This window comes from Serratia sp. Z4, from assembly GCF_009900725.1.
Lineage (GTDB): Bacteria > Pseudomonadota > Gammaproteobacteria > Enterobacterales > Enterobacteriaceae > Serratia > Serratia nematodiphila.
In genome coordinates, this window is sequence record NZ_JAAABD010000001.1 from 394478 (window position 1) to 451364 (window position 56887).

Sequence of the window (56887 nt, forward strand, 5' to 3'; positions counted from 1 at the left end):
AGTCGGGATCGTGCGCCGGCAGCGTTTCCGTGGGGATTGCCTCCTGCTGGCCCTGCCAGGGGCGCTTGGCGCGGTGCGGTGAAACCAGCACCCACTGGCCGCTGAGCGGGTTGTAGCGGCGGTGCGGATGATCGATAGGGTTAAATTCCGTCATACGGTTCCTTTCTTGGCGCCGACGAAAGTGTAATCGCTTCCAATTACCGTCTTGAGACGCCCGTTGCTGAACAGGGAGAGGCTATTGCGCAGAAAGATAGCACGCCCGCGGCGGTAAAAAGGTGATCTAACGCGAAAAATGGAATCGTTTACACTTCATTGAAAAGCGCAGGAAGGGCGAAGAAAAGCGGGCGATAACGTGATTGAGGGCATTGCGGTGAGGTGCCGGTGATAGCGTTTTCACCCGACCAGCCGGCAGAGAGGGGGCTCTCTGCCGGCTTCAGCCGCTAAGAATGCTGGTACAGCGGATAGGTGAAGAACAGCAGATGGGTCAGGTTAAGCCCGAAATGGAACAGAATCGGCACCCACAGACGGCCGCTCCACATCCACGCCAGGCCGTAGATCACCCCGGCGAGGGTCGCGAAGATCACCATCAGCGTACCGCCCGCCAGATGCGCGGCGCCGAACACCAGGGAGGCGACGATCAGCGCCGGCCAGGCGCCCAGCCACTGGCTGAGACGCTGTTGCAGGTAGCCGCGAAACAGCGCTTCCTCGGCCATGCAGACGAAGAACAGGTTTGCCATCACGAAAGGCAGGATCCAGGCGGGCGCATGCAACTCGATTTTTAAGCCGCCCAGCGCGACGGCCAGCAGCAACAGCGCCGGCACGGCCAGCAGCAGCGCAATCCAGCCCGTTTTGCCGGCGTTGCCGCCGCGTTCGGCGGAAAACAGCGTGGGCAAGCAGGCGAACAGCAGGAAGGGCACCATCGCCTTATCGAAGTTGTAATACATGGTGAACGGTGCGCTGAGCGGGCCGGCTTTTTCGCCGTCGATCATCAACTGATTGTGGATGCCCGGCACCAGGTGCAAGAACAGCGCCACGCAGCCGGCGACCACCAGCCCTTCGAGCGCAATCGCCAGATTACGCTGCTCGCGAAAATGGTGGCGCAGCCCCGCCAGTGCCACGATGGCCAACAGGCAACCCAGGCTGAGCGGCGTCAGTACCCCATGATAAAGCCCCATGCCCGCCGAGGCGGCCAGGATCACCCAGGCTATCAGCCGATTGAACGGCAAGAAAAATAACGAAGCAGCCAGTACGCCCCACATAATATGTCCCTTTAAATATGTACACGGCGCTCAGCGCCTTTGCGGCGTGCGATGATGGCGAAATTGAGCGCTAGAGCGGATAGTAGCACACCAAGATGACGCTAAAGGTCGGGGCAGTGATGCATTTGTGCATGATGCCGGCCCACACGACCGGCGGCGATGAGGGTTAGCCTTTCATCCATGCCTGCGAACGGGTGATTTCGGCCAGGTTTTGCAAGGTATCGAGGCTTTGCTGGTGGATCTCCTGCGTGGGGGCCGCGCACAGATCGTGCAGTACGGTCACCTGAAAGCCGGCGTCGTGCGCCTGCCGCGCGGTGCTCTCGATGGCGAGCGGCGTGCTGACGCCCGCCAGCAGCAGATGGTGGCACCGATGTTGCCGCAGCCAGGCTAACAAATTGTTACCGGAGAAAGCGCTGACTGCCGTTTTTTCAAACTGCAGATCGGTCTCTTCCTGATGCAGTTCGGGCATCCAGCGGCAGCCCGGGCCGTTTAACCGCAGCGCGCCGATCTGCTTGAGATGGTTGAACAGCGGCGAATGGGGCGGAATGTCATGATAATCGTCGGCGAATCCCACCCGCACCCAAATCACCGGGATTTTTCGCACCCGGGCATAGGCCGCGGCGGCATTGACGTTGGCGAGCAGGTGGGTCGCTGCCACCTGTTCGTGGCAGTGGTTGGCGCGCCCTTTGGGCCCGATCAGATCTTCGATCAGGTCGATGATAATCAACGCAGCGGACATGGCGTCTCCAGAAATGGCCTTCTTCCTTTCTATGATAAAAGGCCAAATGTGATGTGCTGCGGTGAAGTGTTGCCGGATATGTTTACGCCGCGTTTCAGGCGGAGGCCGCCTCCAGCCGTTGCTGTTGGTAACCATAGCCGCCTTCGCCGTCGGGCACGAAGCTGAGGCGGTGAGTGATGCACTGCGGCGCATCTTCGGCATGGTGCGAGACGAACAGCAGCTGGGTGGCGCCCTGGCCGATCAGCACATCGATGAAGCGGCGCACCAGCTGGCGATTGAGCGGATCCAGCCCCTGCAGCGGCTCGTCGAGGATCAGCAGCGCCGGGTGTTTCACCAGCGCGCGGGCGATCAGCGCCAGCCGCTGTTGGCCCCAGGAAAGGCTGTGGAACGGGGCGTCACCGCGCGCGCCGTTGACCCCGAGCAGCGCCAGCCATTGCTCTGTCAGCTGCCGCTGACGATCTGAAACCGCCTGATAAATGCCGATCGAATCGAAAAACCCTGACATCACCACGTTGCGCACGCTGGTGTTGACGCGATAATCCAGATGCAGGCTGCTGCTGACGTAGCCGATATGGCGTTTGATTTCCCAGATGGTTTCCCCGCTGCCGCGGCGGCGGCCGAATAGCGTCAGATCGTTGCTGTAGCCCTGTGGATGATCGCCGGTGATCAAGCTGAGCAATGTGGATTTGCCGGCGCCGTTCGGGCCGACGATCTGCCAGTGTTCGCCGGGATTTACCTGCCAGTCGAGGTGATTGAGGATCGGCCGATCGTTATAGCTGACCACGCCGTCACGCAGGACGATCAGCGGCCGATCCGCCGGCAGGGCTACTTTTTGCGTCGGATCCTCGGTTTCCGGCAGCGCCAGCCCGTTGAGATTTTCGCTGTGCGCCAGCTGCGCCACCAGCGCGTCCGCCATCACCTGGCTGCGCGGCCCGCGGCTGGTCAGGGTGCAGTCCGCCAGCACGCCCACCCGTCGGACAAAATCCGGGATTTCGTCGAACCGGTTGAGCACCAGCACCACGGTTTGGCCCTGGGCGGAAAGCTCGCTCAGCAACGCGGCGAGCTGCGCGCGTGAGTGCAAGTCCAGCCCGTCGAAGGGTTCGTCGAGGATCAGCAGGTCGGGCTCGGGCATCAGCGCCCGGCACAGCAGGGTCTTGCGCGTTTCGCCGGTGGAGAGGTATTTGAAGCGGCGCGTCAGCAGGGCGGTGATGCCGAACTGTGCGGCCAGCCGCTCACAGCGCGCGGCGTCTTTCACCTCTTCCTGAATGATCTCAGCCGCGGTGCGGCCGGTGTCGTCTTCGTCCGCGCTGAGCAGATCGGTGTTGTTGCGTTGCCACTCGTCGCTGACCATTTTTTGCAGCTGTTCGAAGGAGATGCGCACCGCGTGCTGAAAGTCGCTGCGGCGCTCGCCGCCGAGCAGAACCAGTTCGTCGGCCAGCGCCCGCGCCAGGGCGGATTTGCCGCTGCCGTTGGCGCCGACGAAGGCCCAGCTGTCGCCGGCCTGGATTTCCAGCGCGTCCAGCGTCAGGGTGCGGGTATCGCTTAAGCGGAATGAACCTTGCGAAATGTGCAACGACGACATCACCTGTTCCTTTTTTTGCAATTATTTGCCTTAGAAATAGGCGCATTGCAGGGGGATGTCAATCAACAAAAATGCAACGTTACGTTGCGCTTAACACAACGTGGCGACAATCACGTGGTCGGCGTTGAACAGGGCGTGTACGGCGGCGCCGACGCTCAGTTGCAGACGCTGCAGCTCCGCCGTCGTCAGCGTGGCGCACAGGGTTTCGCCCCCCGCCAGCGTCACCAGCACCTCGCTGTGTTCGGCGCCTGGCTGAATGCCGGCCACCACGCCCGCCAGCGCGTTATCCGCGCCGGCATGTTCCGCCGTCTCGACGCTTAACCGCACCCAGGGCGCCTTGATCAGCGCCAGCACCTCTTTGCCCGGCGTCAGCTGCAGCCGGTCGGCGCTTTGCTGGGTAATGGCCGCCGTCAGGCGAGTGCTGCCGTCGTTCAATAAAATCGCCAGGTGCTGCTGCACCTGCTGATGATCGCGTTCGATGACGGTACCGAAGAATTGATTGCGCGCGCTGGTTTGCAGCGAGAAGCGCGAGATGGCCGCCAGCAGGCTGTCGAGCGGCAGATCGTCCTGCTGCAACACGTCGAAGGCCTTTTGCTGCACCTGGCCCAGCAGGTCATACAGCTGGATCAGCCGCTGGCCATAGCGCGTCAGCTGTGCGCCGCCGCCGCCTTTCCCGCCGGTGGCGCGGTCCACCACCGTTTGTTCCGCCAGCTGGTTCATCTCATTGATGGCATCCCAGGCGCTTTTGTAGCTGATGCCCGCCAGCTTGGCGCCCTGGCTGATGGAGCCGGTGTGCTGCACCTGTTTCAGCAGCGCGATGCGGCGCGGATCGGCGAACAGCTTTTGCTGGAGTTTGAGAGTCAGAAGAATTTCGGCCTGCATAGCGCATCCTGTCGGCGGCAAAAATCTTATTGTCGCCGATTTGGCGGCAAAGCGCCAAACGCAGTGCGCTGGAGAGCGGGGTAATAAAGACTGGTATTGCTTTGCTGTTATAATATAACATAACAGAAAAACGATAAGGCTTTACGCCGGCTGCGGCCGGTTTTTATTTCACCACAGGGATGCTCCACATGAGTTCGACACGCCGGCGCTTTCGCGCGCCCAGAAAATCTTTATGCCTGGCCGCCGCCTGGGTCGGTGGCGCACTGACGGCGCCGCTGGCTTTCGCCGCCGACTGCGATAAAGCCCGCAATGCCACGGGATGCGAAGAACATCTCACCGTGGAGGCGGCAGCCCCCGCCGGGCGCTACGATGCGTTGAACGCCGTGAGCCGCAGCGCGTCACAGCTCGGGCTGACCGCTCGGGAGACGCCGCGCAGCATCGATATCATCAGCGCGCGGGCGATCCAACAGCGGGGCGATCGCTCGCTGGCCGCCGCCGTCGAGCACGCCACCGGCCTGTCCGGCGTGGCCTCGCCGACGTTATCCAACAACTTTTCCGCGCGCGGTTTCCGGCCGATCGCCTGGCTGTATAACGGCGTAGAAATGCCCGGCAGCACGCTGCAGCTGGGCGATCCGGCGCATTACGACAGCATCGAGATACTGCGCGGGCCGGGATCGGCGCTGAACGGCCTGAGCGCCGCGGGCGGCAGCGTCAACTTGATCTCACGGCGGCCGACCTTCAGCCGCCAGCCGGTTGAACTCGACTATGGCTTCGGCAGCTACCGCAGCCAGCGTTTGCATCTGGGAGCCGGCGGCGCGCTGGTGGACGATGCGGTGGCGTATCGGCTGGACGTCAGCGGCAACGACAGCGGCAGCAACGTGCAGGACGAGCGCGATCGGCAGAAGCGGATTTCCGGCTCGCTGCTGTTTAAGCTGACCGACGATGCGCTGTTGACGCTGAGCCTGGACCGCATGCTCAACCGCACCAACAACCCTTACTACGGCACGCCGCTGCTGGATGGGCGCATTGCCGGCGAGCTGCGCGACATCAATTACAACAACCTGACCGACAGCCGCATCCAGAGCAACGCCACCGCATTTCAGGCCAGTCTGGACTGGTTTATGACGCCTGAAGTGGAGTGGCATAACCAATTCTATTACTACAGCGGCTTTCGCGAATGGCGCAACGTCGAGCGTTTCCGCGTCGCGGCGGCGGCCCGGCCCGGCGACGTCAACCGCGACTCTTTCGGCGCCCTGGCACACGACGACGATCTGATCGGCAACCGCAGTTCGCTGGTGTTCGACCGCGCCATTGCCGGTTTCGATAACCGGTTGCTGGTCGGCTTCGATCTGAGCAAGCGGCATTTTCAGTACTACTCCAACGGTTTCCCCGGTTCCGAAGACGTGCCGCTCGGCGCGCCGCCCAGAGAGCCGTTCGCGCAGGGCACCGATCGCCAACGCGCGCCGGTGCGCCACGTCACCCAGAATCAGTACGCCGCCTTTCTTGAAGATCGCTTCAGCCTGACCGAGCGTTTAGCGTTGCTGGGCCAGTTGCGCTACAACCATATGGACATGGACTGGCGCTTCCAGGGGCCGCAGGAAGAGAGCCGCGCGCGCACCTACGTTTTCAGCACCTGGAGCCTGGGCCCCAGCTATGCATTGACCGATAACCTCACGCTCTACGCCAACTACACCACCGGCCAGGAGCCGGGCAACGATCTGTTCTTCCTCAGCCCGACGCAGACCGATCTGCCGCTGACGCGAGCGCGCCAGTGGGAGGCCGGTGCCAAAGGGCAGTTTTGGGGTAACAAGGGCGAGGCGACGCTGGCGCTGTACGAACTGCGCAAGGACAACCTGTTTGTGCCCGACGCGCAGCGGCCGGATGCGTTGAACGCGGTAGGCAGGCAGACGTCACGTGGCATCGAACTTGGCGTGGTGCTGCGTCCCGACGATCGCTGGGAGCTGGCCGGCAACGCCGCCTACACGCACGCCCGCTACGACGACTATCGCGGCGGTAGCCCGTTGCGCAGCTACAACGGCAATCACCCGGCCTATATCCCGGACTGGACCGCCAACCTCAGCGTGCATTATCAGGCGACGGAACGTTTGGGGCTGGCTTCTTCGCTGCGCTACGTCGGCAGCAGTTACAACGACGATGCCAACCGGCGCAAGATGCGCGCGTACACCACGCTTGATCTGGCGGCGGATTATCAGCTGACGCCGATCGTCGATGTCGGTTTCCGCATTCGCAACGCCACCAACCAGCTGTACGCCTATCAGCGCACCTACCCGGATCAGGCGCTGATCGCGCCGCCGCGCAGCTATGAAACCTTCGTGTCGGTCAGGTTCTGACGGCGTGAAACGTTCGCTTTACCTGTTGTTGTGCGCCCTGGGATTGGGCTGGGGCGCGCCGCTGCGTGCCGATGCCGTCAGCCTGCACAATTGCGGGGTAACGCGCGATTACCCGCAGCCGCCGCAGCGGGTGCTGGTTTACGCCAACCCGGCGCTGGAAAACCTGCTGGCGCTGGGGCTGGCCGGCCGTGCGATCGGCGTGGTCGGGTATGACCGCGCGCGCGATCCCACGCCGACGGCGCCGGCCGAGGCGCTGCGGGTGCCAGCCAGCCCGGCGCCGCCCACGGCGGAAGCGTTGCTGCTGATGCGGCCGGATTTTGTCTATTCGGCCAGCTATTACTGGCTGCACAGCCCGGAAACGCCCGATCGGGCGCGGCTGGCGGAATGGGGCATCGGCACTTATCTCTCTCCCGGCGCCTGCAGCGGCCAGCAAAGCGCGATCGCCGCCGCGCTGACGTTCGAAGACATTTTCACCGAGCTGCGGGAGCTGGCGCGTATCTTCAACGTCAGCCGCGCCGGTGAAGCGCTGATCGAACGGCTGCGCGGGCAGTTGAGGGCGCTTGAGCCGCAGCGCGCACAGCTGCCGCATTGGCGGCTGCTGTGGTGGTATGCCGGCGCGCAGACGCCCTATGTGGCCGGCTGCTGCGGCGCGCCAGGCTTGTTGAGCCGCAGCGTCGGCAGCGAGAACCTGTTCGGCGATCTGCCCGAGCTGTGGCCGACGGTATCCTGGGAGGTTATTGCCGCGCGCGATCCGGATGCGATCGTGCTTGGCGATCTGCCGCGCGGCGGCTTCGGGGACAGCGCGGCCGACAAGATCGCCTTTCTGGAGCATCACCCGCTGACCGCGACGCTGCGCGCCGTGCGTCAGCGGCGCTACGTGATCCTCCCCGGTTACGACATGGACCCTTCCGCCCGCACCGTGGCGGCGCTGGGCCGTTTGATTCGGGGCCTGGCGGCCTTGTCGCCGCAGGCTCCGACGCTTTCCAACAAGGAACCTTGATATGACTGCCGTTTCATTCTCTTCGCTGCTGGACTCCTGGGATCGCCAGCAGGCGGCCTACATCGCCGAACGCGAAGCGCGTTTTAACGCCCAGCTGGACGTGCTGGCGCTGGCCGTCGGCCAGGATTTTCACGTGCTGGATCTGGCCTGTGGCCCGGGATCGCTGAGCCTGCGTATTTTGCAGCGCTTTCCGCAGGCCAGGGTGACCGCCATCGATCTCGATCCGCTGCTGCTGGCGGTGGCGCGCGGCGCGCTGGCGGAGTATGGCGATCGGATCCGTATCCTGCAGGCCGATCTGGCGGATCCGGCCTGTTTTTCCGTGCTGTCCGGCCCCACGCCGCAGGCGGCGGTGTCCAGCACGGCGCTGCACTGGCTGATGCCGGAGCAGCAGCTGGCATTGTACCGTAACGTCGCCGGGCTGCTGGCCGCCGGCGGCGTATTCCTCAATGCCGATCATCAGCGCTGTGATCACCGTCAGCCGAGGTTGAAAGCGTTGGCGGAGCGGCACGACGAGCAGACCCAACAGCGTGCCTGGGACTGCGGCGTTGAGGATTGGGATCGTTGGTTCGCCGGCGCGCTGCAATCGCCGGCCTTGGCCGCTTATCAGGCCGAGCGCGAAGCGCTGTTCGCCGGCCGGCCGGTACCGCCGCCGACGCCGGTGGATTTCCAGCTCGCGGCCCTCAGACAGGCCGGTTTCAGCGAGGTGGGGACGGTATGGCAGCTGTTGGACGACTATGTGATTGCAGGCTGGAAATAGCATGAGCCGGCGGTTACTGCCCGGCCGTGAGGCCGGCTGGTTGTTGCTGCTGGCGGCGGCGCTGCCGCTGGCCCTGCTGGGCGCCACCTTGTCGGGGCCCGCGCCGATCGCGTGGCGCGACGCCTGGCGCATTGTACTCGGCGTCAGCGGCGGCGCAGCGTCCGATGCCGAGGTGTATCAGCGCATCATCTGGTCGCTGCGGATGCCGCGCGCGCTGTTGGCGGCGCTGGCCGGCGCCGGGCTGGCGTTGGCGGGCACCGTGCTGCAGTCGCTGACCCGCAACCCGCTGGCCGATCCCTGGGTGCTGGGGATCTCCTCCGGCGCCGGCGTGGGGGCGGTGACGGTGTTGGTGTTGGGGCTGGGAGGCGGCCTGCTGTCGGTGTCCGGCGGGGCGTTTATCGGCGCGCTGGGAGCGTTTGCGTTGGTGATGCTGCTGGCCGGGCGTTCGCTGCAGGGGGAGTCCACGCTGTTTATTCTGGCCGGGGTGGCGGTGACGCAGCTGCTCTCCGCGCTGACTTCACTGATCACCCTCTGGCAGGCGGACGCCAACGCCACGCGCGGCGTGATGTTCTGGCTGCTGGGATCGTTCAGCGACGCGCGCTGGCCGCAGGTCGGGCTGTGCGGGCTGGCGCTGGCGGCGGTGCTGCTGCTTTGTTGGCTGCGGGCGGGCGAACTGGACGCGCTGGCGTTTGGCGGCGTGACCGCCGCTTCGCTGGGGGTGGCGGTGGCCCCGCTGAAGCTGCTGCTGTATGTGGCGACCACCGCGCTGACGGCGGCGATCGTCGCGTTCAGCGGCGCGGTGGGGTTTATCGGGCTGACGGTGCCGCACGTCGCCCGGCGGCTGGTCGGTTCGCGGCATCGGCTGCTGTTGCCGGCCAGCGCGCTGTGCGGCGCCCTGTTCGCCGTGGCGGCGGACACGCTGGCCAGAACGCTGTTTGCCCCGCGCGAGCTGCCGGTCGGGGTGCTGACCGCACTGCTGGGGGTGCCGGTATTCCTGCTGTTGCTGTATCGGAAGGTCAATGCATGACGATTGAAAAAGCGCGATCCGGCCTGTGCGCCGAGGCGGTGAGCTGGCGAGCGGGCGCACGCACGGTGCTGGAAAATCTCAGTTTCTGCGCCTTGCCCGGTGAGGTCACCGGCGTGCTCGGCGTCAACGGCAGCGGTAAATCCACGCTGCTCAAGCTGCTGGCCGGGCTGCAGCCCGCCGCCGGGGGCCGCGTTTGGCTGGAAGGGCGCGAAATTACCGCGTTTTCCGGGCGGGAGCGCGCCAGGCGCATCGCCTTTCTCGAGCAATCCGCCCCCGGCGCCTTCGCGCTGCCGGTGAAGGAGGCGGTGCTGCTGGGGCGCCTGGCCCATACCGGCCGCTGGCGCGGTTTCGGCGCCGAGGATCGCCGCCTCGCCGGGCAGGCGATGGAGCAAGTGGGCATCAGCCACCTGGCCGATCGCGATTGGCAGCGGCTGTCCGGCGGCGAACGGCAGCGGGTGCATCTGGCGCGCGCGCTGGCGCAGCAAACGCCGTGGCTGCTGCTGGACGAGCCCGCCAATCATCTGGATATCGCCCATCAACAGCAGTTTATGGCCTTGCTGCGGCGGCTGAAACTCAGCGTGGTGGTGACGCTGCACGATCTTAATCTGGCGGCCTGTTATTGCGATCGGATCGCGCTGCTGCAGCGGGGCGGGATCTGTGCGGCGGGCGCGCCGCGGCAGGCGCTGACGCCGGAGAACATTCGCGCGGTATACGGTGTGGAGGCCAGGCTGGCGGCGCCCGCCGGCTATGCGCCGCCGTTGATCTATTACCCCGCGCCGGGATGAGGGCGGCTGAAAGGGCACATTTGGCCGATCACAATTTCGCCTCGCTGGCTAAAATAACTCCGTTTTATCGATTTTTTTGGGTTAGAATAACCGGATATGCGGTGAAAGGTATTTGCCGCTCAATGGGCAGTTAAGCGAGGCTATCATGTTGGAATTATTGAAAAGTCTGTTGTTCGCCGTGGTGATGGTGCCGGTGGTGATGGCGCTCATTCTCGGCCTGATCTACGGTTTTGGCGAAGTGTTCAACGTCTTCTCCAAAGTGGGCCGTTCGAAAGAAAACCGCACCCAGCACTGACCGTTCCCCATCCCGATACCCGCCGGCATTCCCCGGCGGGCATTCCTCAAGTTATCTCACGCTTTGCCGATAAACCGCATGACAAGCTTTCGCGCAACGTTATATTATTTTTTATATAACGAAGAGTGATAATGCACGTTAACTTGCGGAGAAAAACAATGAAACAGCAATGGACCAAATGGGTTGGCGGGATCGTTCTGGCATCGGGCCTGGTGGCTCAGGCTTCGGCGGCGGAAAAGATCACCGTGTTCGCTGCCGCGTCGCTGACCAACGCGCTGCAGGACATCGCCACCCAATATCAAAAAGGCAAGGACGTGCAGGTGGTTTCCTCCTTTGCGTCGTCCTCGACGCTGGCGCGCCAAATTGAGCAGGGCGCTCCGGCCGATCTGTTTATCTCCGCCGATCAGCAGTGGATGGATTACGCCATCGACAAGCAGCAGATGGTGAAAGACACCCGTTACACGCTGCTGGGCAACGAACTGGTGCTGATCGCCGCCAAGAGCGATAAGCAAGACAAGATCGCCATCGACAAGCAGACCGACTGGGCCAAGCTGCTCAACGGCGGCCGCCTGGCGGTGGGCGATCCGGATCATGTGCCGGCCGGCATCTACGCTAAGGAAGCGCTGGAACACCTGGGTGCCTGGAGCCTGCTGGAGCCGAAACTGGCACGCGCCAACAACGTGCGCAGCGCCATGGCGCTGGTGGAGCGCGGTGAAGCGCCGCTCGGCATCGTCTACGGCTCCGACGCGGTCGCCAGCGACAAGGTGAAAGTGGTGGGCGTGTTCCCGGAAGACAGCCACAAATCGGTTGAATATCCGATGGCGATGGTGAAAGATCGTCAAAATCCGACGGTCAGCGCTTTCTATACCTATCTGAAGAGCCCGGAAGCGGCCGCTATTTTCGAACATTATGGATTCACCCCGCGTAAATGATTCTGAGTGAGTACGAGTGGCAGGCGGTTGAGCTGAGCCTGAAAGTCTCCGGTTTGGCGGTGGTCTGCAGCCTGCCGTTCGGCATTCTGATGGCCTGGGTGCTGGTGCGTTGCCGCTTCCCCGGCAAGGCGCTGCTGGACGGCGTCATTCACCTGCCGCTGGTGCTGCCGCCGGTGGTGGTCGGCTATTTGCTGTTGATCGCCATGGGGCGGCGCGGCGTTATCGGCGAGTGGCTGTACGACTGGTTCGGTTTCAGCTTCAGTTTCAGCTGGCGCGGCGCCGCGCTGGCATCGGCGGTGGTGGCGTTTCCGCTGATGGTGCGCGCCATCCGGCTGGCGCTGGAGGCGGTGGATACCCGGCTGGAGCAGGCGGCGCGCACGCTGGGCGCCAATCCGTGGCGGGTGTTTTTCACCATCACGCTGCCGCTGTCGCTGCCCGGCGTCATTGTCGGTGTGGTGCTGGCCTTCGCCCGTTCGCTGGGGGAGTTTGGCGCCACCATCACCTTCGTCTCCAACATTCCCGGTGAAACCCGCACCATTCCGCTGGCGATGTATACGCTGATTGAAACGCCGGGGGCGGAGGCCGCTGCCGCGCGTCTGTGCGTGATCGCCATCGTGCTGTCGCTGGCTTCGCTGATGGTGTCCGAATGGCTGGCCCGCTGGGGCCGCAAACGGATGGGGGTGTAAATGCTGGAGCTGGATTTCTCGCAGCAGCTGGGCGACCTCAATCTCAACGTCCGCGCCGATTTGCCGGCGCAGGGCATCACCGCGATTTTCGGCCTGTCCGGCGCAGGTAAAACTTCATTGATCAACGCCATCGGCGGCCTGACCCGTTTGCAGCAGGGGCGCATCGCGCTCAATGGCCGCACGCTGGTGGATACCGCCGCGGGCCTCTGCCTGCCGCCGGAAAAGCGCCGTATCGGCTATGTGTTTCAGGATGCGCGGCTGTTCCCGCACTATCGGGTGCGCGGCAACCTGCAATACGGCATGGCGGCCGGCATGCGCGCGCAGTTCAATACCATCGTCGAGCTGCTGGGCATCGGGCCGCTGCTTAATCGGCTGCCGCTGACGCTCTCCGGCGGTGAAAAACAGCGGGTGGCGATCGGCCGCGCGCTGCTGACGGCGCCGGAACTGCTGCTGATGGACGAACCGCTGGCCTCGCTCGATCTGCCGCGCAAACGCGAGCTGCTGCCGTATCTGGAGCGGTTGGCGCAGGACGTGAACATTCCCATCCTCTATGTCAGCCATAGCCTGGACGAGATCCTGCGGCTGGCCGAGCAGGTGTTGGTGCTGGATCGCGGTGAGGTGCGTGCGTTCGGCGGGCTGGAAGAAGTCTGGGCCAGCAGCGCGCTGCGGCCGTGGCTGCAGCGTGAAGATCAGAGCAGCGTGCTGCGCGTCAGCGTGATTGAGCATCATCAACGTTATGCCATGACCGCGCTGGCGCTTGGCGATCAAAGGCTGTGGGTCAGCGGCCTCGACGCCGAACTGGGCACCCAGCTGCGCATTCGCATCAACGCCGCCGACGTCTCGCTGGTGCTGCAGCCGCCGGTCAACAGCAGTATTCGCAACGTCTTGCCGGCCAAGGTGAGCGAGTGTCTGGACGTGGACGGGCAGGTGGAAGTGAAGCTGGCGGTCGGGGAACACGTGCTGTGGGCGCGCATCACGCCCTGGGCGCGCGATGAACTGGCGATCCGCCCCGGGCAGTGGCTGTATGCGCAGGTGAAGAGCGTGTCTATCAGCCGCGAGAGCCGCTAAGACAGGCCCTCCCGGCGGGAGGGCGAAAAGATTACAGCACGCGGGTGCGGATCACCTCGGCGATGCCCGGCTGCAGGTTATCGGCGATCACCAGATCGGCGCGTTCCTTGATGGCGTCATCGGCATTGCCCATCGCCACGCCCAACCCGACCGCTTCCAGCATGCTGATGTCGTTGTAGTTGTCGCCGAACGCCACCACCTGATCCATGCTCAGCCCCTGCGACTCTACCCATTGACGCAGGCGTTTGCCTTTGCTGTTGCCGCCTTTGGCGATATCCACCTGATCGTGCCAGGACCATTCGCACGCCAGCCCCAGCTCTTTCTCCACCGTGTCGGCAAACTCGCGCAGCGCGGGGATATCGGCATGCGAGGTGGCGAATTTCCAGATCGCCTGCGCGTCGTCGGCCGCCTGCGTCAGGCTGCCGACCTGCAGCAGCGTCGGGCGCTGCGCCGCCGGCAGGGTTTCGGCCCAGGCCAGCGAGCGAATCACATGGCCGCTCGGTTCCTGATACAGCATGGCGTCGTCAACGTACATCAGCCCGTGAATGTCGGTCTGTTTGAGCATCTGCAGCACCTGTTTGGCCTGCTCCTTCGCCAAGGGATCGGCGGCCAGCACCTTTTTCTGCTGAAAATCATACAGGTAGGTGCCGTTACAGCAGATGGCCGGGGTATCTATCTGCAGCGCCTGGTAAAACGGATGGATGGCGACGTGGTGGCGGCCGGTGACCACCACCACCTGGACGCCGGCGGCGCGCGCCTGCGCCAGCGCTTCCAGCGACTGCGGTAAGATGCGTTTTTGGTTGTCCAACAGGGTGCCGTCAAGATCGAGGGCGATGACGCGGTAGCTCATAGGGTTCTCGTTATCGTTAGCCATAAAATTAATCTGATGGTACCTCTTCGCTCTGATGCAAACAATTCGGCCTGCCTGCTATCGCCGACCGATGACTTATTTGGACACTGATGAGAACAGAGTTTTGAACATCGGTACCAGAAGTTTGTTGCCATATTCGCTAAGATGGTTATCGTCAAAATAGATGGGCCGCCCATTGTGAGTTCCCGCGCACTTGCCGTCTCGGCAGAGGTAAGGAAGCGGATCCAAAATTTTTACGCCACATTTTTTCGCCGCTTCATCTTGAGCTTGCCAGACAAAAGCATGACGTTGTCGGTAATCTGTTTCGGAGATGGATATGTCGGGCTCTGAACCGCCAAAACTCAGCAGGCGCGACAGTGTTTTTGGCACATTGACGAGCATTTCCGGCACCGGACGCACAACATAAATTTGCCGTTCTGTAGCCATTTCACACAGAGTGTCGACGAGTGAAGTTTTGAACTCGGACAAAAATCCCGGCTCAGGGGTACGATATACCTTCGAAAAATACACCGAGGGTTGGTTCAGCTTCGCGCCCGCAATTTGCTGGCCGAAGGCGTAAGCACTGGTTCGGTTAATCACGACTGCGGGGATATTGTTGTCCAGCGTGGATAGTTTTTCTTTTATCCACTGATTGAATGCGCTGCACTGAATATTATCGTCAAGCGCGCCGGGAACAACGTTGGCACCGAAGAGCGTTGGGCAGCCTGCATAAGTGAGATTGAGAAGCCCATCAGTTTGATTTGGCAGGGCGGACTCGACTGCAGAGATCATCGCATCGCCGTGGCTATCGCCAACGATGATAACCCGAATATTTTCGCCTCCATAGATACAGGATGGCGAGCTGATGCCGGACTTGGCGAAGCATTCATCTCTGTTGGCGAGCATGTTGGTACCTTCGTTGGCGATCAGATCGATTTGCTGCGGTAACCTGCCGGAGAAATTAACGGTAAACAGTGTGACACACAGCGCAGCAACCAGCATGGTAGCGATTCCGATTGTACACACTGATTGACGCGTTGTTTGCCTTGAAAGCCACTTGCGGGCAGGGTTTTCTATAAGACGAAGCGACAACTCGCCAAGCAACACGCTGGCCAGTAATCCCGCAACTACCCATTTCATCTCGGATTGAGCATTGGTGTAGACAAGCAGCACCGCAATCGGCCAATGCCAAAGGTAAATAGAGTAGGATGAAACACCCAGACGTGCAGCGACGGGGTTTGAGGTCAAGGGGGAATCCTGGCGGCCGGCGGCAAGCACCAACATGGCGCCGATAACCGGCAACAGGGCGTTATAACCGGGCCAGGGTTTACTGGCATCACATCCCACGATGGCTATCGCGATGCATAGCATCCCAAGCCATTCCGTATAAATACGTCTTTTTCCGCTGAGCGTTCGGTTTTGCGTTAACCGCCAGACGATTCCTCCGGCAAGCATTTCCCAGGCTCGGGTTGGGATAAGAAAAAACCCGGCGGAGGGCGCGAGGGAAGACATGATGATTGATAAGCCAAAGGAGACCGCGCCGGCTAAAATGATGAAGCGCATGAAGCCGTTTTTGCCCCCCAATCGCCATATCAACATAAGGGCCAGCGGCAGGATAATATAGAACTGCCATTCTACGGATAACGACCAAGTATGCAGCAGCCATTTTTCATGGGATACGCTGTCAAAATAGCCGGCTTCTTTCCAAAACTTCACGTTAGACAGGAAGAGTATGGCGGTAAAGGCATGTTTTGCCAGTTGACGGTAATCCAGCGTTGGTAACCAGAACCATCCCAGGCACAGTAAGGTCGAACAGAGCGCAAGTAGGGCGGGAATGATGCGTCTGGCCCTGGCAAGGTAAAATTGCCAAAGTGAAAAGCGGCCTTCCTCCAGGCCGGTCACGATGATGCGTGTCATCAGAAAACCGGATATGACGAAGAAAATATCCACGCCAACAAAACCGCCGGCAAAACCCGGGATGCCGAAATGAAAAAGTACGACGGCGATTACTGCCCAGGCTCTAAGCCCGTTGATGTCATGTCTGAAACTCTGTGAAAAAGAAAACATATCTATTACTCATTAAATGTATTTTTGGGTTTTTTAATAGGCACCCATAAAGTAAAGGCGTGCGGGCACGCTTTCCCATGGTGTTATTGCAATCGCGATTGACGTGTTTTTTTATTAATCCTTCTTAATTATTTTTCATGTGTATTTATGTATGCGGCCAAATTCATTCATTAAGAGAATTATTAAAGGAACATGCCATGGGTGTAGGTGGTATGCCAAACCCGACATGGCTGTTATGTCCAGTGAGACATAGGCGTGTCTGTACCGACTGTGGACGGCAATATGCTATATATCGATTAATTAATGTTTGTTATTTTCTTAATTTTATCTATGTGTATTAATTATGATAATCGCTTTGGTTATTTAGATTAATTATGTTTTTTTAATGACGCCAGGTGGTTATGTATATTGCTAATGTAAAGGTGACTAACCGTGCGGCGGCAAATTCTATTTTAAATTTTGAGCAGGCCTTTTAATTTATCAATAATTCGTGAGTCTGTCTTCCATTCTCTATGACTGCTCGTTTCCGATAAGAAAATCGCAGCAGACGCTAGGATGATGGCTTTTGGCATTTTGAACGTAGATGTTGTCTGGGGGGGAAAGTATGTGGCTTGGGGATTTAAGCGTAATGCGGTAGTGCCATGTGACGGATGTGCGGTAAGCTAGGGACAAGCGAACGGCCTGAAACCGGTTCCTCTTTTACCCTTTGCAAGGAGAACACATGAAGCAAATCGTTTATGTCGCCAGCCCGGAGAGCCAGCAGATCCACGTCTGGCAGTTGGACGACGCCGGCGCGCTGGCGCTGCTGCAAACCGTTGACGTGCCGGGCCAGGTGCAGCCGATGACCCTTCATCCGGACAAGACTCACCTGTACGTCGGCGTGCGTCCGGCGTTCGGTATCGTCAGCTACCGCATCGAGGCGGATGGCACGTTGCAGCAGGCCGGCATGGCGCCGCTGCCGGGCAGCCCGACCCATATCTCGACCGATTTGCAGGGGCGTTACCTGTTCTCCGCCTCCTACAGCGGCAACTGCGCCAGCATCAGCCCGATCGGCCACGACGGCGTGGTCACGGCGCCGATCCAACAGATCGACGGCCTGAGTGCGCCGCACTCGGCGAACATCGATCCGACCAACCAGCTGGTGCTGGTGCCGTGTCTGAAAGAAGACCGCATCCGTCTGTTTAACCTGAGCCTGGCGGGCCAGCTGACGCCGCACGCGCAGGACGCGGTGGATATCGCCGCCGGCGCCGGCCCGCGCCATATGGCGTTCCACCACAACGACAAGTTCGCCTACTGCGTCAATGAGCTGAACGGCACGGTAGACGTGCTGGCCATTTCGGAAAACGGCGGCAAGTACAGCGTGACGCAAACGCTGGACATCATGCCGAGCGATTTCGACGGCACCCGCTGGGCGGCGGACATTCATATCACGCCGAACGGCCGCTTCCTGTATACCAGCGATCGCACCGCCAGCATTCTGACCCTCTTCAGCGTTTCCGAAGACGGCGGCACGCTGAGCGTGGCCGGCTATTATCCGACCGAAACGCAGCCGCGCGGTTTCAATATCGATCACAGCGGCCGCTTCGTGATTTCGTCCGGCCAGAAGTCCGATCACATCGCGGTGCATGAAATTGACCAGAGCAGCGGCGAGCTGACCATGCTGGCGCGTTATCCGGTGGGCAAGGGCCCGATGTGGGTGAGCGTGCTGGCGAAGTAATTCGTCAGCCAGACTCGAGTGGAAAGCGCGGTGCGGTTGACCGCGCTTTTTTATTGGCGGGGGATCAGTTGAACATCACCGTCAGCGTGGCGCTGCCGAGACTGTGGAAATGGACGTTGAAGCCCACCAGCGCGCCGCTGGAACCCTCATCCACGTCAATGCGCTCCACGTCCAACGCATGCACGGTGAACTGATAGCGATGGCTTTCGCCATTCGGCGGCGCGGCGCCGCCGTAACCGGCCGAGCCGAAGTCGGTGCGGGTTTGCAGCGCGGCGCTCGGCAGCGGCGCTTTGCCGGAGCCTGCGCCCTGCGGCAGCTCACGCACGTCGGCCGGAATATTGGCCACCACCCAGTGCCACCAGCCGGAGCCGGTAGGGGCATCGGGATCGTACAGGGTGACGACAAAGCTCTTGGTGCCCTCGGGCACGCCGTCCCAGGCCAGATGGGGCGACAGGTTATCGCCGTGGTAGCCCATGCCGTTGAAGACCTGCGTCTGCGGCATTGTGCCGCCGTCCTGCAGATCGTTGCTGTACAAACGAAAAGCCATAATGACTCCCAGTTGCGATAAAAGCAGAGCCTTTAAGCTAGATCTTTTTGGTGGAACAATACAACCCCTTGTGCCAGCGGCGGGCGGTTGATCTCGACGGTAACATGCACCAGTTCGGGATGAACTGCCAACAGTTGGCGCACCCGGTCGGCGGTGAGGGCGCGATCGGCGCTGCTCAGGGCGAGGACGCAATGATATTTTCCTTTACCGATGCGGCCCAAATGCAAATCGGTCAGCGTGAGTGGGTGGCCGGAGGTGGCCAGGGTCTGACGTATCTCTTGCGCCACGGGGGCGTCCATTTCGGCATCCAGCAAAATCTTCCCGCTATCGCGCATCAGGCTATAGGCCCAGGTGGCCACCATCATCGCGCCGACGATGCCCATCAACGGATCGAGCCAGGCGGCGCCCCAAAGCTTGCCGCCGAACAGCGCGACGAGGGCCAACACCGAGGTGGCGGCGTCGGCGATGACGTGGATATAGGCGGAGCGCAGGTTGAGGTCATGATGATGGTCATCGTGGTGATCCTCGTGGTGGTGATGGTGGCCGCCGCCGCGCAACAGCCAGGCGCAAAGCAGATTGACGGCCAGCCCGATCGTACCGATGGCGATGGCTTCGTTGTAATGAATCGGGCTGGGATTCAGCAGCCGCTGCGCTGACTGAAACAGCATCAGCGCTGCCACCAGCACCAACAACACCGCGCTGGTGTAACCGGCCAGCACTTCTATCTTCCAGGTGCCGAGGCTGAAGCGGCGATCCTTGGCCAACCGGCGTGCGGCGCCGTAAGCCAGCAGCGACAGGCCCAGGGCCAGCGCATGCGAGCTCATGTGCCAGCCGTCGGCCAACAATGCCATCGAGTTAAACAACCAGCCCCCGGCTATCTCGATGACCATCATACTGGCGGTGAGTATCACCGCCCATCTGGTGTTTCTTTCGGCCAATGGGTTACCATCGTCAAAAACGTGGCTGTGCTCGCGGTGCAAAGCGGGCGCGTGAGACGTCATGGTGAAGTTCCTCAGCAAAAGGTAGTGTGCTGAAATATACTATACCCCAGTATAGTAAATAACAATCAGGCGGAAATAATGAGCCATACCCTCAGAGATCAAAAGAAGTTGTTGGCGCGGGTGCGCCGCATTAAAGGGCAGGCCGAAGCGCTGGAGCGCGCGCTGGAGAGCGGCGGCGAATGTTCTGCTGTGCTGCAGCAGATCGCGGCGGTGCGCGGCGCGGTCAACGGTTTAATGGCGCAGGTGCTGGAAGGGCATGTGCGCGAACATCTGGCTGCCGCAGACGCTACGCCGCAGCAGCGCGAGCAGGACATCGAGCAATTGATGACCGTTTTACGTTCTTATATGAAGTAATCATGATTTCACTGAAAAAACGCACGCCGTGGTTCGGCTGGCTGCGCCGTTGGGCCAAAGGCATCAAGCGCGATATCTACGCGCTGTGGCTGGCCGCCCGTGATAAGCGCACCCCGTGGTACGCCAAGCTGATCGCGCTGCTGGTGGCCGGCTATGCGATCTCGCCAATCGATTTGATCCCGGATTTCATTCCAGTGCTGGGCTATCTGGACGATGTGATTATCGTGCCGTTGGGCATCATGCTGGCGGTGCGCCTGATCCCCAAACCGCTGATGGCCGAGCTGCGCGAGAAGGCGCAACAGCGCGTCGACAACCCCACCGGCCGCATGGCGGCGGCGATGATCATTTTACTCTGGCTGCTGTGTCTGGGATTGCTGGCCCGCTATCTGGACCAGCATTGGTAAGGCATTAACGCGCGGCGGCGGCCACGGCGGCGGTCAGGCGGCTGAGCTGTTCCGCTTCGATGATGTAAGGCGGCATCAGGTAAATCAGTTTGCCGAACGGCCGGATCCACACCCCGCGCTCGACGAACCCGCGCTGCAGCTCGGCGACATCCACCGGTTCGCGCATCTCCACCACCCCAATAGCCCCCAGCACCCGCACGTCCGCCACCTTCGGCAGCGCCGCCAACGGCAGCAGTTCTTGCTTCAGCTGGGCTTCGATGGCGCTCACCTGCGCCTGCCAGCGATTTTCCGCCAGCAGCGCCAGGCTGGCGTCCGCTACCGCGCAGGCCAGCGGGTTGCCCATAAAGGTCGGCCCGTGCATAAAGCAGCCGGCCGCGCCGTTGCTGATGGTCTCCGCCACGTGGCGGGTGGTCAGGGTGGCGGACAGGGTCATGTAACCGCCGGTCAGCGCCTTGCCCAGACAGAGAATGTCCGGCACCACCTGCGCGTGTTCGCAGGCGAACAGCTTGCCGGTGCGGCCGAAGCCGGTGGCGATCTCGTCGGCGATCAGCAGCACCTGATGACGATCGCACAGCTCGCGCACCCGCTTGAGGTAGGTTGGGTGGTAGATGCGCATGCCGCCGGCGCCTTGCACCACCGGTTCCAGGATCACCGCCGCCACTTCACCGGCGTGCTGCTCCAGCAGCGCGGCGAACGGCGCAATGTCTTCTTCGCGCCATTCCTCGTCGAAGCGGCACTGCGGCGCGGTGGCGAACAGGTGCGGCGCCAGATAGCCCTGATAGAGGCTATGCATCGAGTTGTCCGGATCGCAGACCGACATCGCGCCGAAGGTATCGCCGTGATAGCCATGGCGCAGCGTCAGGATGCGCTGCCGGCGCTCGCCGCGCGCCTGCCAGTACTGCAGCGCCATCTTCAGCGACACTTCCACCGCCACCGAACCGGAATCTGCCAGGAACACGCACTGCAGCGCTTCCGGCGTCATCTCCACCAGCCGACGGCACAGCGAGATGGCGGCCGGATGGGTGATGCCGCCGAACATCACGTGCGACATCTTCTCCAACTGCTGGCTGGCGGCCTGATTCAGACTCGGATGGTTGTAACCGTGGATCGCCGCCCACCAGGAGGACATGCCGTCCACCAGGCGCCGGCCATCCGCCAGCTGCAGCTCGACGCCGCTGGCCGACTCGATCGGGTAACAGGGCAATGGGCGGCTCATGGAGGTGTAGGGGTGCCAGATATGACGTTGGTCAAACGCCAGGTCGGAAGCGGTGACAGACATACTTGTAAACCAAATTGAATTAAGATTGGTTGACAGTATATCCACAATATTTAAACTGGCGACACTTTTTCGTTTTGGAGACGCCATGATGGCCGACCGCATTCACTGGACAGTAGGGCAAGCCCAGGCCCTGTTTGATAAACCGCTGCTGGAACTGCTGTTCGAAGCGCAAACCGTACACCGTCAGCACTTCGACCCGCGTCAGGTGCAGGTCAGCACGCTGCTCTCGATCAAAACCGGCGCTTGCCCGGAAGACTGTAAATACTGCCCGCAAAGCTCGCGCTACAAGACCGGCCTGGAGTCGGAGCGGTTGATGCAGGTCGAGCAGGTGCTGGAATCGGCGCGCAAAGCTAAAGCGAACGGCTCGACCCGTTTTTGCATGGGCGCGGCGTGGAAGAACCCGCACGAGCGCGATATGCCTTATCTGCAGCAGATGGTGCAGGGCGTGAAAGCGATGGGCATGGAAACCTGCATGACGCTGGGCACGCTTGACGGTACTCAGGCCGAGCGGTTGGCGGAGGCCGGGCTGGATTATTACAACCATAACCTCGACACCTCGCCGGAGTTCTACGGCAGCATCATCACCACCCGCAGCTACCAGGAACGCCTGGATACGCTCGACAAAGTGCGCGACGCCGGCATCAAAGTGTGCTCCGGCGGCATCGTCGGGCTGGGTGAAACGGTGCGCGACCGCGCCGGGCTGCTGGTGCAGCTAGCCAACCTGCCGAAACCGCCGGAGAGCGTGCCGATCAACATGTTGGTGAAGGTGAAAGGCACGCCGCTGGCGGATAACGATGACGTCGATCCGTTTGATTTCATCCGCACTATCGCGGTGGCGCGCATCATGATGCCGGCCTCTTATGTCCGTCTCTCTGCCGGCCGTGAACAGATGAACGAACAGACGCAGGCGATGTGCTTCATGGCCGGCGCCAACTCCATCTTCTACGGCTGCAAGCTGCTGACCACGCCGAATCCGGAAGAAGATAAGGATCTGCAGCTGTTCCGCAAGCTGGGATTGAACCCGCAGCAGACCGCCACCGAACACGGCGACAACCAGCAACAGCAGGTGCTGGCCAAGCAACTGCTGAACGCCGATACCGCCGAGTTTTACAACGCGGCGCCGTGATGAGCTGGCCACAACGCATCGAGCAGGCGCTGGCGGAACGGCGCCTCAACGCCGCCTACCGTCGCCGACAGGCCACCGAGGGCGGCAACGGCCGCCAGATCCGGCTTGGCGATCGTCTCTACCTGAACTTCTCCGGTAACGACTACCTGGGGCTGAGCCAGGATGCGCGGGTGATCGCCGCCTGGCAGCAGGGCGCGCAGCGTTACGGCGTCGGCAGCGGCGGTTCGGGCCACGTCACCGGCTTTAGCGCGGCGCATCAGGCGCTGGAAGAGCAACTGGCGGCGTGGCTTGGCTATCCGCGCGCGCTGCTGTTCATCTCCGGTTACGCCGCCAACCAGGCGGTGCTGGCGGCGTTGATGCAGAAGGGCGATAGCATTTTGGCCGATCGTCTCAGCCATGCCTCGCTGCTGGAGGCGGCGGCGCAGTCGCCGGCCGAGCTGCGCCGCTTCCAGCACAATCAGCCGCAGGCGCTGGCGGATCTGCTGGCCAAACCCTGCGACGGGCAGCGGCTGGCGGTGACCGAAGGGGTGTTCAGCATGGACGGCGACGGCGCACCGTTGGCGGAGCTGCATCGCCTAACCCGCGCGGCGGGCGCCTGGCTGATGGTGGACGATGCCCACGGCGTCGGCGTGCGCGGCGAGCAAGGCCGCGGCAGCTGCTGGCAGCAGGGCGTGCGTCCTGAACTGCTGGTGGCGACCTTCGGCAAGGCGTTCGGCGTCAGCGGTGCGGCAGTGCTGTGCGATGAGGCGACCGCCGAGTATCTGCTGCAGTTCGCTCGCCATCTGATCTACAGCACCGCGATGCCGCCGGCGCAGGCCTGCGCGCTGCAGGCGGCGCTGGCCTGCATTCGAGAGGGCGATGAACTGCGCGCCCGGCTGCAGGACAACATCCGGCGTTTCCGCCAGGGCGCGGCGCCGCTGGTGCTGACCCTAACGGATTCCGACACCGCCATCCAGCCGCTGCTGGTGGGGGACAATCAGCGTGCGCTCGATCTGGCGACCCGTCTGCGCGATCGCGGCCTGTGGGTGAGCGCCATCCGTCCACCGACGGTGCCGCCGGGCGGCGCGCGGCTGCGCATTACCCTGACGGCGGCGCACCAGCCGCAGGATATCGATCGCCTGCTGGAGGTATTGCATGACGTCAGCCAATGACACAGTGAACAAACAGGCGGTCGCCTCGGCTTTCAGCCGCGCGGCCGGCAGCTACGACGCCGCCGCCGCGCTGCAGCGTGACGTTGGCGAGCGCTTACTGGGGATGGGGAGTTCCCACCCGGGCGAACGGCTGCTGGATGCCGGCTGCGGCACCGGCTATTTCAGCCGTCTGTGGCGCGAGCGCGGCAAGCAGGTGACGGCGCTCGATCTGGCGCCGGGGATGTTGGCATTCGCCCGCCAGCAACAGGCGGCGCACCATTATCTGCTGGGCGATATCGAGCAGGTGCCGTTGCCCGACGCGGCGATGGACATCTGTTTCAGCAGCCTGGTGGTGCAGTGGTGCAGCGATCTGCCCGCCGCGTTGGCGGAGCTGTATCGCGTCACCCGGCCCGGCGGCGTGATCCTGTTCTCCACGCTGGCGGCGGGCTCGCTGCAGGAATTGGGGGACGCCTGGCAACAGGTGGACGGCGAACGTCACGTGAACGCCTTCCTGCCGCTGGCGCAGATCCGCGCCGCCTGCGCCGACTATCGACACGAGCTGGTGACGGAGCTGCGCACCCTGAATTACCCGGACGTGATGACGCTGATGCGTTCGCTCAAGGGCATCGGGGCGACGCATCTGCACCAGGGACGCGAGGGAGGCCTGATGTCGCGCGGCCGCCTCGCCGCGCTGCAGGCGGCTTACCCGTGCCGGCAGGGGCAGTTCCCGCTCAGCTATCATCTGGCTTATGGAGTGATTTATCGTGATTAAACGTTGGTTCGTGACCGGCACCGACACCGAGGTCGGGAAAACTGTCGCCAGCAGCGCCTTGCTGCAGGCCGCCAATCTGGCGGGCTACCGCAGCGCCGGCTATAAGCCGGTGGCTTCCGGCAGCGAGATGACCGCCGAGGGGCTGCGCAACGGCGACGCGCTGGCGCTGCAGGCCAACAGCGGCGTGGCGCTGGGGTACGACGAAGTGAACCCTTACGTTTTTGCCGAACCGACTTCGCCGCATATCGTTAGCGCCGATGAAGGCCGGCCGATAGATGCAGCGCGGCTGTCCGACGGCCTGCGACGGCTGGAACAGCGCGCCGACTGGGTATTGGTCGAGGGCGCCGGCGGGTGGTTTACTCCGCTGTCGGCGCAGTACACCTTCGCCGACTGGGTGCAGCAGGAGCAACTGCCGGTGATCCTGGTGGTGGGCATCAAACTGGGCTGCATCAACCATGCGGTGTTGACGGCGCAGGCGGTGCAACAGGCGGGGCTGACGCTGGCCGGTTGGATCGCCAACGACGTGGCGCCGCCGGGGCGGCGGCATCAGGAATACCTGGCCACGCTGCGCCGCATGCTGCCGGCGCCGCTGCTGGGCGAAATCCCGCACCTGCCGCAGGCCGAACGAGCGCCGTTGGGGCAATATCTGGATATCAGCCTGCTGGCGCAGTGAGAGGTTCTGGCTGATGAATCATAACGCCGGGTCTTATGACCCGGCGTTGGCTTTTACATGGCGGTAATACAGGCGTTATCGAGATAAAGCACGCCATTTTTCGCCAGGGCAAACAGGTTGAACGTCAGGATGACATGGGTCGCCCAGACCGGGACTTTTCGTCGATTGGCGTTGAAACGATATTCGGTGTACTCGGCGTAAGCATCGGCTTTCAAGGCGGCGTCCCAGGCTGCCGGCGCGGCTTTGGCTACGAGCGAGACGCCGTTGTCCGCATGTTCCTGGATACAGGCATATTGCAGCGTCGCGAACAGATTGCCGGTACCGCCGTTGACCGTTTTCAGGGTAAAACAGGCGCCCAACTGCTCATATTGCGCGGCGGGCACGATCACTCTCACCCCTGCGTTGGTATTGGCGTTGCCCAACTTGGTCACTTTCAGGGCATTACTGCCGTTGACGCCCGCGCCGGCTTCGATACTGATAGTCACTGCGTCTGAGGTAAAGGGCTCGCTGATCGTGCCGCCTGTTACTTCCCAGCCAAACGGCTTAGCGGAAAAGGCGAACTCACCGTCTTTTAACTTGTTATTCACGGCGCCGACCAGCGTCTGGATCCCGGCGCCACCCCCACCGCCATCCAGTCGGCTATTGACGATGACAAAGTCGCCGGTACCGCTGAAATAGCGGCCGCTGGCGGTTCTTACGCCATAGAACTTCACGCTGTCGACGATAATCCCGCTACTGCCGGCCTCGGCGTAAAACAGCGACGCTTGCGCCAGTCGGCCGCCGGCGACGATGATTTCGCCGCCGTGAATCAACAGCGATGCATTTTGATTGGCGCTGCAACGGAAGGGAATTTCCGTAAGCGGACTATTACCGTTGTTGAATTCCATATGGCAGCCATGCAATTCAATGCTACCGGCCTCAACGTCGGCGATCGAGCCGGCATAGTCGATCGAAGTGCCGAACAGGCGGAAGGCGCCGTTGGGGTTAGCGTTGCGAACGGCCAACCCCTGGGAATTGCCGAGGGTGCCACCGAAGAAGTTGATGCCTTCGCCGAAGTTTTGGGCGCCGCTGTTCGTTGAAGGCATATGCAGGCACTCAAAACAGCGAATGACTTCACAGGCGTAGTGGTGGGCGATATAGGCATTGGTGCCGTAGTACAGGCCGTAGTAGAAGCCGGAAATATAGACGTTATTGACGGAAAAGTTGCCCAGCGGGCCTTCAGGCGAATCGAAACGGACGCCGTCGATATAGGTGTATTCGATCGTCGTTTCATCTTTGCTGTTGTTAATCTTGGCGCCGATGCCCTTTACGGTGAAATCTTTCATGATAGGTGCCGGGCGAATAGGAACGTTGTTATCCAGCGCGCCGCTGCTGGTATAGCAGCGCAGGAAATAGTTATGGTCGCTTTCCGTGCCGTTGGGGATCTCGGTAGTGATGTTGACGCCGTTGCCGTCGATATAGACGAACCCGACATTGATATCGGTTTTAGGCGCCGACCAAAGGGCAAAAGGCGCGGCGAATCTGACAATCGCAGGACGTTTTAACGTTTTGATGATAAAGTCTTGTGCGCCGACCAGTTCGTCGCGCGAACTGACGTAAATGCCTTCAATATTAAGACGTTCCTGCAGATTCCAGTTTTTGTTGCGCAAATCCGCGTATTGAATAAATGCCGCGTTGTTGTCTGTCATGCTTACATCCCTCGATATTATGGTGTCGGTGTGACCCCTATCGAGTATGAAAAGACGGCGGGCCCGTGCCTATTGGGCGCAGACCGGCCGTGGCTGATACAACAGCAACCTAATCGCTAACCCGACCACTCACTCCGCCAGCCCGGCGCCGATCAGCGCCTCATCCAACTGCGTCAGCGCGCCGTGCGCCACGGTGCGCCCGCTATCGAGCAGACAAAAGCGGTCCGCCACCCGGCGCACGAACGGCAACTGATGCTCTACCAGCAAAATGGTCATGCCCAATTCATAGTTGAGCCTGCGGATCACGTTGCCGATGTCGGCGGCGATCGAAGGCGGCACGCCCGCCGTGGGTTCGTCGAGGATCAGCAGCGCCGGTTCCTGCGCCAGAGCACGACCGATTGCCAACTGGCGTTGGGCGCCTTCGCACAGATCGCCGGCGCGGCGGGTACGCATCTGGCGCAAATTGGGAAACAGGCTGTAGATCAGCGGCGGAATGCGGCGAGGGGCGCCGCGCACGGCCATCTGCGCCACCTGCAGATTCTCTTCCACGCTCAGCTGCGAGAAGAGTTGCCGCCCTTGCGGGACGTGGCTGATGCCGAGTGCGGCGCGGCGCTCCATCGGTTGCAGCAGCAGGTTTTGCGGCGGCTGATCTGCCGGCTGCCAGGTCATGCTGCCGCTCACTACCGGCAAATGCCCCATGATGCAGTTGACCAGCGTGGTCTTGCCCACGCCGTTGCGCCCGAGCAGCACGGTGCACTGGCCGCGCGGCAGCTCCAGGTTGATGTCCCACAGGGTGTGGTTTTGACCGTAGAATTGATTGACCGATCTCAGGCTCAGCATTTGGCATTCTCCTCATAGACGCTCGTTTCACTCGTTGGCGGGGGACAGCAAAGGCCGCATGCGCGGCGAATTTCCCGAGTGTGGCAATGTCTGGAACAAGATGCCGTCCGTCCGATGAGCCAGAGCAAGGTCTACGGTGGACGGAATGACAGTCAATATGTTGTTAAAAACGACGCTTGTGACGACTTGGTGTCGTTCTTGCGCTTTTACAGGCGATCGCACCGCGAGGGGTACACGCTGCGGCTGGCAGCGCATCACGCCGCCGCACCGCATTGATACGCAGGAAGATAAAGCAACTCTCAGGCCAATTTTGTCGCCGGGTGAAAACGGGGATTGTTATCGCCTTGTTAACCGCTAATCAGGCCTGACGCGCTCTGCCGCGGCGGCCTGAAAATACGCGGGGAAGTTAACCCGGACGTTTTTTGCACTCTTGTGGTGCTCTGCGGTGAGGGCGTGGTGCAAGGCATTGCGCCGCCGTCAAGCGCGATCCGCGAGAAAGGGGGCAATGCGATTTTAGCAATGGGGATTTTTAGTATTAATCGGCATAAACAAAGCGATATTTTTATGAAAAAATAACTAAAAAAGCCATTTTGGCGAGTGTAAAGGGCGAAAAGCTTTCTTTCTGTAACTCCCGCCCCGGGCGGGGCGGTGAGAGTTATCCACTATTCCTGTGGATAACCTTGTGCATTAGATTTAGAAAAACGCTGTAAAGCGAGAGCCGACGCGGGTTCTGTTCGCTTTGCCCGCATTCTCGTCTTTTTATTAAATATTTTATATATCAATAGATTAATTAAAATCAAGACACAGGGGTATTGATCAGGTCTCTATGTATGATTTTTCGACGCGGTGCTATCAATAAGTTAATTCGCGGCAAGTTCTGGGGATAAATCTGTTATTGACAATAAAAATGTCACCCGGCTGTAACCTCACGGTGCAACGGCATCGCCGCCGTGCCGGGCGCAGCGACGAATCCGCTTGAAGCTGGTTTTATATCCAGTATCATGGGCACTGGCGTAAATCGCCGACACTTTCCATAATTAGGGGCCATGTCCGGCGCAGAGCCGGCTGGCCGCCTGAGCGCGCGCATCTCCACAGGGTAGCCGAGCAATGAGTAAACTTTTCAAACTGCATTCCGAGTTCAAACCGGCCGGCGATCAGCCGGAAGCCATCCGCAAGCTGGAAGAGGGGCTGGAAGACGGCCTGGCGCACCAGACGCTGCTGGGGGTCACCGGTTCGGGCAAAACATTCACCATCGCCAACGTGATAGCCGATCTGAATCGGCCGACCATGGTGCTGGCGCCGAACAAGACGCTGGCGGCGCAGCTGTACGGCGAGATGAAAGCGTTTTTCCCGGAGAATGCGGTGGAATACTTCGTCTCCTACTACGACTACTACCAGCCGGAAGCCTACGTGCCCAGCTCCGACACCTTCATTGAAAAAGACGCTTCGGTGAACGAGCACATCGAGCAGATGCGTCTTTCCGCCACCAAGGCGTTGCTGGAGCGGCGCGACGTGGTGGTGGTGGCGTCGGTATCGGCGATCTACGGCCTGGGCGATCCGGATCTTTACCTGAAGATGATGCTGCACCTGACCCAGGGAATGATCATCGATCAGCGCTCCATTTTGCGCCGCCTGGCGGAGCTGCAGTATTCCCGCAACGATCAGGCTTTCCAGCGCGCCACCTTCCGCGTGCGCGGCGAGGTGATCGACATCTTCCCGGCGGAATCGGACGAGCTGGCGCTGCGCGTCGAGCTGTTCGACGAAGAAGTGGAACGGCTGTCGCTGTTCGATCCGCTGACCGGGCAGATTGAGCAGGTGGTGCCGCGTTTTACCATTTACCCGAAGTCGCACTACGTGACGCCGCGCGAGCGGATCATGCAAGCGATGGAAGAGATCAAGGTCGATCTGGCGGACCGCCGCAAGGTGCTGTTGGCCAACAACAAGCTGCTGGAAGAGCAACGCCTGACGCAGCGCACCCAGTTCGATCTGGAGATGATGAACGAGCTGGGCTACTGCTCGGGCATCGAAAACTACTCGCGCTACCTTTCCGGGCGTGCCGAGGGCGAGCCGCCGCCGACGCTGTTCGACTACCTGCCGGCGGACGGCCTGCTGGTGGTCGACGAATCCCACGTCACCATTCCGCAGATCGGCGCGATGTTCAAAGGCGACCGCGCGCGCAAGGAAACGCTGGTGGAGTACGGCTTCCGTCTGCCGTCGGCGCTGGACAACCGCCCGCTGCGCTTCGAGGAGTTCGAGGCGCTGGCGCCGCAGACCATCTATGTTTCCGCCACGCCGGGCAAATATGAGCTGGAGAAATCCGGCGGCGATCTGATCGATCAGGTGGTGAGGCCAACCGGGCTGCTGGATCCGATCGTGGAAGTGCGGCCGGTCGCTACTCAGGTGGACGATCTGCTCTCCGAGATCCGCAAGCGCGCGGCGATCAACGAGCGCGTGCTGGTGACCACCCTGACCAAACGCATGGCGGAAGACCTGACCGAATACCTGGAAGAGCATGGCGAGCGCGTGCGCTACCTGCACTCGGACATCGATACCGTGGAGCGGGTCGAAATCATCCGTGACCTGCGTCTGGGCGAGTTTGACGTGCTGGTGGGCATCAACCTGCTGCGTGAGGGCCTCGACATGCCTGAGGTGTCGCTGGTGGCGATTCTGGACGCCGACAAGGAAGGCTTCCTGCGTTCCGAGCGTTCACTGATCCAGACCATCGGCCGCGCGGCGCGTAACCTGAACGGCAAGGCGATCCTGTATGGCGATCGCATCACCGATTCGATGGCCAAGGCGATCGGTGAAACCGAGCGGCGCCGCGCCAAGCAGCAGGCCTATAACGAAGCCAACGGCATCGTGCCGCAGGGGCTGAACAAGAAGATCGGCGATATTCTGCAGATCGGCCAGCCGGTCAACCGCGCCAAGGGGAAAGGCAGGAGCAAGGCGGCGGACGGTGGCGCTCAGTTGCAGAACCTCACGCCGAAAGCGCTGGATCAGAAAATCCGCGATCTGGAGGCGCAGATGTACACCCATGCGCAGAACCTGGAGTTCGAGCAGGCGGCTGCGCTGCGCGACGAAATCCACCAGCTGCGCGAGCAGTTCATCGCGATTTCCTGACCGTTGGACGGCGCCCGCGCTGTGGGCGTCAAAATTCCTTGTCGGCCGCGTCAAAGCTGTTATGGTGTGCGGCCCGATTTGACCACGAAGAGTACCGAACATGAGCCAACACCAGTCTAAAGACCCGCTGCACGGCGTGACGCTGGAGCAACTGCTGAATAAACTGGTGGATCACTACGGTTGGTCCGAACTGGGCGCGCGCATTCGCATCAACTGTTTCCGCAGCGATCCGAGCATCAAGTCCAGTCTGAAGTTTTTGCGTCGCACGCCCTGGGCGCGCAAAGAGGTGGAAGATCTGTATATCGATATGGTCAGCCATCCCGCCCCGGCCAGCGATAACCCCTGGCTGCGCGGGCGCGACGGCTAAATTCGGTCAGCGGCGGGCAGCCAGCTCCACCAGCGCGTGATCCAGCGCCTGGCGCAGCAGCTGGCGATCGTGGCGGTAGGGGATGTCGCTCGCTTCCAGCGGCTGTTGAATCACCACCCGATCCTGCACTTCACTGGTGTCCACCGCCGGGCCGACAATCAGCGCATCGATCATCCGGCGGCCGATCTTCTCTTCCATCAGCGTTAGCTTATCCTTTAACGACAGTGCCGCGGCGGCCACGCTCAGTTCGCGGCCGAGGTTGCCGATATAGATCATGCTGGCGCTGCTGCGGCGCAGCGCCTGGGTGAGATCGTCCAGCAGCAGCAGCGGCATCAGGCTGGTGAGGAAACTGCCCGGCCCGATCAGGATCACGTCGGCTTGCGCGATGGCGTCCAGCGCTTCGCGCGTGGCGTTGACCGGGGGCGACAGCATCAGCTCCTGCGGCATAAGAGTCAGTTGGTCAACATTCACTTCACCGTAAACATGGTTGCCTTCGTGATCGTGCGCCATCAAATCCACCGGCTGCTCCGACATCGGGATCAGCGCCGCGTCCACCTTCAGCAGGCTGCGCACCAGGTTGATCGCTTCCAGCGGGCGCACGCTCAGGTGATCCAGCGCTTTCAACATCAGGTTGCCCAGGTTATGGCCGGCCAGTTCGCCGTTGCCGCTGAAGCGGTATTCGAACATCGCCGAGGCGACGCTCGGCTCGGTGATCAGCTGGTTGAGGCAGTTGCGGGTATCGCCCCAGGCAATGCCGCCTTCCGAACGGCGGATGCGGCCGGTGGAACCGCCGTTGTCGGTGGTGGTGACGATGCCGGTCAGGCGGGAGCCTAAGGACGACAGGGCCGACATCACACGGCCCAGACCGTGTCCGCCGCCCAATGCCACCACGCGGTCGAGATCGGCCAGGGTACGATTACGCATAAATTTCCTTACAAAGGGGCTGAACTGCCCGCATAAGGTAGCGGATCCGGCATAAAAACGCGATAAAGAGTGTCATTTGCGTGATTCTGGTCAATTCGTCCACGCAAGCGATGTTTATCATGGTTTACCCGAATAGACGGCGTCTAAAAACGCTGTATAGACAATTATATAGCGAATTAACGCGTTGGCTATCGTTGCCGATTAGCGCTAGAATTCTGCTGAAAACCACGGTTTCATTCCGGCTACTCAAGGTAGCGGGAAGAGAAATCAAACTCCTAGCCCCTGCGCCTACGTTGTTCATCCGGAACGATATGGCGCCTGGGCCGTGGCGAAGTCAGCCACCAGGGTGCAGAGGGGAAACGCTCGCATCTCCCGACTTTGGAAAGGTGTTATGGTACCGCAACTCATTGATGCTTATGAGCGCAAGTTCTATTACCTGCGCTTGTCGATCACCGACGTGTGTAACTTTCGTTGCACCTATTGTCTGCCCGATGGCTACAAGCCGAGCGGCAGCCCGAAAAGCTTCCTGTCGCTGGATGAAATCCGCCGCGTCAGCCGCGCGTTCGCCGAACTGGGCACCGAAAAGGTGCGCCTGACCGGCGGCGAGCCTTCGCTGCGCCGTGATTTTGCCGAGATCATCGCCGCCGTGCGGGAAAACCCGGCCATCCGCACGCTGGCGGTCACCACCAACGGCTACCGTCTGGCGCGCGACGTCGCCGCCTGGCGTGACGCCGGTCTGACGGCGATCAACGTCAGCGTCGACAGCCTGGATCCCCGTCAGTTTCACGCCATCACCGGTCAGGACAAGTTCCGCCAGGTGATGGACGGCATCGATGCCGCCTTCAGCGCCGGTTTCAGCAAGGTCAAGGTCAACGCCGTGCTGATGCGCGACGTCAATCACCAGCAGCTCGGCGCCTTTCTCGCCTGGATCAAGGATCGGCCGATCCAGCTGCGTTTTATCGAACTGATGGAAACCGGCGAGGGCGGCGAGCTGTTTCGCAAACACCACGTTTCCGGCGAAGTGATTCGCCGGCAGCTGGAACAGCAGGGCTGGCAGCGCCAGGCGCGCGGCCGCAGCGACGGCCCGGCGCAGGTGTTCAGCCACCCGGACTACCAGGGTGAGGTGGGTCTTATCATGCCGTATGAAAAAGACTTCTGCGCCAGCTGCAACCGGCTGCGCGTTTCTTCCATCGGTAATCTGCACCTGTGCCTGTTCGGCGAGCAGGGGGTGCCCCTGCGCGATCTGCTGGCGGACGACGGCCAGCTCGATGCGCTGAAGGCGCGCATCCAGCGCGGGCTGCTGAGCAAGAAGCAGACCCATTTCCTGCATCAGGGCAACAGCGGGATCACCCAGAACCTGTCGTTTATCGGCGGCTGACAGCCAATAGGAGCTTATTGAACCATGAGCCATGCGAGCAGCGAGTTTATTGCGGCGCATATCGCCATCCTGACCGTGTCCGACAGCCGCGGCGCGGCGGAAGACACCTCCGGCCAATATCTGCAGGACGCGGCGCAGGAAGCCGGCCATCAGGTGGTGGATCGCGCCATCGTCAAAGATGACATTTACCAGATCCGCGCACGGGTTTCCGCGTGGATCGCCGATGACAACGTGCAGGCGGTGCTGATCACCGGCGGCACCGGTTTTACCGCGCGCGACAACACGCCGGAAGCGCTGTTGCCGCTGTTCGACAGAGAGGTGGAAGGGTTCGGCGAACTGTTCCGCATGGTGTCGTACGAAGAGATCGGCACCGCGACGATCCAGTCGCGCGCGCTGGCCGGCCTGGCCAACCGCACGGTGATTTTCGCCATGCCGGGTTCCACCCGCGCCTGCCGCACCGCCTGGGAGCGGATTATCGAAGAGCAGTTGGACGCGCGCCATCGGCCGTGCAACTTCCAGCCCCATTTAAAGAAGCCCTGAGTCATGACACAGCTAACCCACATTAACGCCGCCGGCGAAGCCCATATGGTCGACGTTTCCGCCAAGGCCGAAACGGTGCGCGAGGCGCGCGCCGAAGCCTTCGTCGAGATGCTGCCCGCCACGCTGGCGATGATCGTCGACGGCAGCCATCACAAGGGCGACGTGTTCGCCACGGCGCGCATCGCCGGCATTCAGGCGGCCAAACGCACCTGGGAGCTGATCCCGCTGTGCCACCCGCTGATGCTGAGCAAAGTCGAAGTGCAGCTGGAGGCGCAAACGGAGCACAGCCGGGTACGCATCGAAACCTGCTGCCGGCTGACCGGCAAAACCGGCGTCGAGATGGAGGCGCTGACCGCCGCCTCGGTGGCGGCATTGACCATCTATGACATGTGCAAAGCGGTACAGAAAGACATGGTGATCGGCCCGGTGCGCCTGCTGGCGAAAAGCGGCGGCAAATCCGGCGATTTTAAGGTGAACGCATGATCGATATTCTTTTCTTCGCGCAGGTGCGCGAACTGGTGGGTACCGGCGCGCTGTCGATGCCGGCGGATTACCCGACCGTCGAGGCGCTGCGCCAGGCGCTGTGCGCGCGCGGCGATCGCTGGGCGCTGGCGCTGGAGTCCGGCAAACTGCTGGCGGCGGTCAATCAGTCGCTGGTGGCGGCGGATCATCCGCTGCGCGCCGGCGATGAGGTGGCCTTCTTCCCGCCGGTCACCGGGGGGTAAGCATGGAAAACACCCGCATTCGCGTGGGCGAAGCGCCGTTCAACGTCGGCGACGAGTATCAGTGGCTGGCGCAGTGCGACGCCGACGGCGCGGTGGTGACCTTCACCGGCAAGGTGCGCAACCATAACCTTGGGGACGACATCAGCGCGCTGACGCTGGAACACTACCCCGGCATGACCGAGAAGGCGCTGGCGGAGATCGTGGCCGAGGCGCGCAGCCGCTGGCCGCTGCAGCGCGTGACGGTGATCCACCGCGTTGGCGCGCTGTATCCCGGCGACGAGATCGTGTTCGTTGGCGTGACCGGCGCGCACCGCAGCATGGCGTTCGCCGCCAGCGAGTTCATCATGGACTACCTGAAGACCCGCGCGCCGTTCTGGAAGCGCGAAGCGACCGGCCAGGGCGATCGTTGGGTGGACGCTCGCGACAGCGATCGCGAGGCCGCGCAGCGCTGGCACGACGCGGCTAAATAACGCGTCAACAGCGGAAACAAATCAAGACCTTTGCCGCTTTCGCGCGGCCTATTCTGTGGTACGCTTATAGCAGGCGAAGCCCCGTTCGCGGGGCTTCGGAATCTTGTTTACAACGCAAAAGGTAACCGTCATGGACCGATATCCACGCTCTAATGGTTCAATCGTCGAACGTGCCAACAGCGGCATTCAGGCCTACATGGCGCAGGTTTACGGCTGGATGACCTGCGGTCTGCTGCTGACGGCGTTCGTTTCCTGGTATGCGGCCAATACGCCCGCGATCCTCAACTTCATCTTCTCCAGCCAGATCACCTTCTTCGGTCTGATCATCGCCCAGTTGGCGCTGGTGTTCGTGATTTCCGGCATGGTCAACCGCCTGAGCGGCGCGGTGGCCACCTCGCTGTTCATGCTGTACTCGGCGCTGACCGGGCTGACGCTGTCGAGCATCTTCATCGCGTACACCTACAGCTCGATCGCCAGCACTTTCGTCGTCACCGCCGGCATGTTCGGCGCGATGAGCCTGTACGGCTACACCACCAAGCGCGATCTGAGCGGCTTCGGCAGCATGTTGTTCATGGCGCTGATCGGCATCGTGCTGGCTTCGCTGGTGAACATCTGGCTGAAAAGCACCGCGCTGATGTGGGCGATTACCTACATTGGGGTGGTGGTGTTCGTCGGTCTGACCGCGTACGACACGCAAAAACTCAAGGCGATGGGCGAGCAGCTGAACGCCGATGATAAAGACGGCTTCCGCAAGTACGCCATCGTTGGCGCGCTGACGCTGTATCTCGACTTTATCAACCTGTTCCTGATGTTGCTGCGCATCTTCGGCAACCGCCGCTAAATCCGTCGTCTTTCAAGCCTTAGGGTATCTGGCGATCAAAAAGCTCTGCATGTGATATGCAGAGCTTTTTTTATGCGATCTTGCGGCGGAACAGCGCGTAGGCGGCGCTGCCGGTGGTGGCGGTTATCACCAGCAGCGGCCACAGGCTGCGCCAGATGATGCTGAAGCTGGCGTCCTTCAGGTAGATCTGCTTGGTGATGTCGGTGAAGTGGCGTATTGGGTTCACCCAGGTCAGATCCTGCAGCCACACCGGCATATTCTCCACCGGCGAGACGTAACCCGAGAGCAGGATCGCCGGCATCATGAACACGAACACGCCGATAAACGCCTGCTGCTGAGTGGCGCACAGCGACGAGATCAGCAGGCCGAAACCGACCAGCGACAGCCCGTAGAGCAGCATGGTGGCATAGAACAGCAACAGCGATCCGGCGAACGGGATCTGGTACAGGAAGATGCCGATCAACAGCACGATGCTGGACTGGAAGCTGGCGACGATCAGCGCCGGCACCGCCTTGCCGATAAAGATCTGCCAGGTGGTGAGCGGCGAGACCAGCAGCTGTTCCAGCGTGCCCTGTTCGCGTTCGCGCGCCACCGACAGCGAGGTGACGATCAGCACGCCGATGGTGGTGATCATGGCGATCAGCGACGGTACCACAAACCATTTGTAGTCCAGATTCGGGTTATACCAGTTGCGCACCACCAGTTCGCTGTTGTTGGGTTTGGCGCGGTTGCCGAGCAGCTCGTTCTGATATTCCTGCACGATCTGCTGCACGTAGTTGGCGGCGATCTGCGCGCTGTTGGAGTTGCGCCCGTCGAGCAGCAGCTGCAGCGGCGCGGTGTGGCCGGCGGCGATATCGCGCGAGAACTGCGCCGGGAAGCGGATCAGCAGCAGCGCCCGCTGGTTGTCGATGGTGGTCTTTATCTCCTGCGGATTGCGCAGCAGCAGCACATGGGAGAAGGCTTTGGCCTTGGCGAAGCGTTGGGTCAGCTCCACCGAGGCCTGGCCGCTGTCCTCGCTGTAGACCGCGATGGTGGCGTTGGTGACTTCCAGCGTCGCGGCGAACGGGAACAGCAGCACCTGTAGGATCACCGGCATGATCAGGATGGCGCGGGTTTGCGGATCGCGCAGCAGCGCCTGCATTTCCTTGATGATAAGCGTCAACAGACGGTGAAACATCGCTCTTTCTCCTTAATCCAGCCGGCGCTGGGTTTTCCAGGCCGTCAGGCCGATGAACACCACGGCGGAAGCGATCAGGAACAGCAGATTGATCGCCAGCACGGTGCCGACGTTGCCCGCCAGGAACAGCGTTTGCAGCGTGCTGACGAAGTAACGCGCCGGAATGATGTAGGTCACCGCGCGCACGATGGCCGGCATGCTGTCGATTTGGAAAATGAAGCCGGACAGCATGATCGACGGCAGAAAGGCGGCGTTCAGCGCCACCATCGCCGCGTTGAACTGGTTGCGGGTGAGGGTGGAGATCAGCAGGCCCATGCCGAGGGTGCTGGCGAGGAACAGGCTGCTGATCAGCAGCAGGATCGGCAGCGAACCGCGATAGGGCACGCCGAGCACCCAGACCGCCACCGCCATGCACAGCGCCATGGCGATCATGCCGAGGAAGTAATAGGGGATCAGCTTGGAGAGCAGCAGCTCGCTGCGCGTCACCTGGGTGGACAGCAGAGCCTCCATGGTGCCGCGCTCCCATTCGCGGGCGATCACCAGCGAGGTGAGAATGGCGCCGATCACCGTCATGATGATGGTGATGGCGCCGGGAATGATGTAGTGCCGGCTGATGGCCGCCGGGTTGAACCAGTAGCGCATCTGCACGTCAATCAGCGGCTGGTCGCTGCTCCCCCGATCGGCGGCGCGTTGCTGCTGCCAAACTTGCCATACGCCCTGGGCATAGCCCTGCACGAAGTTGGCGGTGTTCGGCTCGCTGCCGTCGGTGATCACCTGGATAGGGGCGCTGTCGTGCGGGCGCGCCATGCGCTGGTCGAAATCCACCGGGATCACCACCAGGCCGCGGATCGTGCCGGCCTGCATCTGCTGGATCAGCTGCTGGCGGTTATCGCTGATGGTCGGTTCGATATAGGGTGAACCGGCGAAGGCGTGGGCCAGATCGCGCGCGTCTTCGCTCTGTTGCTCCATCAGAATGCCCAGATGCAGCTTGCTGGAGTCCAGGTTGATGCCGTAGCCGAAGATAAACAGCAGCATCAGCGGGATGACGAAGGCGATCAGGCCGCTGCTGGGATCGCGCAGTATCTGCCGCGTTTCCTTCAGGCACAGCGCCCGCAGCCGGCGCCAGGAGAAGCCGCCGTCGTCGATTGGGGGTAGGTTATCGCTCACCGCGTTTCCTCCTCGTCGTAGCCCTGCACCAGCTCGATAAACGCCTGCTCCATCGAAGGGCTGGGATTGTCGTCGCGCGCCACCTGTTGTTTGAGATCGTCCGGCGTGCCGGCGGCGATGATCTTGCCGCGATACACCAGGCCGATGCGGTCGCAGTATTCCGCCTCGTCCATAAAGTGGGTGGTCACCATCACCGTGACGCCCTTGTCGACCATGCCGTTGATGTGCAGCCAGAACTCGCGCCGCGTCAGCGGATCGACGCCGGAGGTCGGTTCGTCGAGGAACAGAATATCCGGTTCGTGCATCAGCGCGCAGGCCAGCGCCAGGCGCTGTTTGAAGCCGAGCGGCAGCGCGTCCGGCGTCTGATCGAGGATCGGCGCGAAGTTGAAGGCGCGCGACATTTCGTCGATTTTGTCGCGCTGCGCCTTGCCGCTCAGGCCGTAGACACCGGAGAAGAACTTCAGGTTCTGCGCCACCGTCAGGTTGCCGTACAGCGAGAATTTTTGCGCCATGTAGCCGAGGCGCTGGCGCGCCTTGCCGGAACTGGTCTTCAGATCCATCCCCAGCACCAGCGCCTTGCCGCCGGACGGCACTAGCAGGCCGCACATCATTTTGAAGGTGGTGGACTTGCCGGCGCCGTTCGGGCCGAGCAGGCCGAAGATTTCTCCGCGCCGCACCTGAAAGTCGACGTGATCGGTGGCGGCGAAGTCGCCGAATTTTTTGGTCAGCTGCACCGCTTCGATCACCGTTTCGCCGCTTTCACCGTCGACGGTCGGCATGATCTCCGCCAGCGCCGAGCGATGGTTGGGGCCGCCGCCGAGCAGATCGATAAACGCATCTTCGAAGCGCGGATCCGCTTCGTCCAGTTCGGCGTCCGGCAGATCCAGCGCTTGCAGCAGCTGCCGGTGATCTTCGCCTTCTTTCAGGATCAGGCGCAGGTACTTGCCCTGGATCACGCCGTCGGTGACCGCCGGCAGGCAGATCGCCCGCTGCAGCAACGATCGATGGCTGCCCGGCGGCGCGGCGATCAACACCGTGCGCCCGGCCATGCGCTGGGTCAGATCCTGCGGCGCGCCGCTGAACAGCAGCTCACCCTCGTTGAGCAACAGCACTTCGCGGCACTGCTCGGCCTCGTCGAGATAAGAGGTACTCCACAGGATCAACATGCCGTCATTGGCCAGCTCGTGCACCATGCGCCACAGCTCGCGGCGCGAGATAGGATCGACGCCGACGCCCGGCTCGTCCAGCAACAGCACCTGGGGTTCGCCGACCAGCGTGCAGGCCAGGCCGAGCTTCTGTTTCATGCCGCCGGACAGTTTGCCCGCCAGGCGCTCGGTGAAACGCGTCAGATCGGTAAATTTCAATAGCCGTTCGAAGGTCTGGCGCCGCAGATCGCCGGTAACGCCGCGCAGATCGGCGTACAGCGTCAGGTTCTCCATCACCGTCAGATCCTCATACAGCCCGAACTTCTGCGGCATGTAGCCTAGGATCGCATGCAGTTGGCGATCCTGCGCGATCGGATCCAGCCCGGCGACCCGCAGCTTGCCGCTGCTGGGCTGCAGCAGCCCGGCCAGCATGCGCAGCAGGGTGGTTTTGCCGGCGCCGTCCGGGCCGACCAGCCCGATGACCGCGCCGCTGCGCAGGGTGGTGGTCAGGCTGGCGACCGCCGGTTTCTCAAGCGACGGGAAGCGCTTTTCCAGCCCTTCCAGTTCGATGGTGTGCGCCTGTTCCATGGCCGGCCTCAGGGTTTGGCGAAGCGCAGGGTGACCGGCATGCCCTGGCGCAGCGCGTCGTCGGCGTCGGTGACGATCACCCGCAGGCGGTACACCAGATCGGTGCGCAGATCCGGCGTTTCAACGCTTTTCGGCGTGAACTCCGCGGTTGGCGAGACGAAACCGATCTTGCCGTGGTAAGGCTTGTCGGGGCGGCCGTCGGTGTAAATTTCCAGCTCGGTGCCGGGCACCGCCTGGTTCAGGCTGGTCTCGTTGACGTAGGCGCGCACCCACACCGGTCGGGTCAGCGACAGGGTGAACACCGTACCGCCGGCGCCGAGCATGGTGCCCGGCTCCACCGCGCGGGTCAGCACCGTGCCGGCGGACGGGGAGATCAGCGTGGCGTCTTGCAGATTCAATTGCGCCTGCGCCAACGCCGCTTCGCTTTGCGCCACCTCGGCCTTGGCCTGTTCAATCTCTTGCGGGCGATTGCCGCTGCGGTATTGCGACAGCTTGTCCTTCGCCGCCTGCAGGTTGGCCTGCGCCTGATTGCGGGCGGTGCGCGCATCTTCCAGCGCGTCGGCGGACGTGGCGTTTTTCGCCCACAGCCCTTGCTGGCGCTTCAGGAAGCTGTCGGCGTAGGCGAAGGCGGACTGGCGCTGCGCCATTTCTGACTGCACCTGGGCGATCTCTTCGGTGCGATAGCCGGCCTGCAGCAGCGACAGTTTGGCACGCGCGCTGCCGACGTTGGCCTCGGCCTGCTGCAGCGCGTTGCGATAGGGGGCATCGTCCAGTTTGCCGAGCAGCTGGCCCGGCTGAACGGCATCGCCTTCATCCACCGTCAGCGACGCCAGGCGGCCGTCGACGCGGAAGCCGAGGTTGACCGTGCGGATATCGACGTTGCCGTACAGCGTCAGCGGCTTATCCTGCTGCTGTTGGTAATGCCAGACCGCGTAAGCGGCGGCCGCGATCAGCAGAATTAACAACACGATCAAGGCACTGCGTTTTTTGTTCATAACACTCCCTGCCTGAATTTACGCGCCGTGACGTTGGCGCAGCCCAATAACCAAAATCTCGATATGCTCGCTCAGCACCGCCGCGATTTGCGCCGCTTCACTTTCACCAATCTCTTGCCAGCCGGCCTGACGGCGGATGGTCTCTCGCGCCACGCGGAACGACAGCACCTCGCCGATCAGCGCGTGGGTATGCAGCACCAGGCGAGTGGCGTGCTCGTCAATGCCGGTGGCGGCCGACAGCAGGCGGCACAGCCGCTCGTGCATCGGCGCGATCACCTGGCGGTGGATCAGCGGATAGGCCTCGGTCGGGGCGAGCTGTTCGCGCGACATGATTTTGCTCAGGTTCAGCGTGTGCGGCTGGGTCATCAGCTCGCTGAAGGCCAGCAGGCCACGCTGCAGCAAGCGTAGCGCCGCGTCGGGTGAGCGTTGTTCGGGCACTTCTTGCCCAAAGCGATCGACCTCTTCGGCCAACGGGGCGAACGCCTGCTGAATGAAATCGGCGAGCGACTGCGCTACGGCCAGATACAGCCCCTCTTTGGAGCTGAAGTAGTAGGTGATGGCGGCGATGTTCTGGCCGGCGCGCTGGGCGATATCGCGCGTGGTGGCGCCCTGCAGGCCGAATTCGCCGAACAGTTCGGTCGCCGCGGCGAGCAGTTGCCGGCGCGTTTGCTCGCCACGCGCCCGGCCGGCGGCCTGATGAGGTACGGAAGCTGGCATGGGTCACGCTCGAAGTTAATCAATCATATGATTAACTTTATGCCAGATTGTCTAAAACGCAACCGCTAACCACAATGAGTTATGTGATCGGCTTCAGACAATGCTGAATTTACGGCAGATTGTGCTCTGGGTGCGTAAAAGTGCTTTTTATTGCGCGACTTCTGTTACAATCGCCGCCTGGTGCACTGCAGTTTGTGCCAATCCCTCGTGGTCATGCTTAATGCCCCGTCTGATCATCCTCCCAGGAAACTGCACCGAACACCGTTAGGTTAGGGGGGATCTGGAGTTTTTCTCTTTATGTCATTTGAAACCCTCGGCTTAAGTGCTGAAATTGTGCGCGCTGTTGAAGAACAGGGCTATCGTGAACCGACGCCAATCCAGCGTCAGGCTATCCCTGTCGTGCTTGAAGGTCGTGACCTGATGGCCAGCGCCCAGACCGGCACCGGTAAAACCGCCGGTTTTACCCTGCCGCTGTTGCAGCTGCTGAGCAAGCATGACCATCCGGTCAAGGGCCGTCGCCCGGTGCGCGCGCTGATCCTGACGCCAACCCGTGAGCTGGCGGCGCAGATCGGCGAAAACGTCGATGCCTACAGCAAACACCTGCGCCTGCGTTCGCTGGTGGTGTTTGGCGGCGTGAGCATCAACCCGCAGATGATGAAGCTGCGCGGCGGCGTCGATATCCTGGTGGCGACGCCGGGCCGTCTGCTGGATCTGGAGCATCAGAACGCGGTTGACCTGTCCAAAATCGAAATTCTGGTGCTGGATGAAGCGGACCGCATGCTGGACATGGGCTTTATCCACGACATTCGCCGCGTGCTGGCCAAGCTGCCGGCCAAGCGCCAGAACCTGCTGTTCTCCGCGACCTTCTCCGACGACATCAAGGCGCTGGCCAACAAGCTGCTGCATAACCCGGCCTCGGTGGAAGTGGCGCGCCGCAACACCGCGTCCGAGCAGATTGAGCAGAGCGTGCACTTCGTCGACAAGAAGCGTAAGCGGGAACTGCTGTCGCAGATGATCGGCGAAGGCGACTGGAAACAGGTGCTGGTGTTTACCCGCACCAAGCACGGCGCCAACCATCTGGCGGAACAGCTGAACAAAGACGGCATCACTGCCGCGGCGATCCACGGTAACAAGAGCCAGGGCGCCCGTACCCGCGCGCTGGCCGATTTCAAAGACGGCCGCATCCGCGTGCTGGTGGCGACCGACATCGCGGCGCGCGGTCTGGATATCGACCAGCTGCCGCACGTGGTGAACTACGAGCTGCCTAACGTGCCGGAAGACTATGTGCACCGTATCGGCCGTACCGGCCGCGCGGAGCGTACCGGTGAGGCTATCTCGCTGGTGTGCGTGGATGAGCACAAGCTGCTGCGCGACATCGAGCGTCTGCTGAAGCGTGAAATTCCGCGCATTGCGCTGCCGGGCTACGAGCCGGATCCGACCATCAAGGCCGAGCCGATCATCAACGGCCGTCAGGGTGGCGGGCGCGGCGCGCCGCGCGGCAACGGCGGCGGCCAGCGTTCCGGTAACGGCGGCGGTCAGCGCAGCGGTAACGCGAACGGCGGCCAGCGTGAAAACCGTGGCAACGCTAACGGTAACGCCCGCCCGCAGGGTGATGGCCAGCGTCGTTCCGGCGCGCCGTCTTCGCGCCGCCCGCGCAACCGCAAACCGGCCGAATAAGCCTGATTGCTCAAAGAGTAAGCCGCCGATACGGGCGGCTTTTTTTTTTGCCTGGCGGAACGGCATTTTCGTACTAGGCTGGACGGTGGCTACCCCTAGATTCCAGGAGACGGAGATGAAATTAAAGTGCGCAATTCTCGATGATTACCAGCAGGTGGCGCTCAAGATGGCGGACTGGTCGGCGCTGGCCGATCGGGTGGAGGTGTCGGCCATCAGCGCGCACTTTACCGATGAAGCGGAGCTGGCGGTGCATCTACAGGAGTGCGACATTCTGGTCATCATGCGCGAGCGCACGCCGATGACCGCCTCGCTGCTGGCGCGGCTGCCGAAGCTGAAGCTGCTGATCACCTCCGGCATGCGCAACGCCGCTATCGATCTGGCCGCCGCCGCCGAGCGCGGCGTGGTGGTGTGCGGCACCGCCAGCGGCTCGGCCGCGCCGATGGAACTGACCTGGGCGCTGCTGCTCGGGCTGGCGAAGCATATCGTGCCGGAAAGCGTCGGGCTGCAAAACAATGGCCCGTGGCAGCTGGGCTTAGGCGTCACGCTGCAGGGCAAGACGCTGGGGTTGCTGGGGCTGGGCAAGATCGGCGGCCAGATGGCCCGGGTGGCGCAGGCGTTCGGCATGCGGGTGCTGGCCTGGAGCCAGAACCTGACGGCGGAACGGGCGGCGCAGGAGGGCGCTGAGCTGGCGCCGTCCAAGCGGGCGCTGTTTGAGCAGAGCGACTTTGTCTCCATTCACCTGGTGCTGAGCGATCGCAGCCGCGGGTTGGTGGGGCGTGATGAATTGGCGGCGATGAAGCCCACCGCGTACCTGATCAATACCTCGCGCGCGGGCATCGTCGATCGGGCGGCGTTGGTGGACGTCCTGCAACAGCGTAAGATCGCCGGCGCCGGGCTGGACGTGTTCGAGACGGAGCCGCTGCCGGCCGACGACGTGTTTCGCCAGCTGCCCAACGTGCTGGCGACGCCGCATGTGGGTTATGTGGCGGACGACAATTACCGCGCCTACTTCACCGAGGCGGTCGAGGACATTGCGGCGTTCCTTGCCGGCCAACCGATCCGCCGGCTGGGCTGACGGCATTTTTAATGCCCGCTGAGGCTTGTCTGGCGCGGGCATTCACCCGTATCATTGCGGGTCTTTTTTTAGCTGGGATTGGTCATGCGCGTATTATTGGCTCCGATGGAGGGCGTTCTCGATTCTTTGGTGCGTGAGTTACTCACCGAAGTGAACGACTACGATCTGTGCATCACCGAATTTTTGCGCGTGGTCGATCAGCTGCTGCCGGCCAAGTCGTTCTACCGGCTGTGCCCGGAGCTGCGTCACGCCAGCCGCACGCCGTCGGGCACGCTGGTGCGGGTACAGCTGCTGGGGCAGTATCCGCAGTGGCTGGCGGAAAACGCCGCGCGTGCGGTGGAATTGGGCTCTTACGGCGTCGATCTCAACTGCGGCTGCCCGTCCAAGCTGGTGAACGGCAGCGGCGGCGGGGCGACGCTGCTCAAAGATCCGGAATTGATCTATCAGGGCGCCAAAGCGATGCGCGCGGCGGTGCCGGCCCATCTGCCGGTCACGGTGAAGGTGCGCCTGGGCTGGGACTCCTCCAATCGCAGCTTTGAAATCGCCGATGCGGTACAGCAGGCGGGCGCCAGTGAGCTGACGGTGCACGGCCGCACCAAAGAGGACGGCTACAAGGCGGATCGCATCAACTGGGCGGCGATCGGCGAGATCCGTCAGCGGCTGAGCATCCCGGTTGTCGCCAACGGCGAGATCTGGGATTACCAGAGCGCGCAGGATTGCCTGCAGACGACCGGCTGCGACGCCATCATGCTGGGGCGCGGCGCGCTCAACGTGCCGAACCTGAGCCGGGTGGTGAAGTACAACGAACTGCGCATGCCCTGGCCGCAGGTGGTTGAGCTGCTGCAAAAATACGTCCATCTGGAAAAGCAGGGCGACACCGGTCTGTATCACGTGGCGCGCATTAAACAGTGGCTGGGTTATTTGCGTAAAGAATATGATGAAGCCACCGAACTGTTCAGCGAAATACGCGCGCTGACGACATCCGGGGATATTGCGCGCGTCATCTGCCGTAGCTAAAAATAAACCCGCACGCAGCGGGTTTATTTAAATCGGTATTATCAGGCGGCTTTGTCGAGACGGTTCAATTCTATCTCGATATCCTGAATGGTTTTTTCCAGCCCTTCCAGACAGGCGCCCTGTTTATTCAACAGGTCGTTAATGGCTTCGGCGAATACCTTATTTTTGCATTCCCCCTGATCGAAGGCCAGCCAGTGTGCGGAGAGCGTCTCGATATTCGACTGTGCGTAGTGGCGCATTTCCTTCAGCTGGGAAGCGACGTTGCGTAAATTATCCAGCTGCGCCTGTGCATTTGCATTGTTGCTCATGAATTTCTCCTTGAGTTGGCCGTTAAATAATTTCGACTGCGGGATCAAGCTTACCCTATTTAAATAAAAATATCACCCTGAGTGGTCTGGGTGGTTATTTTTGAGTGGGTGTGGCTATATTTATTGTTCGGCTGAACAAGGACTTGGGTGGAATTGTAAAAATAGATAAATACGGTGTTTTTGGCGATTATTTTCGGCCATCCCATACGGGATGACCGTTATTCTAACGCTTAAGAGTGATGCTTATTATGCCGCGTCCGCCAGCATAAACATGCCGTAGGGGTGAATTTCCAGATAATACTGCTCGCCGACGTTCGGTTGCAGGCGGGTGGCGTTAACCTGCAGCAAAATTTGCTGCCCGTGCCACGCCACCGTTACCTCATACTGCGGCCCCATGTAGGCGACATGTTCGATCACGCAGCGCTGGCTTTCATCGCCATGCTCGCTCAGCGTGATCGCCTCCGGGCGCACGCCCACCGTGCCGGCGCCCTGGGCGGCAAAGTGCGCGGGGCGCGGCAGACGATAGCCGCTGATATCGACATGGTCGGCGCTGAAGCTGGCCGGGAACAGGTTGGCGTCCCCCATAAAGCTCGCCATAAAGCGCGAGGCGGGCTGCCGATAGAGATCCTGCGGCGAGCCCATCTGCATGATATGCCCTTTATTCATCACCAGTACGGTGTCGGAGACCGCAAAAGCCTCGCTCTGATCGTGGGTGACGTACAGCGACGTGATATCAAACTGCTTTTGCAGCTCGCGGATCTTTTCACGCATGCTGCGGCGCAGGTTGGCGTCGAGGTTGCTCAACGGCTCGTCGAACAGCAGCACTTTCGGCTTGAGGATCAGCGCGCGCGCCAGGGCCACGCGCTGCTGTTGGCCGCCGGAGATCTGATCGACATAGCGATCGTCAAACCCCGCCAAGTCCACCATCGCCAGCGCTTCCTGCACGCGCGCTTTCACTTCGGCGCGCGGGATGCCGAGCATCTTCAGGCCATAGCCGACGTTTTCCCCCAGCGACATATGCGGGAACAGGGCATAAGACTGGAACACCATGCAGATATCACGCTGCTGGATGGAACGATGGGTAACGTCTTCACCATCAATGAATATCTGCCCGTCGCTCGGCTTTTCCAGCCCGGCGACCAGGCGCAAAATGGTGGTTTTGCCGCAGCCGGAAGGGCCGAGCAGCGTCACCATTTGCCCCCGCGGGATGGTGAGCGTGATGTTATCGATTACCGTGTTGTTGCCGAACCGTTTGGAGACGTTGCGCAGTTCAACGAAATTTTTCTGGCTCATCATGGGCTCCATTACGCCTGGTTTTTGGCTTTTGAACGGGAGATGCGTGCCTCGCCGATCAGCCAGTCAAAGAGGAAAATAATCGCCAGCATCACCACGATCAGAATTGAACCGTAGGCGATCGCCACGCCGTATTCGCCGTCTTCCACGCGGTTGAGGATGTAGGCGGTGGCCACGCGGGTATCGGGCGTCACCAGGAAGACGATGGCGCTGACGGTGGTGATGGCGCGCACGAAGCTGTAGATCAGCGCCGACAGGATCGCCGGGCGCAGCAGCGGCAGCAGGATGTGCGTGATGGTGCGCAGCGAGCCGGCGCGCAGGCTGAGCGAGGCTTCGTCCAGCGATTTGTCTATCTGGCCCAGCCCGGCGATCCCGGCGCGAATGCCCACCGGCACGTTGCGCATCACCATCGAGATAATCACGATGGCGGCCGTGCCGGTGAGGTACACCGGCGCGCCGTTAAAGGCGAGAATGTAAGAGACGCCCGCCACGGTGCCCGGCACCGCAAAGCACAGCATGGTGGTGAACTCGATGGTCTTTTTGCCCTTGAACTGCTGGCGCACCACGATCCAGGCGATCAGCAGGCCGAACGCGGCGGTGATCGGCGCGGCGATCCCGGCGTACAGCAGCGTATCGAGCAGCGAAGGCCACGCGCCGTCGCTCATGCCCTGGCCGAACAGCTTGATGAAGTTATCCAGCGTCAGCGTGTAATCCACCCCCCAGTTGACGGTGAAGCTGCCGTAGAAAATGCTGCCGTAAAGCAGGGCGTTAAAGGCTACCCACACCGCCAGCAGCGCGATCACGCTCCATACCAGCGTGACCGGCAGCGGCTGTACGTCGCCGCGATAGGATTTGCCGGACACGGTGACGTAGGAACGCTTGCCGATCCACATATACTGGATGCAGAACACCAACAGCGAGAACAGCAGCAGGAAGGCGCCGAGGGTGCTGGCGGCCTGATAATCGAGCTGTGAACCGGTAATGTAGAAATAGATTTGCGTCGCCAGCACGTCGAAGTTGCCGCCGAGCACCAGCGGGTTGCTGAAGTCGGCCAGTGATTGCACCACCACGATCAGAAACGCGTTGGCCAGCGCCGGTTTCAGCAGCGGCACGAACACGCCGTTAAAGGTTTGCCAACGGCTGGCGCGCAGGGTGTAGGAGGCCTCTTCCAGCGAAGGATGAATGGTCTTGATCGCGCCGTCGAGGATCATAAATGCCATCGGGGTGAACGCCAGCACCTGCGCCAGCCAGATGCCGGTAAAGCCGTACAGCCAGTTGGTGTTGGTCAGGCCGAACCAGGCCACCATCCACTCGGTCACGTAGCCGGAGCGCCCCATCATCAGCGTGACGCCCAGGCCGACGACGAACGGCGGCGTGACGATGGGCAGGATGGAGAAGATGCGGCCGATAATGGCGCTGCGCTTGGCGATGCGGGTGGTGTAAATCGCCAGCACCAGGCCGAAGAAGGTGCAGCCGGCGCCTACCGCGATCGACAGGGCGATGGAGTTGAGGATCACCTGGACGATGTGCGCCTGCGACAGCACATTCATAAACGCCAGCGGCGCGAAAGCGCCCGTCTGGTCGGTGAACATCGGAATGAAAATCGCGATGCTCGGCCAGACGATGAAGACGCCGATCAGCGCCACGATGGTGACCAGCGCGCCGATAACGAAACGGTCGCCGCCCAGCCAGTCGAGGCGGGTCAGCGCCAACGTCATGATGGCGCCCAGCGCGGTCAACTGCACCAGGGTGGCGTAGCCTAAACCGCGCCCCGCCAGCGTGGCGCTGACGACGATAAAGGCCATGCACAGCAGCGCCCAGCCGGCGTCGAACGCGTGGCGCCGCCGCCGTTCACCGCCCGCCGCAGCGTAAGGGCGCAGCAGCAGCAGGCTCGGCAGCAGGCACCAAAGCCAGCTGATATTGCGATTTGACCAGCCGTAGGCCGCGAGGATCTCTTCGCCGGTGGACTCCAGCAGGCCGTAATCCAGGCTCCAGCTCGGCAGCAGGGCGAACGCCAGCCAGCCGAGCAAAACCCAAAGGAATATCGCATCTCGTTTTTTCACGAGATGGAGTGCATGTGTATGTGACATAAGTTTCCCGGATGTTCAGGCCGGGCAAACCGTGAGGCTTACCCGGCAACAGGCGCAGAATGTGGGCTTATTTACCCATCTTGACTTCGCTGACCCATTTGTTGATCAGCGCCTTGCGGACCTCGGTCGAGCCGTACTTGTCCATGTCGTAGTTGATCAGCTTCAGGTCGTCGAGCTTCAGCGAGTTCGGCGAGGTGTCGGCGGTGGTGTTGGTCAGGATCTGATAGGATTTGCCTTGCTTCCACGCCAGCTCCTGCGCCTCTTTCGACAGCACCCAATCCACGAACAGCTTGGCGTTGTCGAGGTTGCGCGCGCCTTTGAGGATGCTGACGCCGCCGATTTCATAGCCGGTGCCTTCGCAAGGCGAGATCAGCTCCAGCGGCGCGCCCTGTTCCTTTTCGAGCGAGTAGTCATGCAGGAAACCGATGCCGATCGCCGTTTCACCGCGGGCGGCGTTGCGCGCCGGGGCAATGCCGGACTTGGTGTACTGCGAGACGTTGGCGTTCAGCTGCTTGAGGTAATCGAACGCCTGATCGTCTCCCCACAGCTGGGCAAAGGTCGCCAGCGCGGTGTAGGCGGTGCCGGAGCTTTGCGGATCGGCGATTTGAATCTCGCCCTTGTATTCCGGCTTGGTCAGGTCTTTCCAGCATTTTGGCACCGGCAGGTTTTTCTCTTTCAGGCGCTGGGTGTTGACGCCAAAGCCGAGAATGCCGACGTAGACCGCCGAGGAGTAGTTGCCTTTCAGCTTGGCCGGATCGCGGAATTGCGTCATCACCTGTTCGAGGTTCGGCGATTTGTACGGCTGCAGCAGCCCCATTTCACCGGCCTGGGATTGCGGATCGAGCGTGCCGCCGTACCAGACGTCCGCCTGCGGGTTCTTCTTCTCGGCATCCACTTTCGCCAGCGTGCTGCCGGATCCGTTGCGGATGAACGAGGTTTTCACGTCATATTTCTCGCCGAAGGCTTTGGTTTCCGCTTCGCACATTTCATTGGTGGCGCTGCAGTAGACCACCAGGCGGCCCTTGGCGTGCGCGGCGCCGCTCAGCGTCGCCAGCGCGATGCCGGACGCTATCAGGGTAGTGACCCACGTTTTTTTCATTGTTTTATCCTTCTCTCGGTAGAGGTGGTAACGCTCGCCATCAGCAGCGGCATCAGCAATAAACCCATAAGAACGGCGGCGATGGACAGCAAACTGAACATGCCCGACCAGCCGTAGCCTTCGATGACCCGCGACAGCGGCCAGCCCGCCAGCGCCGCCCCCAGGTAGGCGAACAGGCCGAGAAAGCCGGTGATGGAGCCCGCGGCGCCTTTGTGCCCGCATTCCACGGCGGCGAGGCCAATCAACATCTGTGGGCCGAAGACAAAAAAGCCCACCGTAAAGAAACAGCCCGCCAGCAGCGCGTAGTGATGCACCGGCGCCAGCCACAGCGCGGCGACGGAAACCATCAGCCCGAGCGTGAACAGCAAAATCATCGGCGCGCGCTGCCCGCCGAACAGCACATCCGATCCCCAGCCGGCGAACAGCGCGCCGAGCAGGCCGCCTATCTCGAACAGCATCACCGTCGCGTTGGCGCTGAGCAGGTTGACGCCGTGGCTTTCCGTCAACCACAGATTGCCCCAGTCGTTCAAGGCGATGCGGATCAGGTAGACCAGCACGTAAGAGACGCCCAGCAGCCAGATCATCGGGTTCTTCAGCATCGTGGTGCGCAACATCCGCCACAGCCCCATCGGCGGGCTTTGCTGTTCCTGGCGCAGCTCCAGCGGATCGTGGCGCCACCGGCCGACCGACGGCAGGCCTTCTTCCTGCGGTGTGCCTGTCAGCCGCCGCGTCAGCCAGAGGCCCAACACCATGCTGACGGCCCCCGGGATCAACATCGCCGCCTGCCAGCCCCAGCGCTGGGCGGCGAAGGCGCTGATCAGCGGCACGATCGCGCCGCCGAGGTTGATCGACATATTCCAGCAGCCCCACCAGAAGCCGCGCTCGTTGCGCGAATACCAGTGGGTCAGCAGCCGCGCGCAGGGCGGCCAGCCCCAGCCCTGAAAGAAGCCGTTCAGCGCCCAAACCGCCAACAGCAGCGTCAGCGATTCACCGAAGGCGAACGCCACGTTCAGCACGCCGGTGGCGAACAGGCCGATCCCCATAAACCTGCGCTGCCCGTGGCCGTCGTGCCACAATCCGGCGCTGAATTTCGACAGGCCGTAGCTCAGATAAAACAGCGAGCCGAGCAGGCCGATGTCCCCTTTATCCAGCCCCAAATCCATTTGCAGCGCCGGCAGCACGTAATTCACGCTTTTGCGCGTCAGGTAAAAGGCGGCGTAGCCGATGACCATGTACAGCAGCAGTCGCGGGCGCAGCGCGCGGTAACGATGATCGATTTCAGATGCCGAGCGTGTCTGCATAGCCGTCTCCCTGGTGATGACTATAAGAAGGTGAAAGGGAAAGGGGATGAGAGAAAGTCCGGACTGGCTAAGACTTTTTCCTAGTTAGTCGGCGGTTTGTTGCAAATTTGTGGGCAGGTTAACAATTACCCGCGTGCCGCGCTGCGTGTCCAGCGTCAGTTCGCCGCCGAGCGCGCTGACCCGTTCGCGCATTCCCTGAATGCCGAGGCCGGGCGCCTTGTCCGCCCGGATGCCGATGCCGTTGTCCCGCACCTCGAGGTGCAAAAGTGCCCCCTGTTGATACAAAACGATGGCGACTTCGCTGGCTTCGGCGTGTTTGCACACGTTGTTGAGCAGCTCTTGCAGCAGCCGGTAGAGGGTGAAGCGCACCGTCTCGCCGGCGGGCGTGTCGATGAGCCGGTAGTCGAAACGGCAACGGATGCCCCGTTCGCTGAAGGCGAATTCATTCAGCAGGTGGTGAAGCGCGTCTTTGAACGCCAGCTCGTCCAGCGCGGGCGGGCGCAGCTGGCGCAGCAGCTGGCGCGTTGAGTGATGTATGCGCCGGGCGAGATCGGCTATCTGGTTCGCGGCGGCCTGGGTTTGCGCCGGATCGCGCGCCCGCTTGACCAGCTGCGACTGAATTTGAATCGCGGTGATGTTCTGGCCGATTTCATCGTGCAGCTCGCGCGCCAGGTTCTTTCGCGTGTCTTCTTCGGTGTGGATCAGTTTTTCGGTCAACGCCCGCCGCGCCGCCAGCTCTTCTTCCAGCCGTCGGCGATAGTGGTGCAGGTTTTGCGCCAGGTGCTGCTGACGGCTGATGGCGATGCCCAGACCGATGCCGAGCAGCGCCTGCGTCGCCAGAAAGATTTCCAGCTCGACCAGATTGCCGAACCCCACGCCGACCTGCCGCGCGAGGGTGATCATCATGCTGCCGAGCAGGCCGGACAGCACGCCGCCCTGCCAGCCGAACTTCCACGCCATCACCACGTTCGGCAAAAACACCACGATCAGCAGCAGGCGTTCGATTTCCGGCGACAGCACCATCTGGGTGCCGATGCCGATAACGAAAAACAGGCTGCACCAGATGATTAAGGACGCGCGCAGCGGCGGGTTGCTGGTGTCCAGCCCCAGCAGATGGTAGCGGTGCTGCTGGCGCAGAAATTCAAAAATCAGGTAGACGAACGGGGTCAGCAAGACACCACCGGTAAATGACGCCAGGCCGAGCAGCATCGCCGGGCTGTGTGCGAAAGGCGCAAGCAGGGCGGTATTGAGCAGCGAGGCGGCGGTCACTGCGGCCAGCAGCAGCGTCAGCCGTTGCCAGTAGAGCGGAAAACGGCGCCAGAATCGCTGTGCGAGCGCGGCCGGGAGCAGGGTGATGAACGGCGCGGCCAGCAGGCTGTAGCCGCTCAGCAGGCGTTCGCCGTGCAGCCAGAACAGCAGCAGCACCGGCGGTATTATCAGGGCGGGCCAATAGCGGCGCGCCAGCAGGATCAGCAGCGCGAGATAGACGCCGTGAGGCAGAAACAGCGCCGCCTGATTGCCGTTGTGGGTCAGGTAGAAACCGAGCGTCCACAGCATCAGCCAGCCGCTGCCCCAGGCCAACAGGATAAACAGCGAGATAACCCAGGGCCGGAAGCGGGGCGACATCAATGCCCCGCCAGCAGCTGATGGTCGAGGGCGAAATGCACCAGTTCAATGGTGCTGCTGCACTGCAGCTTGCCCAGGACGTTGGCGCGATGCACGTGCACCGTTTTGTGGCTGAGATCGAGCTTGAAAGCGATCTCCTTTACGCTGTCGCCTTTGACCAGCAGATCGAAGATCTCGCGCTCGCGCGGGGTCAACGCTTCCAGCGCCGTGGCCGGCTGCTCGCCGCCGCGCAGCGCCCGCAGCGCGTCGGCGCACAGGTAATGGCCGCCCATATCGACGGAGCGCACCGCCTGCACCAGTTCTTCCGGCCCGCAGCGTTTGGTCAGATAGCCGCTGGCGCCGGCATCCAGCGCGCTCTGCACGAAGGTCGGGGAGTCATAGATACTGAGGATGATCGCGCGAAACTGCGGCTTCTGCGCCCGCAGGCGTTTCAACAGGCTCAGGCCGTTTTCATCCGGCATGGCGATGTCCATCACCGCGACGCTGACGTCGTCGCGCAGCAATGCCGGCCAGGCCGCCGCCGCGCTGCTGTATTGCCCCACCACGTCGAGATCGTCCTCGAGGCTGAGCAATTGCGCAAAGCCGGAGCGCACCACCACATGGTCATCCACCAGTATCACACGGATCATTTTTCGCACTCTGTTGCCGAATCATGGCCCTATGATGCCTGCCGCCGCGGTGCTGGCAATCAGCCAAGCGCGGTTATGCAATCGGTGTAACAGAATCGTAATAAAAGGGCGCCGCCGGTGTAATGCTGGTTACTTAAGCCTGACTGGTATTTTTTATCCAGTATCTTTACGTGATGTGCAGGATGAATTGCCGTAAATACCCTGAATTTTTCTGTTACCACAATGAACGGCAATTGGAGGGGCCGAAGGCGCGGCCCCTCCACCCGCGCCTTCGCTTAACACCGTCTGTCCGCTGCGCGGATACCCTCGCAGCGTCTGCATTGTCGGGCGGGTCGGCTGCGACAAACGTCCCTGTTAGTCTCGCCTCAACCGGCCTTCCCTGGCCGGTTGCCCCTGACAATGCTGTCTTGCTCGGCAGCCGGTGATGCGCGCCAAAGGTCAACCCCGTGCTAGCAGCTCCCGTCCTTTATGAGGTCATGGCAGAGAAGAGGAATCGGAGATGAGCGCGGTATTGGATGCCCTTGAAGACGCCGAACGCAGGCATAGCGTATTAGGCGAAACCGCCATGGACGGCGGTTTCAGGTGAGACAGGCAGGGACGCCTGTCGCAACCGGCCTCAATGCGGTATGGCGGAGAGAGGGACGTTGGCAAAGCCAACCGTCTGATAGGGCAAAGGCGCGGGTTGCCAGGGGCCGCGCCTTCGGCCCCTGGCTCGGTCGAGGCGTATGAGCCTCATGGCGCATCTCACCTTTATCGACCGAAAACTGCACAAATACGTTCAGAAAAACGCTAACTGATCAGCATTACGCCGCTGGCGGCGTTAACGATCCACATCGATGGCGAAATGCTGCCACAGTACGGCGCGCCGTTCCTCTTCCGAATGCAGCGTCGTTTCGTGGCGCTGGTGATCTTCGGTCACGATCAGCTTCATGTCGCTGAGGGTCACCCGGCCGTGGTCCGTCGGCCGTGAACACACCAGGCGCTGGGTGAAGTGCGACTGCGGCGAGGTGCTGTGGAATCGGCACATCTCGTCGAACTCGTGCAACTCGCGCGGCTGAACGGTAAAGCGATACAGCGTTTTGGCATGCGAGCGTTGGTCGCCGTTGCGGCGCTCCAGCAGGTAATACTCGCCTTCCCGCTCCAGGTGGAAGGTGCCGCTGGCCTGCGGTTGCGGCTCGGCGACGACGATCTTCAGCGGCGTCAGGAAGGAATCGCCGAAACCGACATCCACCAGCCAGGCCTGCCCCGCCAGATCCACCCGCAGCGCCAGATGGTCGTAGGGCGGGCCGAAATGGCCGTCGCGCGTGCGGATCTCGCCGGAGATGAAGCTCACCTTGAAACCGATCTCCCGCAACAGCAGGGCGAACAGCGTGTTCAGCTCATAACAGAAACCGCCGCGGTTACGCTCGACCACCTTGCTGAACAGCGCCTCCGGCGCCAGCTGAATGCCCTGATGATAAATAATGCTCAGGTTCTCGAACGGTACGCTCAGCATGTGGCGATGGTGCAGCTGTTGCAACGTGGGGAGGTCAGGGCGGGCGGTGCCGGCAAAGCCGATATGCTGCAGGTAGCGTTGGGTATCCACAGGGTGTCTCGCATGAGAAAAAGTAGGCATAAAATAGCGGGCTTTGCGGCGTTTGTGAGCGCATTACGTGCTGCGTTGTTGGCATAACTCATAACCAAATCGACTCAGATGTCAGCATGGCTGCCGTTACACTGAATCGATATGGATAAGGAGAAAGTATGGATTTAACCTTGAAAGCGCAGCGATTTGCCAATGACGCTCACCATGCCTGCAATCAGCGGCGCAAGTTCACCGGAGAGCCGTATATCGTGCACCCCGCGGCGGTGGTGGATTTGCTGCAGCGGGCTGAGCCGACGCCAGAAATGGTCGCCGCTGCCTGGCTGCATGATACGGTAGAAGATACGGCGGTGACCCTGGCGGATATCCGGCGAGAATTCGGTCCGACGGTCGAGCGTTATGTGGAAATGTTGACCGACGTGCAGCCTCGCAGCTACGGCGGTGAGCGTCTGCACCGTAAAAATGCCAATCTGCAGCACAGCGCGCAGGCCTGTGCGGAAGCGCAGACCATCAAACTGTGCGACTTGATTGACAACAGCAAAAACATTACCGATTACGATGTCTCCTTTGCCCGTCACTATCTGGTGGAAATGGCGCGCTTATTGGCTGTTTTATCGGCGGGCGAGGCCGGCCTGTTGGCCTTGGCCCGCCGACAGTGTGCGGAAGCGATCGAGCGCATCAACGATCGTCATGGAGACGACGGCTGGTTCGACGCGTTGTGGCGGAAGTATGAGGCCCATCTTAAGCTGGATGAGCTGAAAACTGGGTCAGCAGCAAAATAACAGGAATGGTGACCGCCGCCAGCAACGTTTGGATCGTGATGATACCGGCCGACAAGCGATGATCGCCGCCCAGCAGTTTCGCCATGATGTAGGCGGAAGGTGTACAGGGTAAGGCGTTAAACAGGACGATAGTCGCCAGCACCGGGCCGGAGATGCCCAGGGTGATGCCGATTCCCAGCGTCAACAGCGGTACCAGCAGTAACTTGACGAAGGTCGATTGCAGTACGGGGCCCTGTGCCGTACGCGCCGCTTTGATATCCAGCCCCGCGCCGACCGCCAGCAACCCCAACGGCAGAGAGGCGCCGCCGAGAATGGTGAGAATGTTCTCCAGCGCCGTGCCGAGCGACCAGCCGCTGGCATTGAAGGCCAGACCGGCCAAGACCGAAAGGATCACTGGGTTTTTCCCCAGCGCTTTGGCGATCTGTCTGCCGCCGGGGCGGGAG

Annotated in this window: 55 protein-coding genes and 1 riboswitch (2 of these 56 cut by a window edge); of the genes, 28 read left to right on the forward strand and 27 right to left on the reverse strand. The window is 61.7% G+C overall.

Annotation, left to right across the window (positions count from 1 at the left end; genetic code table 11):
• The 5 genes from galT to modE all read right to left on the reverse strand — a co-directional run.
• Window positions 1-154 carry the beginning of a galactose-1-phosphate uridylyltransferase gene (gene galT / locus GT753_RS01985; RefSeq protein WP_160125205.1) on the reverse strand. Its footprint begins 899 nt before the window's first position, so only the first 154 of its 1053 coding nucleotides appear in the window; it begins with the start codon at window positions 152-154; its stop codon lies beyond the left edge, outside the window.
• Between the two features lie 286 nt (window positions 155-440).
• Entirely contained in the window at window positions 441-1259 is an 819-nt protein-coding gene (locus tag GT753_RS01990; protein WP_049242100.1) for a CPBP family intramembrane glutamic endopeptidase, read from the reverse strand.
• A 166-nt stretch (window positions 1260-1425) separates the two neighbouring features.
• Complete coding sequence (locus GT753_RS01995) at window positions 1426-1998, reverse strand: cysteine hydrolase family protein (protein WP_049242102.1); 573 nt, start codon at window positions 1996-1998, stop codon at window positions 1426-1428.
• A 94-nt stretch (window positions 1999-2092) separates the two neighbouring features.
• Window positions 2093-3580 carry a molybdate ABC transporter ATP-binding protein ModF gene (gene modF, locus GT753_RS02000; protein WP_160125206.1) on the reverse strand — a complete coding sequence of 496 codons (1488 nt, stop codon included), beginning with the start codon at window positions 3578-3580 and terminating at the stop codon, window positions 2093-2095.
• A 90-nt stretch (window positions 3581-3670) separates the two neighbouring features.
• Window positions 3671-4462, reverse strand: coding sequence for a molybdenum-dependent transcriptional regulator (modE, locus tag GT753_RS02005; protein ID WP_015376996.1), 792 nt, complete (start codon window positions 4460-4462; stop codon window positions 3671-3673).
• Window positions 4463-4650: 188 nt separating this feature from the next.
• Between modE and GT753_RS02010 the strand changes: the two genes are divergently transcribed.
• From GT753_RS02010 to modC, 9 genes are all read left to right on the forward strand, one after another.
• Window positions 4651-6813, forward strand: a complete 2163-nt coding sequence (locus GT753_RS02010; RefSeq protein WP_160125207.1) for a TonB-dependent siderophore receptor — start codon at window positions 4651-4653, stop codon at window positions 6811-6813.
• Window positions 6814-6817: 4 nt separating this feature from the next.
• Window positions 6818-7813, forward strand: coding sequence for an ABC transporter substrate-binding protein (locus GT753_RS02015; RefSeq protein ID WP_160125208.1), 996 nt, complete (start codon window positions 6818-6820; stop codon window positions 7811-7813).
• A gap of 1 nt (window position 7814) precedes the next feature.
• Window positions 7815-8570: a trans-aconitate 2-methyltransferase gene (locus GT753_RS02020; protein WP_021505417.1), complete on the forward strand. Its 756-nt coding sequence runs from the start codon at window positions 7815-7817 to the stop codon at window positions 8568-8570.
• A 1-nt stretch (window position 8571) separates the two neighbouring features.
• Window positions 8572-9597 carry an iron ABC transporter permease gene (locus tag GT753_RS02025; RefSeq protein WP_160125209.1) on the forward strand — a complete coding sequence of 342 codons (1026 nt, stop codon included), beginning with the start codon at window positions 8572-8574 and terminating at the stop codon, window positions 9595-9597.
• Window positions 9594-10382, forward strand: coding sequence for an ABC transporter ATP-binding protein (locus GT753_RS02030; protein WP_015377001.1), 789 nt, complete (start codon window positions 9594-9596; stop codon window positions 10380-10382). The genes GT753_RS02025 and GT753_RS02030 overlap by 4 nt, the downstream gene beginning before the upstream one ends.
• 145 nt (window positions 10383-10527) lie before the next feature.
• Window positions 10528-10677: an AcrZ family multidrug efflux pump-associated protein gene (locus tag GT753_RS02035; RefSeq protein WP_004939813.1), complete on the forward strand. Its 150-nt coding sequence runs from the start codon at window positions 10528-10530 to the stop codon at window positions 10675-10677.
• A gap of 158 nt (window positions 10678-10835) precedes the next feature.
• Entirely contained in the window at window positions 10836-11609 is a 774-nt protein-coding gene (gene modA, locus GT753_RS02040) for a molybdate ABC transporter substrate-binding protein (RefSeq protein ID WP_160125210.1), read from the forward strand.
• Window positions 11606-12295: a molybdate ABC transporter permease subunit gene (modB, locus tag GT753_RS02045; RefSeq protein ID WP_015377003.1), complete on the forward strand. Its 690-nt coding sequence runs from the start codon at window positions 11606-11608 to the stop codon at window positions 12293-12295. The genes modA and modB overlap by 4 nt, the downstream gene beginning before the upstream one ends.
• Window positions 12296-13363, forward strand: coding sequence for a molybdenum ABC transporter ATP-binding protein ModC (gene modC / locus GT753_RS02050; RefSeq protein ID WP_015377004.1), 1068 nt, complete (start codon window positions 12296-12298; stop codon window positions 13361-13363).
• Between the two features lie 31 nt (window positions 13364-13394).
• On the opposite strand, the gene GT753_RS02055 is transcribed toward modC, so the two are convergent.
• Entirely contained in the window at window positions 13395-14213 is an 819-nt protein-coding gene (locus GT753_RS02055; RefSeq protein WP_004939809.1) for a pyridoxal phosphatase, read from the reverse strand.
• Between the two features lie 96 nt (window positions 14214-14309).
• On the reverse strand, window positions 14310-16280 hold the full coding sequence (locus tag GT753_RS02060) for an acyltransferase family protein (protein ID WP_160125211.1): 1971 nt from the start codon (window positions 16278-16280) through the stop codon (window positions 14310-14312).
• Window positions 16281-17001: 721 nt separating this feature from the next.
• Between GT753_RS02060 and pgl the strand changes: the two genes are divergently transcribed.
• Entirely contained in the window at window positions 17002-17997 is a 996-nt protein-coding gene (gene pgl / locus GT753_RS02065; RefSeq protein WP_160125212.1) for a 6-phosphogluconolactonase, read from the forward strand.
• A gap of 64 nt (window positions 17998-18061) precedes the next feature.
• On the opposite strand, the gene GT753_RS02070 is transcribed toward pgl, so the two are convergent.
• Window positions 18062-18544 (reverse strand): kinase inhibitor, encoded by a 483-nt coding sequence (locus GT753_RS02070; RefSeq protein WP_015377008.1) that lies wholly within the window; start codon window positions 18542-18544, stop codon window positions 18062-18064.
• Between the two features lie 32 nt (window positions 18545-18576).
• Window positions 18577-19545, reverse strand: coding sequence for a CDF family Co(II)/Ni(II) efflux transporter DmeF (gene dmeF, locus GT753_RS02075; RefSeq protein ID WP_015377009.1), 969 nt, complete (start codon window positions 19543-19545; stop codon window positions 18577-18579).
• Window positions 19546-19623: 78 nt separating this feature from the next.
• Here dmeF and GT753_RS02080 point away from each other — a divergent pair, with 78 nt between their 5' ends.
• Window positions 19624-19899 (forward strand): metal/formaldehyde-sensitive transcriptional repressor, encoded by a 276-nt coding sequence (locus GT753_RS02080; RefSeq protein WP_004939805.1) that lies wholly within the window; start codon window positions 19624-19626, stop codon window positions 19897-19899.
• A 2-nt stretch (window positions 19900-19901) separates the two neighbouring features.
• Window positions 19902-20303 carry a YkvA family protein gene (locus tag GT753_RS02085; RefSeq protein WP_004939804.1) on the forward strand — a complete coding sequence of 134 codons (402 nt, stop codon included), beginning with the start codon at window positions 19902-19904 and terminating at the stop codon, window positions 20301-20303.
• Between the two features lie 4 nt (window positions 20304-20307).
• Here the strand turns inward: GT753_RS02085 and bioA are convergent, their stop codons facing one another.
• The gene (gene bioA, locus GT753_RS02090) at window positions 20308-21582 is read right to left on the reverse strand and encodes an adenosylmethionine--8-amino-7-oxononanoate transaminase (protein ID WP_075684769.1); all 1275 of its coding nucleotides are present in this window, start codon (window positions 21580-21582) and stop codon (window positions 20308-20310) included.
• Between the two features lie 88 nt (window positions 21583-21670).
• Here bioA and bioB point away from each other — a divergent pair, with 88 nt between their 5' ends.
• From bioB to bioD, 4 genes are read left to right on the forward strand one after another with little or no spacing between them, the layout of a single operon-like run.
• A complete protein-coding gene (bioB, locus tag GT753_RS02095; protein ID WP_025160023.1) occupies window positions 21671-22708 on the forward strand; it encodes a biotin synthase BioB in 1038 nt (345 codons plus the stop codon).
• Window positions 22708-23859 (forward strand): 8-amino-7-oxononanoate synthase, encoded by a 1152-nt coding sequence (gene bioF, locus GT753_RS02100; RefSeq protein WP_160125213.1) that lies wholly within the window; start codon window positions 22708-22710, stop codon window positions 23857-23859. Before bioB ends, bioF begins: the two co-directional genes overlap by 1 nt.
• On the forward strand, window positions 23843-24610 hold the full coding sequence (bioC, locus tag GT753_RS02105; protein ID WP_015377013.1) for a malonyl-ACP O-methyltransferase BioC: 768 nt from the start codon (window positions 23843-23845) through the stop codon (window positions 24608-24610). Before bioF ends, bioC begins: the two co-directional genes overlap by 17 nt.
• A complete protein-coding gene (gene bioD / locus GT753_RS02110) occupies window positions 24603-25283 on the forward strand; it encodes a dethiobiotin synthase (RefSeq protein WP_004939795.1) in 681 nt (226 codons plus the stop codon). The genes bioC and bioD overlap by 8 nt, the downstream gene beginning before the upstream one ends.
• Window positions 25284-25336: 53 nt before the next feature.
• Here bioD and GT753_RS02115 read toward each other — a convergent pair whose 3' ends face one another.
• Window positions 25337-26971: a hypothetical protein gene (locus tag GT753_RS02115; protein ID WP_015377015.1), complete on the reverse strand. Its 1635-nt coding sequence runs from the start codon at window positions 26969-26971 to the stop codon at window positions 25337-25339.
• Window positions 26972-27100: 129 nt separating this feature from the next.
• The gene (locus tag GT753_RS02120; RefSeq protein WP_015377016.1) at window positions 27101-27811 is read right to left on the reverse strand and encodes an ATP-binding cassette domain-containing protein; all 711 of its coding nucleotides are present in this window, start codon (window positions 27809-27811) and stop codon (window positions 27101-27103) included.
• 1107 nt (window positions 27812-28918) lie between these two features.
• On the opposite strand from GT753_RS02120, the gene uvrB reads away from it, so the two are divergent.
• Window positions 28919-30931 carry an excinuclease ABC subunit UvrB gene (uvrB, locus tag GT753_RS02125; RefSeq protein WP_004939786.1) on the forward strand — a complete coding sequence of 671 codons (2013 nt, stop codon included), beginning with the start codon at window positions 28919-28921 and terminating at the stop codon, window positions 30929-30931.
• A 100-nt stretch (window positions 30932-31031) separates the two neighbouring features.
• Complete coding sequence (locus tag GT753_RS02130; RefSeq protein ID WP_004939783.1) at window positions 31032-31298, forward strand: VF530 family DNA-binding protein; 267 nt, start codon at window positions 31032-31034, stop codon at window positions 31296-31298.
• Between the two features lie 6 nt (window positions 31299-31304).
• On the opposite strand, the gene yvcK is transcribed toward GT753_RS02130, so the two are convergent.
• On the reverse strand, window positions 31305-32222 hold the full coding sequence (yvcK, locus tag GT753_RS02135) for a uridine diphosphate-N-acetylglucosamine-binding protein YvcK (protein ID WP_004939781.1): 918 nt from the start codon (window positions 32220-32222) through the stop codon (window positions 31305-31307).
• A gap of 260 nt (window positions 32223-32482) precedes the next feature.
• Window positions 32483-32627, forward strand: a riboswitch (molybdenum cofactor riboswitch).
• Here yvcK and moaA point away from each other — a divergent pair.
• The 6 genes from moaA (at window position 32614) to GT753_RS02165 (ending at window position 36176) form a co-directional block, all read left to right on the forward strand.
• Window positions 32614-33600: a GTP 3',8-cyclase MoaA gene (moaA, locus tag GT753_RS02140; RefSeq protein WP_160125214.1), complete on the forward strand. Its 987-nt coding sequence runs from the start codon at window positions 32614-32616 to the stop codon at window positions 33598-33600. It overlaps the preceding riboswitch by 14 nt.
• A gap of 24 nt (window positions 33601-33624) precedes the next feature.
• Window positions 33625-34140, forward strand: a complete 516-nt coding sequence (moaB, locus tag GT753_RS02145) for a molybdenum cofactor biosynthesis protein B (RefSeq protein ID WP_015377018.1) — start codon at window positions 33625-33627, stop codon at window positions 34138-34140.
• Between the two features lie 3 nt (window positions 34141-34143).
• Window positions 34144-34623, forward strand: a complete 480-nt coding sequence (moaC, locus tag GT753_RS02150) for a cyclic pyranopterin monophosphate synthase MoaC (RefSeq protein WP_004939770.1) — start codon at window positions 34144-34146, stop codon at window positions 34621-34623.
• The gene (gene moaD / locus GT753_RS02155) at window positions 34620-34865 is read left to right on the forward strand and encodes a molybdopterin synthase sulfur carrier subunit (RefSeq protein WP_004939768.1); all 246 of its coding nucleotides are present in this window, start codon (window positions 34620-34622) and stop codon (window positions 34863-34865) included. Before moaC ends, moaD begins: the two co-directional genes overlap by 4 nt.
• A gap of 2 nt (window positions 34866-34867) precedes the next feature.
• Window positions 34868-35335: a molybdopterin synthase catalytic subunit MoaE gene (gene moaE, locus GT753_RS02160; protein WP_160125215.1), complete on the forward strand. Its 468-nt coding sequence runs from the start codon at window positions 34868-34870 to the stop codon at window positions 35333-35335.
• A 130-nt stretch (window positions 35336-35465) separates the two neighbouring features.
• Window positions 35466-36176, forward strand: a complete 711-nt coding sequence (locus GT753_RS02165; RefSeq protein ID WP_004939761.1) for a Bax inhibitor-1/YccA family protein — start codon at window positions 35466-35468, stop codon at window positions 36174-36176.
• Window positions 36177-36246: 70 nt separating this feature from the next.
• On the opposite strand, the gene GT753_RS02170 is transcribed toward GT753_RS02165, so the two are convergent.
• From GT753_RS02170 to cecR, 5 genes are read right to left on the reverse strand one after another with little or no spacing between them, the layout of a single operon-like run.
• A complete protein-coding gene (locus GT753_RS02170) occupies window positions 36247-37353 on the reverse strand; it encodes an ABC transporter permease (RefSeq protein WP_015377019.1) in 1107 nt (368 codons plus the stop codon).
• A 12-nt stretch (window positions 37354-37365) separates the two neighbouring features.
• The gene (locus GT753_RS02175; RefSeq protein WP_085336498.1) at window positions 37366-38520 is read right to left on the reverse strand and encodes an ABC transporter permease; all 1155 of its coding nucleotides are present in this window, start codon (window positions 38518-38520) and stop codon (window positions 37366-37368) included.
• On the reverse strand, window positions 38517-40253 hold the full coding sequence (locus GT753_RS02180) for an ATP-binding cassette domain-containing protein (RefSeq protein ID WP_021503997.1): 1737 nt from the start codon (window positions 40251-40253) through the stop codon (window positions 38517-38519). Before GT753_RS02180 ends, GT753_RS02175 begins: the two co-directional genes overlap by 4 nt.
• Window positions 40254-40261: 8 nt before the next feature.
• Window positions 40262-41248 carry a secretion protein HlyD gene (hlyD, locus tag GT753_RS02185; RefSeq protein ID WP_015377022.1) on the reverse strand — a complete coding sequence of 329 codons (987 nt, stop codon included), beginning with the start codon at window positions 41246-41248 and terminating at the stop codon, window positions 40262-40264.
• 18 nt (window positions 41249-41266) lie between these two features.
• The gene (cecR, locus tag GT753_RS02190) at window positions 41267-41965 is read right to left on the reverse strand and encodes a transcriptional regulator CecR (RefSeq protein WP_015377023.1); all 699 of its coding nucleotides are present in this window, start codon (window positions 41963-41965) and stop codon (window positions 41267-41269) included.
• Between the two features lie 297 nt (window positions 41966-42262).
• Here cecR and rhlE point away from each other — a divergent pair, with 297 nt between their 5' ends.
• From rhlE to dusC, 3 genes are all read left to right on the forward strand, one after another.
• Window positions 42263-43642: an ATP-dependent RNA helicase RhlE gene (rhlE, locus tag GT753_RS02195; protein ID WP_015377024.1), complete on the forward strand. Its 1380-nt coding sequence runs from the start codon at window positions 42263-42265 to the stop codon at window positions 43640-43642.
• A gap of 115 nt (window positions 43643-43757) precedes the next feature.
• Window positions 43758-44717 (forward strand): D-2-hydroxyacid dehydrogenase family protein, encoded by a 960-nt coding sequence (locus GT753_RS02200; RefSeq protein WP_015377025.1) that lies wholly within the window; start codon window positions 43758-43760, stop codon window positions 44715-44717.
• Window positions 44718-44801: 84 nt separating this feature from the next.
• A complete protein-coding gene (gene dusC / locus GT753_RS02205) occupies window positions 44802-45734 on the forward strand; it encodes a tRNA dihydrouridine(16) synthase DusC (protein ID WP_031299721.1) in 933 nt (310 codons plus the stop codon).
• 41 nt (window positions 45735-45775) lie between these two features.
• On the opposite strand, the gene GT753_RS02210 is transcribed toward dusC, so the two are convergent.
• From GT753_RS02210 to GT753_RS02245, 8 genes are all read right to left on the reverse strand, one after another.
• The gene (locus GT753_RS02210; protein WP_015377027.1) at window positions 45776-46042 is read right to left on the reverse strand and encodes a hypothetical protein; all 267 of its coding nucleotides are present in this window, start codon (window positions 46040-46042) and stop codon (window positions 45776-45778) included.
• A gap of 246 nt (window positions 46043-46288) precedes the next feature.
• Window positions 46289-47335 (reverse strand): ferric ABC transporter ATP-binding protein, encoded by a 1047-nt coding sequence (gene fbpC, locus GT753_RS02215; protein WP_015377028.1) that lies wholly within the window; start codon window positions 47333-47335, stop codon window positions 46289-46291.
• A gap of 11 nt (window positions 47336-47346) precedes the next feature.
• The gene (locus GT753_RS02220) at window positions 47347-49425 is read right to left on the reverse strand and encodes an iron ABC transporter permease (RefSeq protein ID WP_015377029.1); all 2079 of its coding nucleotides are present in this window, start codon (window positions 49423-49425) and stop codon (window positions 47347-47349) included.
• 67 nt (window positions 49426-49492) lie between these two features.
• Window positions 49493-50524 carry an ABC transporter substrate-binding protein gene (locus GT753_RS02225; RefSeq protein WP_015377030.1) on the reverse strand — a complete coding sequence of 344 codons (1032 nt, stop codon included), beginning with the start codon at window positions 50522-50524 and terminating at the stop codon, window positions 49493-49495.
• Window positions 50521-51843 (reverse strand): MFS transporter family glucose-6-phosphate receptor UhpC, encoded by a 1323-nt coding sequence (uhpC, locus tag GT753_RS02230; RefSeq protein ID WP_255448225.1) that lies wholly within the window; start codon window positions 51841-51843, stop codon window positions 50521-50523. The genes GT753_RS02225 and uhpC overlap by 4 nt, the downstream gene beginning before the upstream one ends.
• Window positions 51844-51909: 66 nt before the next feature.
• The gene (locus tag GT753_RS02235) at window positions 51910-53451 is read right to left on the reverse strand and encodes an MASE1 domain-containing protein (RefSeq protein WP_015377032.1); all 1542 of its coding nucleotides are present in this window, start codon (window positions 53449-53451) and stop codon (window positions 51910-51912) included.
• Window positions 53451-54080: a response regulator transcription factor gene (locus GT753_RS02240; RefSeq protein WP_015377033.1), complete on the reverse strand. Its 630-nt coding sequence runs from the start codon at window positions 54078-54080 to the stop codon at window positions 53451-53453. The genes GT753_RS02235 and GT753_RS02240 overlap by 1 nt, the downstream gene beginning before the upstream one ends.
• A gap of 820 nt (window positions 54081-54900) precedes the next feature.
• Complete coding sequence (locus GT753_RS02245; RefSeq protein ID WP_015377034.1) at window positions 54901-55665, reverse strand: arylamine N-acetyltransferase; 765 nt, start codon at window positions 55663-55665, stop codon at window positions 54901-54903.
• 158 nt (window positions 55666-55823) lie between these two features.
• Between GT753_RS02245 and GT753_RS02250 the strand changes: the two genes are divergently transcribed.
• A complete protein-coding gene (locus tag GT753_RS02250) occupies window positions 55824-56444 on the forward strand; it encodes an HD domain-containing protein (RefSeq protein ID WP_021503991.1) in 621 nt (206 codons plus the stop codon).
• Here GT753_RS02250 and GT753_RS02255 read toward each other — a convergent pair.
• Window positions 56404-56887, reverse strand: partial view of an AEC family transporter gene (locus tag GT753_RS02255; RefSeq protein ID WP_015377036.1) — the 3' portion only. The gene runs 449 nt beyond the window's last position; the window shows 484 of its 933 coding nt (coding positions 450-933); the start codon falls outside the window, past its right edge; the stop codon is at window positions 56404-56406. The two genes, GT753_RS02250 and GT753_RS02255, sit on opposite strands and share 41 nt — an antisense overlap.

Bases quoted from the DNA above. Each gene is read 5' to 3' on its own strand.
- GT753_RS02055 (WP_004939809.1), bottom strand. From the start codon at position 14,213: ATGAGCTACCGCGTCATCGCCCTCGATCTTGACGGCACCCTGTTGGAC.
- bioC (WP_015377013.1), top strand. From the start codon at position 23,843: ATGACGTCAGCCAATGACACAGTGAACAAACAGGCGGTCGCCTCGGCT.
- modE (WP_015376996.1), bottom strand. From the start codon at position 4,462: ATGCAGGCCGAAATTCTTCTGACTCTCAAACTCCAGCAAAAGCTGTTC.
- fbpC (WP_015377028.1), bottom strand. From the start codon at position 47,335: ATGAGCCAGAAAAATTTCGTTGAACTGCGCAACGTCTCCAAACGGTTC.
- bioB (WP_025160023.1), top strand. From the start codon at position 21,671: ATGGCCGACCGCATTCACTGGACAGTAGGGCAAGCCCAGGCCCTGTTT.
- GT753_RS02020 (WP_021505417.1), top strand. From the start codon at position 7,815: ATGACTGCCGTTTCATTCTCTTCGCTGCTGGACTCCTGGGATCGCCAG.
- bioF (WP_160125213.1), top strand. From the start codon at position 22,708: ATGAGCTGGCCACAACGCATCGAGCAGGCGCTGGCGGAACGGCGCCTC.
- moaA (WP_160125214.1), top strand. From the start codon at position 32,614: ATGGTACCGCAACTCATTGATGCTTATGAGCGCAAGTTCTATTACCTG.
- GT753_RS02220 (WP_015377029.1), bottom strand. From the start codon at position 49,425: ATGTCACATACACATGCACTCCATCTCGTGAAAAAACGAGATGCGATA.
- dmeF (WP_015377009.1), bottom strand. From the start codon at position 19,545: ATGACGTCTCACGCGCCCGCTTTGCACCGCGAGCACAGCCACGTTTTT.
- GT753_RS02210 (WP_015377027.1), bottom strand. From the start codon at position 46,042: ATGAGCAACAATGCAAATGCACAGGCGCAGCTGGATAATTTACGCAAC.
- GT753_RS02180 (WP_021503997.1), bottom strand. From the start codon at position 40,253: ATGGAACAGGCGCACACCATCGAACTGGAAGGGCTGGAAAAGCGCTTC.
- GT753_RS02080 (WP_004939805.1), top strand. From the start codon at position 19,624: ATGAGCCATACCCTCAGAGATCAAAAGAAGTTGTTGGCGCGGGTGCGC.
- modB (WP_015377003.1), top strand. From the start codon at position 11,606: ATGATTCTGAGTGAGTACGAGTGGCAGGCGGTTGAGCTGAGCCTGAAA.
- GT753_RS02165 (WP_004939761.1), top strand. From the start codon at position 35,466: ATGGACCGATATCCACGCTCTAATGGTTCAATCGTCGAACGTGCCAAC.
- modA (WP_160125210.1), top strand. From the start codon at position 10,836: ATGAAACAGCAATGGACCAAATGGGTTGGCGGGATCGTTCTGGCATCG.
- modF (WP_160125206.1), bottom strand. From the start codon at position 3,580: ATGTCGTCGTTGCACATTTCGCAAGGTTCATTCCGCTTAAGCGATACC.
- cecR (WP_015377023.1), bottom strand. From the start codon at position 41,965: ATGCCAGCTTCCGTACCTCATCAGGCCGCCGGCCGGGCGCGTGGCGAG.
- moaE (WP_160125215.1), top strand. From the start codon at position 34,868: ATGGAAAACACCCGCATTCGCGTGGGCGAAGCGCCGTTCAACGTCGGC.
- GT753_RS02115 (WP_015377015.1), bottom strand. From the start codon at position 26,971: ATGACAGACAACAACGCGGCATTTATTCAATACGCGGATTTGCGCAAC.
- GT753_RS01990 (WP_049242100.1), bottom strand. From the start codon at position 1,259: ATGTGGGGCGTACTGGCTGCTTCGTTATTTTTCTTGCCGTTCAATCGG.
- bioA (WP_075684769.1), bottom strand. From the start codon at position 21,582: ATGTCTGTCACCGCTTCCGACCTGGCGTTTGACCAACGTCATATCTGG.
- yvcK (WP_004939781.1), bottom strand. From the start codon at position 32,222: ATGCGTAATCGTACCCTGGCCGATCTCGACCGCGTGGTGGCATTGGGC.
- GT753_RS02035 (WP_004939813.1), top strand. From the start codon at position 10,528: ATGTTGGAATTATTGAAAAGTCTGTTGTTCGCCGTGGTGATGGTGCCG.
- GT753_RS02060 (WP_160125211.1), bottom strand. From the start codon at position 16,280: ATGTTTTCTTTTTCACAGAGTTTCAGACATGACATCAACGGGCTTAGA.
- GT753_RS02240 (WP_015377033.1), bottom strand. From the start codon at position 54,080: ATGATCCGTGTGATACTGGTGGATGACCATGTGGTGGTGCGCTCCGGC.
- GT753_RS02010 (WP_160125207.1), top strand. From the start codon at position 4,651: ATGAGTTCGACACGCCGGCGCTTTCGCGCGCCCAGAAAATCTTTATGC.
- GT753_RS02235 (WP_015377032.1), bottom strand. From the start codon at position 53,451: ATGTCGCCCCGCTTCCGGCCCTGGGTTATCTCGCTGTTTATCCTGTTG.
- modC (WP_015377004.1), top strand. From the start codon at position 12,296: ATGCTGGAGCTGGATTTCTCGCAGCAGCTGGGCGACCTCAATCTCAAC.
- dusC (WP_031299721.1), top strand. From the start codon at position 44,802: ATGCGCGTATTATTGGCTCCGATGGAGGGCGTTCTCGATTCTTTGGTG.
- GT753_RS02030 (WP_015377001.1), top strand. From the start codon at position 9,594: ATGACGATTGAAAAAGCGCGATCCGGCCTGTGCGCCGAGGCGGTGAGC.
- GT753_RS02120 (WP_015377016.1), bottom strand. From the start codon at position 27,811: ATGCTGAGCCTGAGATCGGTCAATCAATTCTACGGTCAAAACCACACC.
- pgl (WP_160125212.1), top strand. From the start codon at position 17,002: ATGAAGCAAATCGTTTATGTCGCCAGCCCGGAGAGCCAGCAGATCCAC.
- GT753_RS02130 (WP_004939783.1), top strand. From the start codon at position 31,032: ATGAGCCAACACCAGTCTAAAGACCCGCTGCACGGCGTGACGCTGGAG.
- GT753_RS02250 (WP_021503991.1), top strand. From the start codon at position 55,824: ATGGATTTAACCTTGAAAGCGCAGCGATTTGCCAATGACGCTCACCAT.
- hlyD (WP_015377022.1), bottom strand. From the start codon at position 41,248: ATGAACAAAAAACGCAGTGCCTTGATCGTGTTGTTAATTCTGCTGATC.
- rhlE (WP_015377024.1), top strand. From the start codon at position 42,263: ATGTCATTTGAAACCCTCGGCTTAAGTGCTGAAATTGTGCGCGCTGTT.
- GT753_RS01995 (WP_049242102.1), bottom strand. From the start codon at position 1,998: ATGTCCGCTGCGTTGATTATCATCGACCTGATCGAAGATCTGATCGGG.
- GT753_RS02085 (WP_004939804.1), top strand. From the start codon at position 19,902: ATGATTTCACTGAAAAAACGCACGCCGTGGTTCGGCTGGCTGCGCCGT.
- GT753_RS02200 (WP_015377025.1), top strand. From the start codon at position 43,758: ATGAAATTAAAGTGCGCAATTCTCGATGATTACCAGCAGGTGGCGCTC.
- uvrB (WP_004939786.1), top strand. From the start codon at position 28,919: ATGAGTAAACTTTTCAAACTGCATTCCGAGTTCAAACCGGCCGGCGAT.
- moaD (WP_004939768.1), top strand. From the start codon at position 34,620: ATGATCGATATTCTTTTCTTCGCGCAGGTGCGCGAACTGGTGGGTACC.
- GT753_RS02170 (WP_015377019.1), bottom strand. From the start codon at position 37,353: ATGTTTCACCGTCTGTTGACGCTTATCATCAAGGAAATGCAGGCGCTG.
- GT753_RS02070 (WP_015377008.1), bottom strand. From the start codon at position 18,544: ATGGCTTTTCGTTTGTACAGCAACGATCTGCAGGACGGCGGCACAATG.
- GT753_RS02025 (WP_160125209.1), top strand. From the start codon at position 8,572: ATGAGCCGGCGGTTACTGCCCGGCCGTGAGGCCGGCTGGTTGTTGCTG.
- moaC (WP_004939770.1), top strand. From the start codon at position 34,144: ATGACACAGCTAACCCACATTAACGCCGCCGGCGAAGCCCATATGGTC.
- GT753_RS02225 (WP_015377030.1), bottom strand. From the start codon at position 50,524: ATGAAAAAAACGTGGGTCACTACCCTGATAGCGTCCGGCATCGCGCTG.
- moaB (WP_015377018.1), top strand. From the start codon at position 33,625: ATGAGCCATGCGAGCAGCGAGTTTATTGCGGCGCATATCGCCATCCTG.